This is a genomic window from Actinoplanes sp. DH11 (genome assembly GCF_020873875.1).
GTDB lineage: Bacteria > Actinomycetota > Actinomycetes > Mycobacteriales > Micromonosporaceae > Actinoplanes.
On record NZ_JAHWGU010000016.1, the window covers coordinates 114748 to 172418 of the forward strand.

Genomic DNA, 57671 nt, shown 5'->3' on the forward strand with positions numbered 1-57671 from the left:
GTGGACAGCGCCTCGGCGAGCGCGTCGGTGGCGTCCTTCACGTCCACCTCGCACGACTGCAGCGGCCCGCCGGTCTCGGTCAGCCGGGCCGCCTTCGCGCCGCCGGCGTAGAACGGGGCGAACCCCAGGTCCCGGATGATCCGGCAGGCGGTCTCCCGGGCGTCCCGCTCGTCGGTGCAGACGAACTCGGCCATCAGGGGATCGTGCCCGCGCCGCCGGCTCAGCACATCGGTCGGGATGGTGTTGAACGCCTTGACCCAGTGCGCGCCGGGCGCCCACTCGATGAGCGTCTCCAGATTGCTCTTGCCACCGGCGTGGGCGAACATCCGGTCACCGGCCTCGCCGGCCGGTCCGGTCAGCGCGGCCGCCATCAGCGGCGTGCTCTTGGTGCTGGCACCGGTGAGGAAGCTGCCGGTGAAGGCGCCGGCGAACGCGCCGGCCGGCGGGCTCGGCACCTCGTCGGCCGGGTTGGTGGCGTCGATGACGACCTTGCCCGCGAGGGCACTGCGGGTCTGGTCGACGGCCTCCTTCGCCGACGACCAGTTGGGCGCGAAGAGCACCACCTCGCCGAAGGACGCGGCCTGGTGGATCGACATGACCCGCAGTCTCCCGTTCATCCGGTCCAGCCGCTCGCGCAGTTGTTCCGGGTGACGTGAGGTGACCGCCACGTCGTGCCCGCTCTCGGCGCACCACGTGGCGAGAGTGCCGCCGAGCCGACCTGCCCCAATGACACCGATACGCATGACCTCAGGGTGCCTGCCGGATCATCCGTCCGAGCGCTGTTTCGGCAAATCACCGGGTTCCGGCCGGTCCCCGTACAGCATCCGCAGTTCCACCGTGACCAGGTCGCCGACCAGGCGGTCGGAGATCTCACCCGGACCGGCGAAGGTCGCCGTCCGCAGGTCGTCGATCATGCCGGCGAGCACCGCCGGCTCCGGCCCGCCGGGTGCGAGCCCGGCAGCCCGGTCCCGCTCGATGCGCGCGGCCAGCCGCGACACGTGCGCGTCACGCAGGCCGGCGCGCCACGCGGCGATCGGCGGGCAGCCGGGCGCGGCGGCCAGGGCACCGGCGAGCAGGCGGCCGTGGCTGCGCCACAGCTCGGCGAGGCCGGTCAGCGAGCGGCGCAGTGCGTCCTCGTCCGGCCCGGTGCCGTCCAGCCACGGCCCGGAGCCGGCCATCAGCTCGCCGGTGAGGCCGTGCAGCAGAGCGACCACCACGGCCAGCTTCGAGTCGAAGTAGAAGTAGAAGCTCGACCGGGAGATCTCCGCGCCGGCCGCCAGCTCGTCGATGGTGATCTCGGCGAGCGGCTTGCGGGCCAGCAGCTCCCGTGCGGTCGCCAGGATCGCCTGCTCACGCCGGTCGCCCTTGCTGGGGCCACGGCGCCTTCCCGGTTGACTCATGCGATCACAGTAACGCGGTTAACAGCGAGGAGTCGACACGGAGTCGACTTTCTCGACATACTGTCGAGAAGCCACGACAGCCCGTACCCAAGGAGCTTCTTCGATGAAAGAGATCCGCCTCGCGTCCCGTCCCGCCGGCTGGCCCACCGCCGAGAACTTCGAGTTCGCCGAGCTCGAGACGCCCACGCCCGGCGACGGCCAGGTGCTGATCCGCAACATCTACATGTCCGTCGACCCGTACATGCGGGGCCGGATGAACGACACCAAGTCCTACATCGCGCCCTTCGAGGTCGGCGCGCCCCTGGACGGTGCCGCGATCGGCGAGGTGGTCGCCTCCAACGCCGCGAAGATCCCGGTGGGCGCGGTGGTCGCGCACGGTCTGGGCTGGCGGGAGTACGCGGTGGCGGACGCGAACCGGGTGCGCGTCGTGGACCCGGCCGCCGCGCCGACCCTCTCCGCGTACCTCGGGCTGCTCGGCATGACCGGCCTCACGGCGTATGTCGGCCTGCTCGACATCGCGCAGTTCCGCGAGGGCGACACCGTCTTCGTCTCCGGTGCGGCCGGTGCGGTGGGCAGCGTGGTCGGCCAGATCGCCAAGCTGCGCGGCGCGAAGCGCGTGATCGGCAGCGCCGGCTCCGCGGAGAAGGTCCGCCACCTCGTCGACGACCTCGGTTTCGACGCGGCGTTCAACTACAAGGACGCCCCGGTGCGTGAGCAGCTGCGCGCCGCCGCGCCGGACGGCATCGACGTCTACTTCGACAACGTCGGCGCCGACCACCTGGAGGCCGCGATCGGCTCGCTGAACAAGTTCGGCCGGGTCGCGCTCTGCGGTGCGATCGCGCAGTACAACGACGTCAACCCGCCGGCCGCGCCGCGCAACCTGGCGCTCGCCGTCGGCAAGGAGCTCAACCTGCGCGGCTTCATCGTCGGCAACCACAACCACCGGATGCCCGACTTCCTCGCCGAGGTCGGCGGCTGGCTGCGCGAGGGCCGCATCTCCGCGCGGGAGACCGTCGTCGAGGGCCTGGAGAACGCGCCGGAGGCCTTCCTCGGCGTCATGCGCGGCGAGAACACCGGCAAGATGGTGGTCAAGGTGGGCGACGAGCCTACTGTCCGTTCCTGACCATTGCGGTACGGGTCTCCGAGTCCCGCTCGCAGCGGGACTCGGAATCACTCTGCGTAACGAATCCCGGTTTGCCGGATCCTGAACGGTGATTCGGTCGCTGGGCGCGTTTGATCGGGATACGGAACGTACGGATGATCGCCCTCACCCGTTAGGCGGAGGTCACTGACGGAAAGCAGACACTAGCGTTCCCGTGTGGCGAATCGGTTCCAACTCTGGGGACAAGCAGGCTGGGCAAGTGCCGAGGTGGTCGGCGAGACGCACTACGCCAAGGCGATACGTGCGCTCTTCGGCCCCGACTTCGACCCCCAGGGCACCGACATAACCGTCCCGCTGCAGCTCATACCGGACCGCAACAACCGCCACGACCGGAACGCGGTCGGCGTCCGGTCCGGTGCCGCCCTGCTCGGTCACCTGCCGCGCCCCGAGGCCGCCCGGTACGTCAAGGTGCTCACCTCGCTCACCGAGCGTGGCCTGCTGCCCGAGGTGAACGCCCAGATCCACGGCCGAGAGTGGGGCGAGTACGACGGCCGTCCCCCCGCCTTCGTCGGCACCATCCGTCTCGACCTCGCCGAACCGCACATGCTGGTCCCGGCGAACGACCCGCCGGCCCAGGACCACCGGCTGCTGCCCTCCGGCTCGGCCGTGCAGGTCAACAACCAGCAGCAGTTCCTCGAGGCGCTGCGCCCGCTGCTGCGCCCCGAGGGCGAGTGCTGGGCCTACGCGACCCTGCACGAGATGGCCGACCACCTCGTCGAGGTCCGGCTCGGTGACGCCCGGGTCGGCGACCTCAGCCCGAAGATGAGCGGCGAACTGCTGCCCACCCTCCGGCACCTCTCCGAGCAGGGCCTGCTGACCGCGGCCCGGGCCGTGGTGAAGGGCAACGCCGGCGAGACAAGCGTGATGCTCTACATCGCCCGGGTCCAGGACCTGCCGGAAGCCTGGCAGGGCCGCCAGCCCGCGGCAGCCCCGGTCTCGCCGTCCCCCTCCGGCCGGGCCGCGGCCGGCACCCCGGGTGCGACCTCCACGGGACCGGCCACACCCGCCGTGCCGCCCGGCCCGGCCGGAGGGATCACCCCGAGCTGGACGCAGCCCGGCGAACCCGCCCAGGCCCCGGCCGCGCCCGCGTGGGCGCAGCAGGGGGAGCCGGGCCAGGTTCCGGCGGCGCCTGCATGGGCGCAGCAGGGGGATTCGGGCCAGGTTCCGGCCGCGCCCGCCTGGAGCCAGCAGGGGGATTCGGGCCAGGGACCGGCCGCGCCCGCGTGGGCGCAGCAGGGGGAGCAGGCTCAGGTTCCGGCCGCGCCCGCCTGGACGCAGCAGGGGGAGCCCGGCACGGCTCCGGCCTGGACCTCGCCCGGTGAAGCGTCCCCGGGCCAGACCCCGGGGTCGGAGCCGGTGCCGAGCTGGGCCACCCGCGACGACACCCCGCCGAGCTGGGCGCAGCCGTCCGGCGAGACGTGGGCCACCGCCGGCCGGTCCGCCGGCCTGCGCCTGGGCATCGCCAGCGACGCGGGTCTCGGCCGCGGCCTGATCGCCGACTCCGCCCAGTCCCGGCCCGCCACTCCCGACCCCGGCCAATCCCGGCCCTCGCCCGCCGAGTCCCGCGGCTTCTCGCCCGATCCCGGCCAGTCCCGGGGCCTCCCGGCCGACGCCGCGCAGTCCCAGGGCCTCCCGGCCGACACCGGCCAGTCCCGCGGTTTCCCGGGTGACGCGGGCCAGTCCCGGGGCTTCCCGGCCGGGTCCGCGCCGTCCCGAGGCCTTCCGGTCGATGCCGCTCAGTCACGCGGGGCGGTTGCTGATCCTGCCCAGTCACGCGGCGCAGCTGCCGAGGCCGCCCAAGCTCGTGGGCCCGTGTCCGATTCTGGTCAGGCCCGCCCCGACGTCACCTTCACGCGCGACACCTCGGGCCGCGGCGACACCTCGGGCCGTGACACCTCCAGCCGTGACACCTTCAGCCGTGACACTTCTAGCCGCGACACCTCAGCTCGCGACACGTTCGCCCGGGATCCCGAGCCCAGCCGGGGCTCCCTGCCGGTGCGCCCGGCCGGCGGCGAACTCCCCTCCGCGACACCGAGCTGGGCCACCGCCGAGTCGGTACCGAGCTGGATCGCACCGAGCGAGCCCACTCCCAGCTGGGCCGCACCGGGCGAGCCGACTCCGAGCTGGGCCGCACCGGGCGAGCCGACTCCGAGCTGGGCCGCACCGGGAGAGTCCATCCCGAGAGAGTCCATCCCGGGCGGTGCCGTGCCCGGCGAGCGGTCCTCGAGCCGACCGGCGTCGGGCGAGCCGTCCCCGGGCGGGTCCGCCCCGAACGAGCCGGCCCCGGGCTGGGCCGCTCCCGGCGAGTCGGTGCCGAGCTGGGCGGCCCAGGCCGGGCCCGTCCCGAGCTGGGCAACCCCCGGGGAGCCGGTGCCGAGCTGGGCCACCCCGAACGAGCCGGTACCCAGCTGGGTTGCCGCCGGCGAATCGGCACCCACCCTGGCCGAACCCGGCAACGCCGTGCCGAGCTGGGCCGCACCGAACACCGCCGTCCCGGCCTGGGCCTCCCCGGACTCGTCGGCCCTGCCCACGCTTCCTTCCACCGGTTCCCTGCCGGGCAGCACATCCCCGCGCCTCGACCCGCCCGCATCCCCGCGCCTCGACCCGCCCGCATCCCCGCGCCTCGACCCGCTCGCATCCCCGCGCCTCGACCCGCACGCGGACCCGGCGACCGGATCGCCCGCTGAAGCCGGAGCCACCCGTCCGGCCACCGCAGGCTCGGCCCAGGTTTCCGCGCCGCCCGCGGCCAGGTCGTCCGGTCCCCTGGGGGCACCGGGGTCGCCGCTGTCCGCGATGCCTGCCTCGGCGCCACCCGCGCCCGGCGGCGACAGCACCCCGGCGGAGGCGTTCCCGCACCCGGCGAGCCCCACCGGCGACCACGACGGCATCGCCGAGACCACGGTGATCCCCGCCCTGGCCGCCGTCGTGGCAGGCAACGCCGACCGTCTCCCGGGCGCCACCACGACCACGGCGCTGAACTCCCGCCCCTCCGCCGCCGCGGTCTCCGCCCCACCGGCCGCGCAGACTTCAGCCCAGCCCGCCGATCAGTCCTCGGGCCAGCCCGCCACGTCGCTCCTCACCCAGCCGGCCGGGCCGTTGTCCGCTCAGCGCGCCGACCAGTCCTCGGACCAGCCCGCCGCGTCGCTCCTCACCCGGCCGGTCGGGCCGATGCCCGCTCAGCCCGGGCCGATCCCCGGCCAGCCCTCCGCCGCGCCGATCTCCGCCCAGCCCGCCGCGCCGGGCACCATGACCGCTGCCGCACCGGTCTCCGCACAGCCCGAACCGAACCCACACCCGCCAATCCCGGGCGCACCCACCGGCATCAAGTTCGCGGTGCCGCCGGGCTGGCCGGTGCCCCCGGAGGGCTGGTACCCGCCCGAGGGGTGGCGCCCCGATCCCGGCTGGCCGCTCGCCCCCACCGGCTGGCAGTGGTGGGTGCCCACCTGGGACTGACCGCATGCTCGCCTTCATGGGCGCCCGCCCAAGGCTGGCCCGGGTCCGACCCAGGCCAGGTCCGGCCCCACGCCTGGTCCAGCCCTGAAACGGGTCCAGCCTCAGATCGAGGGCCCGGCCCAGCTCGAAGCCCGGCCCAGCCCAGGGCCGAGTCCTGCTCAGTCTGCACAAGGTCGCACAAACTCTGGCTGTCACCCACGGCTGTCAGAGGGAGATCCTCACGACCGCCAGTGACAGCTCGCCGACCCTGGCTGTCAGTCATGGCTGCTGGGGAGGGCTCCTCACGACCGTCAGTGACAGCCGGCCGACCTCCGCTGTCAGTCACGGCTGCGGGAGAGCGCTCCCCGCAACCACCAGTGACAGCCGGCCACCCCGGCTGTCGGTCATGGCTGCTGGGGAGCGCTCCTCACGACCGTCAGTGACAGCCGGTCGACTCGGGCTGTCAGCCATGGCTGCTGCGGAGGGCTCCTCACAACCACCAGTGACAGCCGGCCGACTTCTGGCTGTCACTGGTGGCCCACAGAACGCTTGAGAACCACCAGTAGACAGCCGATAGGCCCTGGCTGTCAGTCATGGCTGCTGGGAAGGGCTCCTCACGACCGCCAGTAACAGCCGGCCACCCCGGGTGTCAGTCACGGCTGCGGGGGAGCGCTCCCGGTAACCGCCAGTGACAGCCGGCCACCTCGGCTGTCAGTCACGGTTGCGGGGGAGCGCTCCCCGCAACCGTCAGTGACAGCCGGCCGACTCGGGCTGTCAGCTATGGCTGCGGGGGAGCGCTCCCCCGCAGCCACCAGTGACAGCCAAAGACCGTGCAACGGTGTCGGCCACCGGAAGGTTTGGGGGGATAAGGCCTGCGCCACGCCCGACGTGTACGACTAGCCGGAAATGAGTGGAATGTGGGCTTTCGAATCTTGGTGAGCACGTCCCGGCCATGGTTGAACAGGCCGAATTCGATCGCTGGAAGTCCGGAACGTCGGATTAACCCGGAAAAGACCCACGGTGACCCACCTTCGCTTGCTGGAATGGGCGAATGCGGTGGGATGATGCTGACGGGTTGACCGGCCGGCCGGATGCGCGCGTCCGCGGAGTTCTGGAGTCCTGGCGTGCCGGCCTGCTCGACTTCAGCGACGGCAATCCCCTGATCGACGTGGACCCGGCCGGGCCGGGTGTGGTGGCGATCGTCAGCCCGACGCCGCGCACCATCATCGAGGCGCTGCAGCAGGGGCGGGAGTGCGGGTTCCTCGGGATCGAGGAGCAGGCCGAGGGGCCGCGCCCGCGGGCCGCCAACGTGTTCCAGACCGAGATGATCGACGCGGACATGGACGCGACGCTGCACGCGCTGCGCCGGACCGCTCGCCGCGACCAGTACGAGCAGGGCATCTCCGCGCTCTACCTGGCGCTCGGCTCGCTGCACTGGGAGGACGGCGGCCAGCGGTTCACCAGCCCGATTCTGCTGCTGCCGGTGGAGCTCGGCACGCCGGACCCGCTGGACTACCCGCGGTTGCGGGCCCGCCCGGACGACCCGATCGTGAACCCGGCCCTGGCGGTACGGCTCCGCGCGTACGGCGTCGAACTCCCCGTGGTGGACAGTCTCACCGGGCTGGACCTGACCGTGTTCTGGGCCCGCCTGGACGCCGCGATCAGTGAGCACCCGGACTGGCACTCCGACGAGGCGGTGCTGCTGTCCCGCTTCGACGTGCAGCGCGAGGTCATGTACACCGACCTGGTCGAGAACGAGCGGCAGATCCTGGCGCACCCGGTGGTCCGCGCCCTGGCCACCGACCCGCTGGCCCAGCCGGACGCGTTGCGCTTCGACCCGGTGCCGGTGCGCCGCATCGACGAGCTGGCCGCCCCGGACGACGTACCGCTGGTGCTGGACGCCGACGCGGCGCAGCGTTCCGCGATCGCCGCCGCGGTGGCCGGCCGCACGTTCGTGCTGCGCGGCGCGCCCGGCACCGGGAAGACGCAGACCGTCGCCAACATGATCGCCTGCCTGATCCACGCCGGGAAGCGGGTGCTGCTGGTCTCCGAGAAGGCGGCCGCGCTGGACGGCGTCAAGGAGCGGCTGGGCCGGGTGGGGCTCGACGACTACCTGCTGGAGCTGCACAGCGACCGGATCGGCCGGCAGCAGGTGGCGGCGACCCTCGCGGCGGCGCTCGACTTCATCCCGCTGCCGCCGCCGAGCCTCTCCACCGACGAGCGTGAGGAGCTGCGCCGGCACCGGATCAGGCTGAACGCGTACGCCGAGGCCATGAATGAGGTCCGCGAGCCGCTCGGGCACCGGTTGCACGACGTGCTGGGCATGTGCGCGCAGATGACGGACCTGCCGGCCGGGCCGGTGCCGGCGACGCTGCCGGTACCCCTGACCACGCAGTCGTTGCAGCGTGTCCGGGACGCCGCGGCGGCGCTCGGCCGTGCCTGGCGGCCCGTGTCGGAGGGCGACGAGTTCCTCTGGCGGGACGTGATCGACCGGACCCGTCTGGACGCCCGGCTGCACCAGGCGCAGGTCGCGCTGGAGCACCTCGCCGAGGCGGTCGCCGGTGACCGCCTCGCGGCGGTGTTCGAGGCGCACGCGCTCGCCGACGCGATCACCTTGACCACCCTGGTCGGCCACGCCACCCGCCGGCCCGCCGAGGTGCCCGACGAGTGGCTGACCCTGGAAAGCCTGGAACCCGTCGCCAAGGCGGCGGAGAGCCTGGTCAGCCACCTGCGGGCGCTGCATCACGCGGAGGAGGTGGTACGCACCAAGGCCGGCGTGACCTGGTCGGCGCTCCCGATGCCGGCGAAGCTGCCGGTGGTGCCGAACCTGGTGCACCTGAACCCGCCGGCGGTGGAGATGCTGCCGCTGACCGCCGCACAGGCGCGGGGTCTGGCCCGCCGGTTCGCCGAGGAGGCCGACCGCCTGGAGCAGCACCAGCACAGCCTGGACCGGGTCACCGCCCGGCTGGGCCTGCCCAACGTGGTGGCGTTCACCGACATCGGCCGGGTCGCCGCGATCGTGGAACTGCTGAACCGGCCGCACAAGCCGGAACCGGGCTGGTTCGACACGACCGGGATGGCGGCGGCACGGGCCGCAGCGCGGGTGCTGCAGCGTGCCGTCGACGTGGTGAAGGCGGCCGAGGCCCGGGCCCGGGAGCACTTCAACGACTCGGCGCTGGTGGAGCCGGTGGACGAGCTGGCCGAGCGGTTCGCCAACCAGCACAAGGGGATGCGCAAGCTGCGGGCGCCGTACCGGCGGGACAAGCGGGTGGCCGCCGGCATCGCGCGGGCCGACGTGAAGCGCTCGGAGGCGGTGGCGAACCTGGCCGCCGCGGCCGCCTGGAAACGGTCGATCACGGAGCTGCAGCAGGCCGAGCACGAGTACGCGCGGGCGCTCGGCAGTCACTGGCGGCACCTGGACACCGACTTCGACGCGATCACGGAGGCGCTGAGGACGGCCGAGGAGGCGTTGCGGATCACCCCGCCGGCGGCGCTGCCGGGCGTGATCGAGCGGGTCTGCGCGCCGAGCCCGAACAGCGCGATCATCCGGATCGTCACGGAGGCCCGCAAGGAGTTCGACAGGTGGACGGCGGGGCTGCGTCCGCCGCCGGAGCCGGCGCCACGGCCGCAGCTGGCGTCCGGGCCGATCCACGACGCGGTCACCTGGCTGCGGGCGCACGTGGAGCCGCTCACCGCCGCCGCCGATCTGGTGCAGGCGTACGGCGTGGCGGCCGGGCGCGACTTCACCCTCGCCGAGGCGGCCTCGATCGGCCTGCTCCGGGAGACCGCCGCGGATGCCGCGGGCGCGCTGTCGGCGAACGCGAGCGAGTACGCCGACGTGCTGGGACCGGTCTACCGCGGCACCCAGACCGATGTGGAGGCGCTTGCCAAGGCGATGTCCTGGGCGTCCGAGGCCCGCCGGGTCCGGGCCGGCGCGGACGTGCCGTTCACCCGGGAGCAGGCCGAGGCGCTGGCCCAGGTGCGCCCGACGGACGCCTTGCCGTCCCGGGTCGCCGAGTGGCAGGCCGCCCGTGACTGGATCCTGCGGGCGTTCGCGCCGCGCCGGCATCCGTCGCTGACCGCAACCCTCGACGACTACGAGCACGCCCGGGAGCTGATCGCCGCGCTGCTCGCGGACAGCCGCGGCCAGCAGGAGTGGTTCGACCACCAGGCGGCCCGGGCGGTGCTGAGCGAGCACGGCCTGGACCAGGTGGTGGACTTCTGCGCGCACGAGAAGCTGGCGGTGGATCAGTTGCTGCCGGTGATGGGCCGGGCGCTCTTCCAGTCCTGGGCCGACATGATCATCCGGGAGGACGAGCGGCTGCCCCCGCTCGACGCGGCCTCCCGGGACCGGCTGATCCACGAGTTCCGGCTCTGGGACACGCTGCTGGAGCGGGGTGCGGTCGCGGACGTGATGAACGCGATCGACGCGATGCAGCCGTCCGGCACCGCGGTCGCCGAGGCGGCGGTGCTGCGGGCCGCGGCCGCGCAGCAGGGCCGCCGCCCACCGGTGCGCGACCTGCTCGGCGAGACCCGGCACGCCACCCTCGCGGTGAAGCCGTGCACGCTGACCATCCCGGCGGACGTGAGCCGGCTGCTCCCGTCCGACCTCTTCTTCGATGTCGTGATCGTCGACGAGGCGTCCCGGGTGCCGGTGGCCGACGCGATCACCTGCGCCTACCGGGCCAGCTCGATGATCGTGGTGGGGGACGACCGGCAGCTCGGCGCGGCGCCGCTGCCCGGCGGTGACGGGCAGTCCATCCTGGGGCTGGCCATCCATTGCGGCGCCTTCCCGGTGCTCGACCTGACCACCCACTACCGCAGCCGGCACGAGTCGCTCATCGCCTTCGCGAACCACAGCTTCTACGCGGGACGGCTCAACACCTTCCCGGCGGCCGGGCCTGCGGGGCCCGATGCGGGCGTGCAGCTGTACGCGGTGGACGGCGACACCTCCCTCGCCGAGGAGGTCGCCAGCCGCGTGGCGCATCACCTGGTCACCCGGCCGGATCGGACGCTCGGCGTGGTCGCCTGCACCACGGCCCTGCGCTGGGAGATCGAGGCCGCGCTCGCCGACATGGTGGGTTCGCCGGACTCCGACCGGCTGCGCGGCTTCTTCGTCAAGGACCTGGACTCGGTGCAGGGCGACGAGCGCGACGTGGTGATCCTGGCGATCGGCACCGACCTGGGCGGGCTCGACGGCCCGGACGGGTGGCGCCGGCTCAACGTCGCGTCGACCCGGGCCGCCCGCCGGCTCGAGGTGGTGTCCGCGGTGCGCGAACGGGACCTGACCGGCACCGAGAGCTCGCGGCACCTGGCCGCCTACCTGGACTACGCGGCACGCGGCGAGGACGCCCTGGAGATCCCGGACCCGGCGGCCGAGACACAGATGCCGTTCGAGGACTCGGTCCGCGAGGTGATCGCCTCGTGGGGCTATCACGTGCGGACCAGGGTCGGCACCGGTGCCTTCCGGATCGACCTGGCCGTCCGCCTCTCGCACCGGCGCAACTCCCCGTACGTCCTCGGCATCGAGTGCGACGGCACCACGTACGATTCCGCGCCCGCCGCCCGGGACCGGGACCGGCTGCGTGAGCAGGTCCTGCAGGGGCTGGGCTGGCGGCTGCACCGGATCTGGGGCACCGCCTGGTACCTGGACCGGGAGCACGAGGAGCAGCGGCTCCGGATCGCGATCGAGGAGGCCTTGGCCGGGTACCCCGCCGAGGTGGCGCCGGAGCTGACGGTCGAGGAGAGCCCGGTGCCGGCGCCGGCGGGCGCGTTCACCGAGTCGTTCGCGGAGACGGACATCGAGGAGGAGGTCTTCGCGGGGGCGTTCACCCAGGTCTTCGCGGAGCCGGAGCTCTACGCGGAGCCGGAGCCCGTCGCGGAACCCGAGTCCGTCGCGGAGCCCGAGCCGGTCGCGGAGCCCGAGCCGGTCGCCGGGTTCGACGAGGTCACCGTCGAACTCACCGCCGAGGACCTGGCGCAGGCCTTCCAGTACGAGCACCCGATCGGCCCCGAACCCGTGCCCGAGCAGTACCTGGTGGACGAGGCCGGTGCCTACCTGGCCGGTGTCGACGACCTGGAGCGGCAGATCGCCGACGCCGGGATCGTCCGGCCGGTGGCCGAGGGCGTGCCGGCGGAGTGGCCGGCCGCACCGGCGATGTCCGGGGTGGAGCTCGACGCCGACCTGGAACCGCCGTTCGAGGCCGAGGAGCACCACACCGTGGTCCCGGCGATCTTCGAGCACCTGCACCGCGCCGAGATCAACCCGGCCGACATGCACCCGATCCCCGCGCACCAGCAGCCCGCCGAGCCGGAGCAGCCGGTCGCGGTCGAGGAGCCGGCAGCGGAGGAGTTCGAGGAAGCAGCCCCGGCGGAAGTGGAGCTGCCGGTCGCCGCGAACCTCAGCGATCAGTGGACCCAGCCGTACCACAAGGCCCATCTCGAAGCCCTCCCCGCCGGCGCCGGACTCACCGACCCGGAGACCCACCCGGTCCTTCTGGAAGCCGTCCGGCAGCTGGCCCTCGTGGAGGGGCCGGTGCACATCGCGACAGTGCTCCAGCGGATGCGCGAGGAGTGGGGACTGACCCGGATCACCAAGCAGGCCCGCGCGGCCGTCGAGGAGGCGATCGTGGAGGCCGGCCTGACCTGGGACGGCACCTTCCTCAGCGACCCCGAGCACCCGGTGCCGGCGGTCCGGTTCCGGGCCGAGGACGTGGCGCGCAAGGCCGACCAGGTCGCCGACTCCGAGTTGCGGGTGGCGATGGAACACCTGGTCCACGACGGCGGGGTGCTGACCGTCGACGAGCTGCTGGCCGCCACCGGGCGGCTCTACGGCTGGTCGGCGCGCCGGTCCACCGAGGTGGACGCCCGGCTCACCGCGCTGATCGCCGACCTGGTCGACGAGGGTCACCTGATGCACCAGGCGGACGGCCTGGCCACCGCGCACGGCCTGCCCGACGTGCTGTCGCTGCCCCGGCACGACGCGGCGGTGGCGAAGAAGGCGGCCCGGCCCCGTCGGTCAGCGGCCAGCCGGAAGTGAGACGGCCGCCATCACAGCGTGTACCGCGGTTAACCCGCGGTACCTAACCTCCGGCCACATGGGAAAGATCATCAATCGTACGATCGCCGGCGCCGGTGCCGTCGCGCTCACCCTGGCCCTCGCCGGCACCGCCTCGGTGGCCGGCGGACACCACTCGAAGGTGACGGAGCCGACCCTGACCGGGTTCGCGTCGCTGCCCGCCGGCACGTTCGTGCCCGGTAGCGAGCCGTCCGGCAGCCTGGTCACCGGCAACACCAACGGCTTCGCCGCGCCCTTCGCCGACCAGCCGATCCAGGGCTTCTCCGGCATCGCCGACAACGGTGACGGCACGTTCGACGTGCTGTCCGACAACGGGTACGGCAACCAGGCCAACTCCGGTGACTTCCTGCTCCGCATCCAGAAGCTCGCCCCGGTGTTCCGGACCAACCAGGTCGACGTGCTCGGCGGCGTCAACCTGACCGACCCGGCCGGCAAGGTGCCGTGGAAGCTGACCCGCCCCGACCGGGTGCTGACCGGCGCCGACTTCGACGTCGAGTCGATCGTCAAGGCCGCGGACGGCTCCTACTGGATCGGTGACGAGTTCGGCCCGTACCTCCTGCACTTCGACCGCGCCGGGCGCCTGCTCGCCGCACCCACGCCGCTGCCCGGCGTGATCGCGCCGGAGACCGCCGCCCGCACCGGCGCCACCGCCACCCTCGGCGGCAGCAAGGGCTTCGAGGGCCTGGCCCAGTCGCCCGACGGCCGCTACCTGTACGCGCTGCTCGAGGGCACCGTGACCGGCGACGCGGCCGGGCGGCTGCGGTTCAACGAGTTCGACACCCGGACCCGGCAGTACACCGGCAAGCGCCTCGCCTACCAGCTGGACGCGCCGGCCCACGCCATCGGTGACGCCATCGCCGTCGACAAGGACCGCTTCCTGATCATCGAGCGGGACAACGGCCAGGGCGCCACCGCGGTCAACAAGAAGATCTACCTGGCCGACAAGCGGGACCGTAACCGCGACGGCCTGCTCGACAAGACCCTGGTCGTCGACCTGATGAAGGTGGCGAACCCGCGCAAGCTCGGCGGTTTCGGCACCACGTTCACCTTCCCGTTCCAGACCATCGAGGACGTGGTGATCCTGGACGCGAAGACCATCGCCGTGCTCAACGACAACAACTTCCCGTTCTCCAGCGGCCGCACCGCCGGCGTCGCCGACAACAACGAGTGGATCACCATCGAGCTCCCCGCGTCGCTGCGCCCCGACAAGCGCGTCCTGAAGTAACAGCACCCCGCGCCGGCCGGTGCGTCACCTCGGCGCACCGGCTGTTCGGCGAGTGTCCATCCGGCGTGAGTCCGCGCCTCGCCGGGAGCGCCTAGCGTCAGCGGCATGGCCGCGGTGATGGAGGCGACCAGGACCGCCGCACGGGACCTGGTCCGGGACGAGACGCCGGCGCGGCTGCGGCTGCTGGCCTCGCTCACCGCCGGCGCCGCCGCCGCGCTGCTGCTGGTGACCGGCCTGGTGATGGACACGGTGCAGGACCAGGTCCGGGTGATCGGCCATCAGGCGGCCCCGCTCGCGGCCACGTCCGCCGACCTGTACTTCGCGCTCAGCGACCTGGACGCGCAGGCCACCCGGATCCTGCTCGCCGGTGACGCCGACGCCTTGGCCGGCAGCCGGCTCGACGCGCTCGGCGCCTACCGGGAACGCGGCCGTCAGGTCGACGCGGACCTGCGCGACGTACTGACGATCAGCGCCGGCAGCCCGGAACAGCGACTGGTGACCGACCTGCTCGACGGGCTCGCCGTCTACCGCCAGCGGATCGGCCAGGCACTCGCCGCCCAGGAGCAGGCGGCACGCACGACCGGCCCGGCGACGCCTGCGGGCCGGCTCTCCGACGACGCTCTCGGCTATTACACCCAGGCCACCACGGTGCTGCACGAACGGCTTCTGCTTGACGCGCAGCGACTGCGGGCGACGAGCGAGGAAAGACTGACGAGGGCGTACGAAGCCAAAACTTCCACCGAGTCCGCAGGAGGGTTTTTCGCCGTCCTGCTCGGAACGGCATTGCTGATACTGCTGGTCCTGTCGCAGGTGTGGCTGGCCCGCCGCTTCCGGCGCACCTGGAACCCGGCCCTCATCGCCGCGACCGCGATCAGCCTGTTCCTGGTCGTGGCCGTCACCGCGGTGCTCGGCGCGCAGGGCAGCCGGCTCACCGAGGCGCGGGCCGGCGGCCTCCAGCCCTATCTGGAGCTCTCCGAACTGCGGGCGGTCGGCTCCGACGCGGCCGCGGACACCAGCCGGTACGTGGTGAGCGGCAACCTCGCCTACTACCGGGACGACTTCACCGGGAAGTCGACGCTGCTGACCGTCGGCGACCTGGACAGTCTCGCCGGGGCGGAGGCGGTGCGGCGCTGGGCCGCCTACCGGGACAGTCACGAACGGATCCTCGGGCTCGCTGATGACGGCCGTACCGCCGAGGCGGTGACGGCACTGACCGGGATCCGGCGCGGCGACGCGGCGTTCGACTTCGCGTACTTCGACGCCGCCGTCGCCACGGTCACCGACGCCCGCCGGCTCGAGTTCGACCGGGGGCTGCGCGCGGCGGAAAGTTCCCTGACCGGCGCGGTGACCGTACCGGTCGTGGCGCTGGTCCTGGTCATCGTGCTTGTCGCGCTCGGGGTGCGCCGGAGATTGGCGGAGTACCGATGAAGGCCCGGACGGCAGTGCTGCTGCCTCTGCTGCTGGTCCTTGCCGGCTGTGCCGAGCATCCCGAACCGGGGCCACCGCCGATCGCCTGCGCGGCCGGCACGACAGGTGGTCAAGGCTCGTCCGCGCAGACCAACGCGTTGCAGGCCTGGATCAAGGAGTACCAGATCGCCTGCCCCGAGGCGGCGATCCAGTACACCAGCACCGGCTCCGGCGCCGGGGTGCGCGCCTTCCTGGCCGGTGACGGTGACTTCGCCGGCACCGACACACCGCTCTCCGCCGCCGACCGGACCCGGGCCGAGCAGCGGTGCGGCGGACCGGTCGTGCAGCTGCCGCTGGTAGCCGGGCCGATCGCGCTGGCCTACAACGTGGCCGGGGTGGGCGAACTGCGGCTCACCCCGGAGACCATCGCCCGGATCTTCAGTGGAGTGGTGCGGGTCTGGAACGACCCGGCCGTCGCGGCGGACAACCCGGCCGCCGCGCTGCCGGCCACCGAGATCCGGACGATCCACCGCGCGGACAACTCCGGCACGACCGAGAACTTCACCCGCTACCTGACGGCGGCCGCGCCGGCGGCCTGGCGGCACGGCAGCAGCGGGGACTGGCGGGCGCCGGGCGGTGCGGCGGAGCGGGGCAGTCACCGGGTGGCGGCGGCGGTGGCCCGGACGGAGGGGGCGATCGGATATGTGGAGTCGTCGTACGCGTCCGTCAATGATCTGCCGGTGGTGTCCGTCGGCGGCGACGGGCGGTTCGTGGCGCCGACCAACTCGGCGGCGGGCGCGGCGATCGAGAACGCCGGTCTCAGCGATGCCGATGGTGCGGTACGGCTTGATGCCTCTTGGTCCGGTGGGACGGCCGGTTACGCGTACCCCCTGGTCCTGATCTCCTATGAGGTGGTGTGCCGGACCGGCGCCTCGGCCCTGACCCGCGCCTTCCTCGCCCACGCGGCGGGTGCGGCGGGGCAGGACACGGCGCAGGCAGCGGGGTACGCGGCCCTGCCGGAAGCGCTGCGCAACCGGGTAGCGCAGACCGTGGCCGCCCTGCGCTGACCGTGGCCGCCCCGCGCTGACCGATTTTGTTCACGCTCATCCGGCCGTTCGGAGGTCCTTCCGCCGTCGATCCGGCTCTGTGGGCGACCGCCCGGGGTCGGTTAAGGTGAGCGCTAACATTCGCGGGTCGAGGGGAAGACGAAGTGACATACGGTTCCAAGGCGTTGCGCCGGGCCGTGCTGCGGGCCAACCTGATGATCCCGGCGGCCGGGCTCGCCCAGCTGACCTGGGGAAACGTCAGCGGCATCGACCGCGAGGCCGGGCTCTACCTGATCAAGCCGTCCGGTGTCGCGTACGACGAGCTCACCGAGGACCACCTGGTCCCCGTCGACCTGGAGACCGGCAAGGTGCTCGGCGGCGACCTGCGCCCGTCCGTGGACAGCGAGTCGCACCGCGCCTTCTACCTGGCCTGGCCCTCCATCGGCGGGGTCACGCACACCCACTCCACCAACGCCGTCGCGTTCGCCCAGGCCAACCTCGACATCCCGCTGCTCGGCACCACGCACGCCGACACGTTCAACGGCCCGATCCCGGTCACCCGCGGCCTCACCGCCGCCGAGTGCGCCACCGACTACGAACTCAACACCGGCCGCGTCATCGTCGAAACCATCGGCGACGACGACGCCGCAGCCGCCATGCCGGCCGCCCTGGTAGCCAACCACGGCCCGTTCACCTGGGGCGCCGACCCCATCAAATCGGTGCAGAACGGCATCATCTGCGAGGCGGTCGCGGAGATGGCCCTCAAAACCCTGGCCCTGAACCCGGCCGCGACCATCCCGCAGCACCTGCAGGAGCGGCACTTCAAGCGCAAGCACGGGCCGGGCGCCTACTACGGCAACCCCAAGCCGGCCTGACAGCCGAGCTGATCGCTCCCGGCTCGCGGTCGTTGTCGCTTCCGGGCGACCAGGCGAGCAGCGGTGCCCGGCGTGGTGTTCGCCTGCCCCCGCTCTGTTGCGGTCCCCGGATAAGTAGCCGCGGTCGGTCGCGTTGAGGTCAGCACGGCGAAGTTGATCTGCTAGCGCTACGAAATCGCTGTGATCATGGGGTTGAAACCGCGATTTCGCATCGCTAGCAGATCAACATCTCGACGGGGACCGCCCGTCCGGCGCTACCCTCGGCCACCATCGGGGAAGCGGGTTCGATGCGCGGGCGGTGTCGGCTGGGCGGCGGTCAGGCTTGCGGTGGCGGTATCGGCTGGGCCGCGATCCGGGGGTGCGGTGGCGGCGGAGTGGGCGGGTAGCGGATCGCTGAGCCGGATTGTCGGCTAAGCCGGATGTGCTTCGCCGAGGGGCGGCGTGGCGTCGGGCCAGTGGTGTGCGGACTGGTCGGGTATCGCCGAGTCGGATTGTCCGCTGAGCCGGATGTGCTCCGGTTAGGACGGGCGCGGCGAAGGCCCGGTGATGTGCTGGCCGGTGGCGGCTCGCTGAACCGAATTGTCTGCCCGCGCGTTGGGGGCGCCGGCGCGTACCGCGTTGCGCCCGGCACCGGTGGCGGCCGGATCCTCTGCGTGCGCATTGAGTCGATGCGTGCCGGCGGGCTGACCGTCGACCGAGTGCGTGCCGGCCCGTTGTGCGGGTGCGACCTGGTGGACGGCGGCCTGGTTGGTGAGAGCCGTGTGGACCGGGGCGGCCTGGACCGGCGTGGCTTGGACCGGGGTGGCTTGGACCGGGGTGGCTTGGACCGGCGTGGCTTGGATCGGGGCGGCCTGTTCGGCGGGCGCGGGCTGGTGTGCGGGCTGTGTGGGTCGGGTGTGGGGGCTGGTGGCCTCGCGCGGGGCCGGGATCGGTGCCGGGCGGTGGACGAGGCCGGCTTCCCGGAGCCAGGTGAACCGGACGCCGGACAGGGTGACAGCGCTGCCGGCGGAGCAGAGGCCGGACTGCTGGGTGGCTTCCTCATGTCCGTAACTGATCATCAGGCTGACGTCGTCGGACCCGGCGCTGGTGTGCACCGCGTGGATTTCGCCGTAACCGGCCAGGCCGGTGGCGCCCCCGGTGAGCATCGTGGCGCGGCCGCGCAGGGGAATCGACAGCTCCTGGCCGCCGGCGCCGTGGATGTGCAGGGTGCCGGAGAGTCTCGGGGATCTGCGGCGTTCGAACCATCCGTTACCCACGGTGCACCGCCTCGGCCGGGAGTGTGTCGTCGTCGAGCACCCCTCGGACTGTAACGGCGCGCCGTGGCGATGGGCGGTTCTGTCACCGCTGCGGGTGATCGGATTCGGCCTGTAGGGCCTGGTTAACGCGTGGGTACGACGCCGACTGCAAGATCTCGGACAGTGTTCCGGACACGCTGTGTGATCGCAGCCGGGTACGTCAGCGGCGTGCCCGGCGGCCGGCCGGGGGAGCGGAACTGGCCCGCGGCACCAGGGACGGCGCCACCACGACGTCCTCCGGTGGGTCGTCGCCGGCGGGGCGGCCCAGGTGACGCAGGAGCAGAGTCAGCGCGCGCCGGCCCAGTTCGGCGAAGTCCTGGTGGACGGTGGTGAGCGGGGGCATGAAGTATCCCGAGTCGGGCATGTCGTCGAACCCGACGACGCTCACCTCGTCGGGCACCCGGCGGCCCGCCTCGTGCAGCGCGCGCAGCACGCCGAGGGCGATCCGGTCGTTGGCGCAGAACACCGCGGTCACGGCCGGGTCGGCGGCGAGGCGCCGGCCCTGCTCGTACCCGGCGGCCGCGTCCCACCACCCGTAGGTCACCGGCGGCACCGGCGCGCCGGCGGCGTAGAGGGTCTCCCGCCAGCCGTCCACCCGCGCCTGTGCTTCGGGCCAGTCGGGTGGACCGGCGACGTGGTGCACGGTGGTGTGGCCGAGTTCCAGCAGGTGGCGGGTAGCCAGCCGGGCCCCGGCGGCGTTGTCCACCCGGACCGTCGGGAACGGCTCGCGCGAAGGAGTGCCGACGGTGAGCGGCCGGGCGTCGAGCGCAGGCCGGGCATCGAGTGTCGGCCGGCCGTCGAGTGCGGGCTGGGCAGCGGGCGCGGGCTGGGCATCGACTGCCGGCTCGCCATCGACTGCCGGCTCGCCATCGAGCGTGGGCTGGCCATCGAGCGCGGGTCCGGTACCGGGCGTCGGCCGAGCATCAGACGGCGGGGCGTCGAGGGTGGCGGGATGGAGGCCGGGGCCAGGCTGGGGGTCGAGCGTAGACCCCGGACCCGGCGCCCGCCGGGGGCCGAGGACTGTCGGCCCGGTGCTGAGGGTGGCCGGTCCGGTGCCGAGGACTGTCGGTCCGGGGCTGAGGCCGGCTCGCCGCGGCCCGAGGATCGTCGGCTCTTGGCCGAGGACGGCAGGCCGCGACGGGTCGGTGAACTTGGAGCCGCGTGCCGCCGGCGCGGGGGCCGGGCCGGCCGGGCCGGCGCCACCGACCGCGACGCAGGCCATGCCGCCGGGCGCGTGGGTCAGGGCGGTGATCACCGATGGCTTCGGCGCGATCGCGATGATGCCGTCGACGTCGTGCTGGGCGAGCCGGTCGACGGCCTCCAGTACCGGCTTGTGTTCCAGGTCGCGGACGGTGGCGACGCTGACCAGGTAACCGGCGGCGCGGGCGGCGCTCTCGATGCCGTACAGCATGGATTCCGGGCCGAACAGCGTGGTCTCGAAGCCGATGATGCCCAGCGTGTGCGATTCGCGGGTGGCCAGGGTGCGCGCGGCCAGGTTGCGACGGTAGTTGAGCGACCGCATCGCGGCCAGCACCCGTTCCCGTGTCTCGGCGCGCACGTTCGGATGCTCGTTGATCACCCGGGAGACCGTCTGATGTGAGACGCCCGCCAGCTTCGCCACGTCCCGCATGACGGTGCCGCGCTCCTTGCCGCTGCGGATCTCACGGCGGGCCCGCGGGCTCTTCCGGCCCGCGTCGTCCGGCGGGGCCGACGGCGTGGTGGTTCGGGCCGGCGGTGGTGTGATCCGGGCCGGCGGGGGCGTGGCGGTGCGGGCCGGTGGCGGCGTGGTGGCGTGGGCCGATTCGTCCGGGCGGGTTGCCGGCGCGGTGGCGCGCCCCGCGTCGTCCAGGCCGTCCGCCGGGGAAGTCCCGCGCGCGGACAGGGAAGCGGACGGGACAGCGGACAGGGAAGCGGACGGGACAGCGGACAGGGAAGCGGACGGGACAGCGGACACGGAACCGGCGCGGGCCGCCGGGGCAGCGTCGCGGGCTGCCGGTGCGGTCGCGGGTCCGGGCTGGTGGGCGCCGGGTTCCGGGCCCGGAGCGGGTGCTGGGGTCGCCATTGGACGATTCCTAGCAGGTGACTGCCCGATGGCTCTGCGTGAGACCGCCGTTCTTGCAATCAGGCGGAAACAAAGATCGGGATCTCTTGACGGTGACGTTGAGAACGGTAACACTCACGAAACGCAAGCTGTGACGCCAGTCGCAGTGGGTCGAAAATCCCTGCGGTCAGACGTGTCGTGTCTGCCGCTGCTCAATTTGTGAACGGTAACACTTCGGGAGGTTATGGTGCGCAGGAACTGGACCGCGGCCGCGCTGAGCGGCGTCCTGGCCGTCTCGGTGCTCGCCGGTTGCGGCGGCGGCGACGGCGGCAACGGTGGTGACAGCGGCTCGGGCAATGACGATGGCAAGATCACTCTTGGGTTCTCCCAGGTCGGCGCCGAGAGTGGTTGGCGTACCGCTAACACCAAGTCGATCCAGGAGTCCGCTGCATCGGCCGGTATCGATCTTAAGTTCTCCGACGCCCAGGGCAAGCAGGAGAACCAGATCTCGGCGATCCGCAACTTCATCACGCAGAAGGTCGACGTCATCGCCTTCTCGCCGGTGGTCACCTCCGGCTGGGACGCGGTGCTCCAGGAGGCCAAGGACGCCGACATCCCGGTGATCCTGACCGACCGCGCGGTGGACTCGCAGGACACCTCGCTCTTCAAGAGCTTCATCGGCTCGGACTTCGTCGTCGAGGGGCAGAAGGCCGGTGACTGGCTGCTCAAGGAGTACGAGGGCAAGAGTGAGCCGGTCAACATCGTGGAGCTGCAGGGCACCACGGGCTCGGCGCCGGCCCTCGACCGGCAGAAGGGCTTCCAGGAGAAGATCGCGACGAACCCGAACATGAAGATCGTCAAGTCGCAGACCGGTGACTTCAAGCGTGCCGACGGCAAGACGGTCATGGAGACCTTCCTGCAGTCCACCCCGGACATCGACGTGCTCTACGCGCACAACGACGACATGGGTCTCGGTGCCATCGAGGCGATCGAGGCGGCCGGCAAGAAGCCCGGTACCGACATCAAGATCATCACGGTGGACGCGGTCAAGGACGGCATGACGGCCCTCGCCGACGGCAAGATCAACTTCATCGTCGAGTGCAGCCCGCTCCTCGGCCCGCAGCTGATGGAGCTGGTCAAGAAGGCCGACGCCGGTGAGGAGATCCCGGCCCGGGTGCTCACCGAGGAGACCACCTTCACCCAGGAGCAGGCGAAGGAAGCCCTCCCCACCCGCCAGTACTGATCGATCCCGCGGTGTCCCGGCCGGCCCGGCCGGGGCGCCGCGGAGGTTCGAAACGGAGCACGAATGGGCGAGCAGTCCCCGGTCCTCGAGATGACCGGGATCCGAAAAGTCTTCCCCGGCGTCGTCGCACTCGACGGTGTCGATTTCCGGCTGTTCCCGGGCGAGATCCATGCGCTCATGGGTGAGAACGGAGCCGGCAAGTCCACCCTGATCAAGGTGCTGACCGGGGTCTACACCATCGACGGCGGCCAGGTGCGGCTCGGCGGCGAGGTGGTGCACATCAACGGACCCCTCCAGGCGCAGCAGGCCGGGATCAGCACCGTCTACCAGGAGGTCAACCTCTGCACCAACCTCTCGGTGGCGGAGAACATCTTCATCGGGCGCGAGCCGCGCAAGTTCGGCCGGATCCAGTGGGGCCAGATGCGGCGGCGCGCGAGCGAGCTGCTCGCCCGGCTCGATCTGAACATCGACGTGTCGGCGCCGCTCAACACGTACTCCCTGGCGATCCAGCAGATGGTCGCCATCGCCCGCGCGATAAACGTGCCCACCGCCGGTCCGGCCGCCACCTCCGCGACCGGCACCGCCTCCGGGACGGGCACCGCCGCCGGTGGCGGAGCCAAGGTGCTGATCCTGGACGAGCCGACGTCCAGTCTGGACGCCTCCGAGGTGGCGCAGCTCTTCGCGGTCATGCGGCGGCTCAAGGCGGACGGCGTGGCGATCCTCTTCGTCTCGCACTTCCTGGACCAGATCTACGAGGTCTCGGACCGGCTCACCGTGCTGCGCAACGGCCAGCTCATCGGTGAGTACCGGACCGCGGAGCTGCCGCAGGTCAAGCTGGTCGAGAAGATGATCGGCAAGGAGCTGGCGGCGCTCGAGGACCTGGAGGACAAGGCCCAGCGGTCGCGCGAGCGCACCGCCGGCGCCGAGCCGATCGTCGAGGCCAGGGGGCTGGGCCGGGCCGGCGCGATCGCGCCGTTCGACCTGACCATCCACGCCGGCGAGGTGGTCGGCCTGGCCGGGCTCCTCGGTTCCGGCCGCACCGAGCTGGCCCGGCTGCTCTTCGGCGCCGACCGGGCCGACTCCGGCGAGCTGCGTTTCGCGGGCAAGCCGGTCACCCTGCGCGACCCGCAGGTGGCGATGAAGCGGGGGATCGCGTTCTCCTCGGAGAACCGGCGCACCGAGGGCATCATCGGCGACCTCAGCGTCCGGGAGAACATCATCCTGGCGCTGCAGGCCTCCCGTGGCTGGACCCGGCCGATCCCGCGCCGCCGGCAGGACGAGATCGTCGAGAAGTACATCAAGGCGCTGCAGATCCGGCCGGCCGACCCGGAGCGTCCGGTCCGCAACCTCAGCGGCGGCAACCAGCAGAAGGTGCTGCTGGCCCGCTGGCTGATCACCGAGCCGCGGCTGCTGATCATCGACGAGCCGACCCGGGGCATCGACGTCGGCGCCAAGGCGGAGATCCAGAAACTGGTCGCCGAACTCTCCGACGGCGGGATGGCGGTGCTCTTCGTCAGCGCCGAGCTGGAGGAGGTGCTCCGGCTCAGCCACAAGATCGAGGTGCTGCGCGACAGGCATCTCGTCGAGGAGCTGCAGAACACCGAGGGCGTCGACGCCGACCGCATCATGCAGACCATCGCCAGCGGAGCCACCTCATGACATCCCTTCTGAAGAACCGGCTGTTCTGGCCCGCCGCGATCCTGGTGGTGATGCTCGTCGTCAACGCGTTCACCTCGAACCAGTTCATCACCGTGCGCGACGGGCACCTCTTCGGCAGCCTGATCGACATCCTGCGGGGCAGCGCGCCGCTGCTCCTGGTCGCACTCGGGATGACCCTCGTCATCGCCACGGGCGGCATCGATCTCTCGGTCGGCGCCGTGATGGCGATCTCCGGCGCCGTCGCGTGTCTGCTGATCCGGGACCTCAGCGATCAGAACAGTGTCGGCCCGGTCCTGCTGATCATGCTGGTGGCGGTGGGAGTGTCGCTGCTCGCCGGCCTGTGGAACGGAGCGCTGGTCGCCGTCGTCGGCATTCAGCCGATCATCGCGACGCTGATCCTGATGGTGGCCGGACGCGGCATCGCCCAGCTGGTCACGGACGGTCAGATCATCAATGTGCAGTCCGGCCCGTACGCGACGATTGCCTCCGGCTTCTTCCTCGCCCTGCCGGTGGCCTTCCTGATCGCCGCCGCGGCGGTCGTGCTGATCACGCTGCTGACCCGGCGCACCGCGCTGGGCCTGCTGCTGGAATCGGTGGGCGGCAGCCCCACCGCGAGCCGCCTGGCCGGCATCCGGGCCCGGCGGATCACCGTGATGGTGTACGTGGTCTCCGGCGGTTTCGCCGGGCTGGCCGGTCTCATCTACAGCGCGAACATCAAGAGTGCGGACAGCATCTCGGCGGGCAACCTGATCGAGCTGGACGCGATCCTCGCCGTGGTGATCGGCGGCACCGCCCTGATCGGCGGGCGCTTCTCGATCGCCGGCACCGTGCTCGGCGCGGTCCTGATCCAGGCGATGACCGTCACGGTGGTCGCGGTCGGTGTGCCGTCCGAGGCGACGCTGCTGTTCAAGGCCGTCGTCGTGGTGGCGCTCTGCCTGTCCCAGTCCCCGGTCTTCCGGGAGAAGGTCTTCGGCCGGTTCACGCCGCGCCCGGCCGCGCGAGCGGAGGTTCCCGCGTCATGACGACCATCGACGCCACGCCGGACACCGGCAACAAGAAGGACTCGCCGAGCAACCCGCGCCGCCGGGTCTATCGGCCGAACACCAGGTACATCCCGATCCTGGCGACTCTCGCCCTGCTGGTGATCATGTACGGGGGCGCGGTCGCCAACTACGAGAACTTCGGTCAGCCGAGCGTCGTGGTGAACCTGTTCCGCGACAACGCGGTGCTGCTGGTGGTCACGGTCGGCATGACGTTCGTGATCCTCACCGGCGGCATCGACCTGTCCGTCGGCGCGGTCATCTCGCTGACCACCACGCTGACCGCCACCCTGCTCCAAGGGGGCTGGCCGCCGCTCGTCGTGCTGGTGCTGGTGCTGCTGATCGGATCGCTGATCGGTGCCGGACAGGGCGCGGTGATCCACTTCTTCAAGGTGGAGCCGTTCATCGCCACCCTGGCCGGGCTCTTCCTGGCCCGCGGCCTGGCGCTCTTCATCAACCAGCAGTCGATCCCGATCCGCGACGAGACCTGGAAGGCGATCTCGGAGTACCGGATCCCGCTCGCCGACGGCGTCGTCACCAAGCCGGTCGCCGTCGTCGCGGTCGCCGCGGTGCTGATCGCCGCGGCGGTGCTGGCCTGGACCCGGTTCGGCCGCAACGTGTACGCGATCGGCGGCAGCGCCGACTCGGCACTGCTGATGGGACTGCCGGTCGGCCGTACCCGGATCGCGGTCTACACCCTCAGCGGGTTCTGCGCCGCGCTCGGCGGCGTGCTGTTCAGCATCAACTCCACCTCCGGGTGGGCGTTGCAGGGCAACGGCCTCGAACTGGACGCGATCGCCGCCTGCGTCATCGGTGGTGTGCTGCTTACCGGCGGTTCCGGTTACGTCTTCGGCGCGCTGCTCGGCGTGCTGGTCACCGGACTGATCCAGACGATCATCATCTTCCAGGGCGACCTGAACGCCGCCTGGACCCGGATCATCGTCGGTGTCCTGCTCTTCGCCTTCATCGTTCTGCAGCGACTTGTTACCAGAAAGGCGAAGTGACATTGAGTAACGGAGAAGTCTGGTTCCTGACCGGCAGCCAGGGGTTGTACGGGCCGGAGACGCTGGAGCAGGTCGCCTCCCAGTCCCGCGAGATCGCGGCACGGCTCGACGCGAGCATCGACGCCGACGTGGTCTGGCAGCCGGTCCTGACCAGCGCCGAGCAGATCCTGGACGTCTGCCGCCGCGCCTCGGCCACGCCCGGCGTGCTGGGCGTGATCACCTGGATGCACACGTTCTCGCCGGCCAAGATGTGGATCGCCGGCCTGGACGCGCTGCGGGCCCCGCTGCTGCACCTGCACACCCAGCACAACGTGGAACTGCCCTGGTCCGAGATCGACATGGATTTCATGAATCTCAACCAGGCGGCGCACGGCGACCGGGAGTTCGGCTTCATCGAGAGCCGGCTGGGTGTGCCGCGCAAGACGGTCGCCGGCCACGTCAGCAATCCGGCGGTGGTGGCCCGGATCGCCACCTGGGTGCGGGCGGCCCGGGGATACTCCGCGATGCGCAGCCTCAAGCTGGCCCGGTTCGGCGACAACATGCGCGACGTCGCGGTCACCGAGGGCGACAAGGTCGAGGCGCAGCTGCGGTTCGGGGTGTCGGTCAACACGTACGGGGTGAACGACCTCGTGGCCGTCGTCGACCAGGTGCTCGACGCGGAGATCGACAAGCTGGTCGCGGAGTACGCGGACGTCTACGAGATCGCGCCCGAGCTGCTCAGCGGCGGGGAGCGGCACGACTCGCTGCGGTACGGCGCGCGGATCGAGCTGGGTCTGCGGCAGTTCCTCACCGAGGGCGGCTTCCGGGCGTTCACCTCCAACTTCGAGGACCTCGGCGGGTTGCGCCAGCTGCCGGGCCTCGCGGTCCAGCGACTGATGGCCGACGGGTACGGGTTCGGCGGCGAAGGCGACTGGAAGACGTCGGTCCTGGTGCACACGCTCAAGGCGATGGCCCCGGGCGGCGCGACCTCCTTCATGGAGGACTACACCTACGACCTCACGCCGGGCAACGAGGTCATCCTCGGCGCCCACATGCTCGAGGTCTGCCCGTCGATCGCCGCCGGCACCCCGCGGCTGGAGATCCACCCGCTCGGCATCGGCGGCCGGGAGGACCCGGTCCGGCTCGTCTTCGACGCCGCGCCCGGCCCGGCGGTCGTGCTCGGGCTGGCCGACCTGGGTGAGCGCTTCCGCCTGGTCGCCAACGAGATCGAGGTGGTCCCGCCGACCGCGCCGCTGCCGAAGCTGCCGGTCGCCCGGGCGGTGTGGAAGCCGGCGCCGTCGCTCTCCACGTCGGCCGAGTGCTGGCTGACCGCGGGCGGCCCGCACCACACCGTCCTGTCGTCGTCGGTGGGCACGGAGGAACTGGCCGACCTGGCCGAGATGGCCGGCACCGAGCTGCTGATGATCGACGAGGCGACCACGACGCGGTCCTTCGTCAAGGAGGTCCGCTGGAACCAGGCGTACCACCGGCTCGCCCGCGGCTTCGGCCGCTGAGAAGCCGCTTGAGAAGCTCCTTGAGAGGCCGCTGAGAAGCCGCCGGAGACCCCCGGCCCGTGCGTCACCCCCTTGGCTGCGCGGGCCGGGTCACCACTGCTGTGGCGGCACCGACTCGATCACGATGTAGCCCAGGTCGCCGGCGTAGTAGTCGCAACCCACCTCGACCTGGTCGCAGTCCAGCTTGCCGCCGATCGAGACCGGCCAGGCGTTGGCGATCGGGCCGGTCCAGCCGGCGCGGGTGGCGACCTGCCGGCCGTCGATGACGAGTTCCACTCCGGCGCGGTACCGCGTACAGCTGATCTCGTGCCATTCCCCGTCGTTGATCGAGAAGGGGGCGATCACCTCCAGGAAGCCCTTCGGGCCGCGGAACGTGCACTCCACCCGGCCGCTCGGTATCTGCAGCTTGAAGTTGCCGCCGGACACCGTGGCCTGTCCCTTCTGGATGATGTTGCCGAACTTGTTGGTGGTCCGGAGCCGGACCGTGACCGCGAAGTCGTTCGTGCCGGGATCGAGCGACGAGTCGTCGGGAACGGTGACCAGATGGCCGGGCCGGGCGGGCGGAGTGTCCGGTTCGAGTCGTTCGAACCGGTAGCCGATGTCGTCGCCGAGCATCAATCCGGTGCCGACCTCGTCACCGATCCTGCCGTGCAGGCGGTTGCCGCTGCTGTCGATCATCCGGGTCGCGCCGGGCTCCTCGTTCATCCGCCAGTACGCGGCCGGGTAGCCGGTGTACTCGCCCTCGGCCCTGGCCGGCGCCGGGAGCAGCACCAATCCGGTCGTCAGAAGCGTGCACAACAACCGGCGGCATCCCATGGTTCATCCTCAGACCGACGAAGCAGAAGTTTCCTGAGCCTATGGGGCGAGATGTTCCCTTTGCGAGCTCTTCGGGAAATCGACTGCTCAGCGTGGCCGGACGGTCACGTTCGCGCTGTCGCAGTGGCGCGGGCCGGCTTGGTAGCATCCCGCCGATCATGGCCGCATCCCACCGGGGAACCCGGGGCGCTGCCAGGAGGCAACACCGCCCCCGCAAGCCGGTGCGGGGGCGCGCTGACAATCAGATAAGGAACGTGTCGAAGTGCTGCTCAATGGGACGGACAGTGACACCTCGGAGCACGCGATGATCGCGCCCACCCCCGGCCTGCCGAACCAGGCACTCCAGGTGCTGGCCCTCGCCCAGCGCACCGCCGAGGAGCACGTGGCGAGCGCCCAGCACCACGCGGACAAGATCCGTACGGATGCGCTGGCCGCCGCCGAGCAGATCGCCCGGGACGCGCAGGCACACGCCAACAACGTGCGCCGCGAGGCCGATCGGGTGATGGCCGAGGCGCGGGCCGGCGCCGAGCAGATGGCCCGGGACGCACAGTCCCGCGCCGAGGAGGCCCGGCGCAGCGCCGAGAAGATCGTGGCGGACGCCCGCGCCCGCGCCGAGACGATCGGTGCCGACGCGATGGCCGGTGCCGACCAGCTGCGCCAGCAGGCGCAGCAGCGCTACGACGACGTGGTCGGCAGCCTCGGCACCAAGCGGGAGGCACTCCAGCAGCAGATCGAGGCCCTCGAGGACTTCGACCGGGAGTACCGGGGCCGGCTCACCGCCTTCATGCAGAGCCAGCTGCGTGCCCTCTGGATGGACGCGCCGCAGCTCACCGCCCAGGTGATCGACGAGGAGCCGGTCGCCGAGGAGCTGGAGACCGCCCAGAGCCGGGCCCGGCACGCGCGCCTGCAGCAGGTCACCCTCCAGCAGGTGCAGGCCCAGCACGCCCAGGCCGATGCGGACGCCGACGAGGACGAGGACGAGCCCGCCGCCAAGTGAGCCCGCCGCCGCGCGGGGGCCCGGGAAATCCGGGTCCCCGCGCGGCGCCGATGCTCAGGCGTCCGGGGCCGCGTACACCCGCTCGCCGCCGACATAGGTGATCGCCACCGACGTGTCGCCGATCTCCAGCGGCGCCCCGGCGAACGGGTCCCGGTCCAGCACGACCAGGTCGGCCCGGTTCCCGGCCCGCAGCACGCCGCTGTCGTCCAGGTGATTCACGAACGCCGAACCCGCCGTGTACGCGGTGAGCGCCGCACCCAGGTCGAGTTCCTGACCGGGCAGGAACGGCGGGTGGTCGCTCCCGTGGTGCACCCGGTTCACCGCCACGTGGATCGCCTCGATCGGGTCCGGCGTGGTGACCGGCCAGTCGCTGCCCGCGGCCAGGTGCGCGCCGGCGCGCCGCAGATCGCCGAACGGGTACTGATGCACCGCCGCCTCCGGGTCCAGGAACGGGATGGTCAGGTCGTCCATCTGCGGCTCGTGCGACGCCCAGTAGGCCTGGATGTTCGCGCTGGCCCCCAGTTCCCGGAAGCGCGGCACGTCGTCCGGGTGCACCACCTGCAGATGGGCCAGGTGCGGCCGGGTGTCGCGCCACCCGTTCGCGGACCGGGCGGCGGCCACCGCGTCCAGGGCGTCCCGGACCGCCCGGTCACCCAGCGCGTGGAAGTGCGCCTGGAAGCCGAGCGCGTCGATCTCGGTGACGTAGGCGGGCAGTTCCTTCGGGTCGATGAAGGACAGCCCGCGGTTCGTGGTGGCGCACCCGCACCCGTCCCGGTAGGGGGCGGTCATCGCGGCCGTGAAGTTCTCGGCGACGCCGTCGAGCATCAGCTTCACACTGTCGCTGCGCAGCCGCCCCACCGTGAACATCTCGCGCTTGGCGACCAGTTCCGGGATCTGCTCGGCGCCCCGGTCGCGGTCCCACCAGAGCGCACCCACCACGGTGGCGCGCAGCGAGCCGTCCCGCGCCGCGGTGAGGTACGCGTCGGAGACGTCCGGGTACCCGTTCGTCGCGCACATCATGGCGTCCTGCCAGGCCGTGACGCCGAGTGAGAAGAGCAGCTCCTGGCCCCGGTACAGCCCGGCCAGCCGGTCCGCCGCGGTGAGCTCCGGCAGCAGGTCGGCGACCAGCCGCATGGCGCCCTCCTGCAACCCGCCGGCGGGGGAGCCGTCCGGCGCCCGGTCGATCCGGCCGTCCGCCGGGTCCGGGGAGTCCGCGGTGATCCCGGCCGCCTCCAGGGCCCGGCTGTTCACCCAGGCGCCGTGGTGGTCCCGGTTGGACAGGAACACCGGCCGGTCCGGCACGATGCCGTCCAGCAGCTCCCGGCCCGGCACCCCGCCCGGGAAACTCTCCATCGCCCAGCCGCCACCGGAGATCCACGCGAGGTCCGGGTGGGCGTCGGCGTAGGCGCGGACCCGGCGCAGGTACTCCGCCACGTCGGTGGTGCCGGTCAGATCGCACTGGTTCAGCTCGACCCCGCCCATCACCGCGTGCACGTGGGCGTCCTGAAAACCCGGGAGCAGCAGCCGGCCGCGCAGATCGACGATCTCCGTGCCCGGGCCGGCCAGGTCGCGCAGCTCGTCGGTGCCGACGGCCTGGATCCGGCCGGCCCGCACGGCGACGGTGGTGGCGTGGCCGCGGGCCGGGTCGGCGGTGAAGACACGCCCGCCGACGAAGAGCAGGTCGGGGGAGGGAACAAGCACGGGCATGGCGGCTGGTCCGATCTGTTCAGGAATGGTGATCGAATCACCCGCCGCTCGGAGGCGTCAATCACGCGCGGACCGCGGGCCGTCCCCCGTGCGGATGAATCGACCTTCACCCGGATGTGGCCGGGTCATGCGCACGATCGTGGGCAGGAGCTGTCCGGTGCGCTTTTCGGACAGGGAAAGCGCACAAACCGCGTTTGTTGGCCTGGATCGGCGGAACTATGGTGACCCCATGGCGTCGACCTCTGTCGATCTAGATCACGACAACCGCCCCGGTGGTGTCGACGCACTTCCGCCTGCACGGTATCGGAATGATCGCTTCTGCGCCGCCCTCGAACTCGCCGTCGTCGCCGGCCACGAGCTTGACGCCGGCCACGAGCTTGACGCCGGCCACGAGCGGATCCAGCGCGACGCCGTCGTCCGGCTCCGCGCCGGCGCCACCGCCAACCCGGGCCTGCTCGCGCTGCTCGCCGAGGGCCGGTTCGCGCCGCCGGTGCCCGCGCGGGGCCGGTTCGGGCCGGCGAGCGGCTGGCCGGAACCCGGGCCGGGCGGGCCGTTGCCGGGCGGCTCCGGATCTCAGCCGGGTGGCTTCGGGTCCGGGTCGGTGGGGTCGTTGCCGGGCGTCTTCGTGCCGGGGCAGGTGCGGCCGGATCGGGCCGAGGCGGTGCGCCGGGCACTGTCCGTACCCGATCTGCTCTGCCTGCTCGCCCCGCCCGGCGGCCCGCGCACCCTGGCCGTGGTGGAGATCGTGCGGGCCGCCGCGGAGCGCGGTGAGCGGGTGCTGATCACCGCGCCCGACCCGGCGGCCGTCGACGAGGTGATCGCCCGGCTGCCGCCCGGCCCGACAGTGGTCCGCGCCGACCAGGCCGACGGTGGGCCGGGCAGTCTCGCCGCCGCGGCCGCCGAGACGCAGCGCCAGATCCTGGCCCGGTCGCAGGCCGCGGCGCACCGCCTGGAGTCCTGGCTCGGCGACCCGTCGCCGGCGACCGGCTGGTTGCGGCGCCTGACCGGCGCGCTCGCCGAGGCCCGGCGGGAGCGCGAACGGGCCGACGCCGCAGGCGCCGAACGGGACGCGGTCGCCTCCGCCGCGCGCCGGCGGCTCGGCGGACCGGCCCGCGAGTCCGGCCGGGATGCCGAGGCCGCCGAGCGGGCGGCGGCACTGGCCGACGACGCGGTGCGGGAACTCGAGGAGGCTCTGCGCCGCGCCGAGGCCGCTCGCTTCGGTCGCCGGCGCGCCGAGCGGCTGCGCGATCGGCTGGCCGCCGCGGTCACGGCCGCCGAGGAGGCGCGCGCGGCGCTGGCGCGGGCCCGGCAGGAGCACGCGGAGCGCCGGGAGTCGCTGGACACCGCGGTGGAACAGGACAGCGAGGTCCGGGCCGCGGCTGACCGCGCCGCCTTCGCCGATCTGGCCGCGCGCCGGGCGCTGGAGTCCGCGGAACGGTGCGCGCACCGGCTGTGCCGGCTGATGGACGGTGTCACCCCGGAACCGGCGTGGACTGCCGACGAGGCCGGGCTGTCCGATTTTGCCCAGCACTGCGACGCCCTGGGGCCGGTGCTGCGCGACCGGGCCCGGCTGCTGCGCGAGTGGCGCCGACGGGCCGCGCGGCCGAGCCGGCAGTTGCATCCCGAGCTGTTGCGCTACGCCGACGTGGTGGCCACCACCTGCCTCGGCGTCGGGCGCCCGGAGCACGGCGACCTCGAGTTCGACCTGGTGGTGATCGTCGACGCGGGCCGGATCGCGCTGCCGCTCGCGCTGGTGCCGCTGGTCCGGGGCCGCCGGGCGGTGCTGGCCGGCGAGTCGGTCCCGGGGCCGCTGCGCGACCTCGGTCCGGTCCCGATTCCCGGCGAGGTCGCGGAGCTGCTGACCTGCAGCGTGCTGGAGCGCCTGATGGCGCGGGCGCCGGCGGCGAATCGGGTACGCCTGCGGAACGTCCTGTGAGCGCGCAGCCGCACCTGCCGCTGCGCGAGATCGAACGTCGTGTCGGCGCCCTGCCGGGGGTGCGCCCGTCGCGCATCGTGCCGCTGCTGCTGCCCGTCCTGGCGGTGGAGGTGACCGCGACCGTGCGGGAGGCGCAGACCTACGACGTCCTGGATCGGTACCTGACCCGGGCGGTTGCCGAGGCGGGGCTGGACCGGACCGGTGACCTGGCCGGCTTCCTCGGCGTCGACGTGCCCTTGGTCGCTCGTGCGGCACGTCATCTGGCCGGGATCGGGCACCTGGTGCGGGACGGCGACAAGATCAGCCTGACCGAGCTGGGCCGGCGGTCGGTGGCCGACGGCCGGCGCTACCGGCTCGCGCCGGGACGCCGGATGGTGCTGCGGTTCGACGGTCTGCGGTTCGATCCGGTGCCGTACGCGACAGTGGCCGGATCCGTCTGGCTCGCCACGCCGTCGCTGACCCTGCCGGACGGCACCACCTTCTCCGTCGTGCCGGGTTCCGCCGCCGGGCCGGGCGCTCTCCCGGACGGCGCGGTCACCGCCCTGCTGTCCCGGCCGGACCTCGCCGACTTCACCGGTCCTGTCACGCCTGTCACCGCCGTACCGGTGAAGGGTGGGACAGCGGTGCAGTACCTGCCCGTCTACCTGGTCGAATGCGCGGAGGACGACCTGGTGTTCGGCCGGGCGATGGACGGGCCGGACCCCTATCTCGCCGGGTTTATCACTTTCCTGTCGGGGAACCGGGAAACGTAGCATCCCGAAGTGTGGGGACCACCACGGTCCCTGGCGGACCATGTTGGTCCATTACGGTCTACGGTGGTCCTATGCCGCGTCCCACCAAGCAGCAGATCGACGACGAGATCCTGGACGCCGCCGCCGGCCTCTTCGCCCGGCACGGTTTCAAGGAGACGTCGGTGCAGCGCATCGCTGACACGGTGGGCTATTCGAAGACCGGCCTGCTGCACCGCTTCCCCACCAAGGAGGCGCTGCAGGCCGCGGCAATCGAGCGCTGCGTCCGCCAGGTCGGCGACACCGCAACCGGGGTGTCGAACCTGCCGGTCGGGCCGGAGCGGGACCGGGCCGTCATCACGGCCGTCGCCGACCTCGCCATCGCCCAACCCGGCGTCGTGGCCCTGCTTCTCTCCTCCCTGGTCAGCGAACCGGAGAGCGAGATGGGTGTCGCGTTGCAGTCGATCGGGGAGGCCATCACCGCGGCGTTCGGCACGGATCTGCTCTGCGACTCGGCCCGCGCGCTGCGCACGGTCGGGGCGCTCGGCGCGATCGCGGTCGCCAGCGTGGCGTTGCGGGACCACCTGACGCCCGACGCCCGGGCCGTCCTGGTGGAGGTCGGCTACGACGCTCTGGGACACGCGCGTTCCGGCACGCCTGAAGACATCGGCTCACACTGACAAAGGGATCCCCTCATGGCAACGTTGTTGCACCGCCTCGGGCTGGCGTCCGTCCGGCACCGGATCGTCGTCACGGTCGTCTGGCTGCTCGCCCTCGTGGCCGTCGGGGTCGGCGCCGCCACCCTTTCCGGGACCACCGCGAACACGTTCAGCATCCCCGGCCAGGAGTCCACCAAGGCCCTGGACCTGATGACCGACAAGTTCGGGGCGGCCTCGGCCGGCGCCACCGTGCAAGTGGTGTTCGAGGCGCCCGGCGGCCAGACAGTCACCGCCCCGCAGAACGCGGCGCAGATCGCCAAGGCGGTCGCCGACCTCGGGACGGTGCCGGGCGTCGTCAACGTCAGCAACCCGCTCGACCAGGCGAACCCCACCGTCTCCCGGGATCAGGTGGCCGCGTACAGCACGATCACGTTCGACGTCCAGCCCTCCGAGGTCACCGAGGAGCAGCGCAAGGACATCATGGACAAGGTCGAGCAGGCGCGCTCGTTCGGCATGACCGTGGAGGCCGAGGGTGAGGCGCTGAGCAACCCGGCCGACATCGGTGGCGCCTCCGAGATCCTCGGCGTCGTCGTCGCCCTGATCGTGCTGGCCCTGACCTACGGCTCCCTGGTCGCCGCCGGCATGAACCTGCTGACCGCGATCGTCGGCGTCGGCATCGGCGCCGCCGGCATCGTCACCCTGACCGGCTTCGTCGAGCTGCAGTCCACCACCCCGATCCTCGCCGTCATGCTGGGCCTGGCCGTCGGCATCGACTACGCCTTGTTCATCGTCACCCGGCACCGGCACGAACTGCGCCGAGGCCTGCCGGTCGAGGCCGCCGCCGCGATGGCCGTCGGCACCGCCGGTTCCGCCGTCCTCACCGCCGGTCTCACCGTCGTGATCGCACTGGCCGGCCTCTCCGTGGTCGGCATCCCGTTCCTCACCGAGATGGGCCTCGCCGCCGCCGCGACGATCGTGATCGCGGTCCTGGTGGCGATCACCCTGGTCCCGGCCATCCTGGGCTTCATCGGCCTGCGGGCCCTGCCGCGCAAACAGCGCGACATCCGCGCCCTGAACGGCGAGATCCCGGACGGCCGCGGCTTCATCAAGGGCTGGGCCGGCATGGTGACCCGGCAGCGTACGCTCAGCCTGATTTTGGCCGTCGCGGCGCTCGCCGTCGTCGCGATCCCGTTCTTCTCCATGCAGACCACGCTGAACCAGCGCGCCGCCGAGGGCAGCACCCAGGCCGAGGCCCAGGCGATCATCGACAGTCGTTTCGGCCCCGGCGTGAGCAGCCCGCTGCTGGTGCTGGTCGACGGCCCGAACGCCGTGCAGTACGCCGCGACCGTCCAGAAGCAGGTCGCCGCCCTCCCGGACGTCGCCCTGGCCACCCCGGCCCGGCCCAACCAGGACCAGTCCGCCGCCCTCATCACGATCATCCCGGCTTCCGGCCCCGAGGACGACAAGACCGTCGACCTGGTGCACTCCATCCGCGACACCGTCCCCGACGAGGACGGCGCCGAGGTCTACGTCACCGGCAACACGGCCGTCAGCATCGACGTCTCGCAGAAGCTGAACGACGCGCTCCCGGTCTACCTGGCACTCGTCGTCGGCCTCGCCTTCGTCCTGCTGGTGCTGGTGTTCCGTTCCCTCCTGGTCCCCGTCGTCGGTGTCCTCGGCTTCCTGCTCACCATCGGCGCCGCCTTCGGCGCGACGGTCGCCGTCTTCCAGTGGGGCTGGGCCGCCGACGCGGTGAACGCCGGCTCGACCGGCCCGATCCTGAGCCTCGCGCCGATCATCATCGTCGGCATCCTCTTCGGCCTCGCCATGGACTACCAGGTCTTCCTGGTCTCCCGCATGCACGAGGCCCACGCCCACGGCGCCGCCCCCCGCGACGCCATCGTCACCGGCTTCCGCCAGGCCGCCCCGGTCGTCGTGGCCGCCGCCACGATCATGTTCGCGGTCTTCGCAGCCTTCGTCCCCGAAGGCAACGACACGATCAAACCGATCGCGTTCGCGCTGGCAGTGGGCATCGCCTTCGACGCCTTCATCGTCCGCATGATCGCCGTCCCCGCCGCGCTCGCCCTGCTGGGCCGCTCGGCGTGGTGGCTCCCGTCGTGGCTGCGCTGGCTCCCGGAACTCGACGTCGAGGGCGCCGCCCTGGAACGCAAGGCACCGGAGTCCGCCACCGCACCGAAGTCCGGCACCGCGGTTTCGGAGGCGCCGGGCAAGCACACCCCGAAGCACTCCGCCGACGAGACGACGAGCAGCGAGTCCGAGTCGACGTCCGTCTAGACCCAGAAGCCTGATCCACTGGAGGCCGTCACCCTCGCCGGGTGGCGGCCTTCACCGCATGCGTACGAGTCCGAGTCGTCGCGTTGACACAATGTCCGGGTGAAGACCGTGCCGTACGGAGCAGTACTGCGACCGGACGCGGAGACGTCCCGGTCACTTGTCGCGTTGTCGCACGCTGTCGGCGGTGACCGGGAACCGCTCATGCTGCTGGGCGACACGGCGCCACCGCACGTCTCGGTCCTTCACGTCGACGGCACCGAGGACCAGATCCCGGCGATCGAGGCGGCGATCGAGCGTCACCGCGACCGCAGCTTCGAGGTCACCGTCATCGGCCTGCTGTACGCGGTGGTGCCTCCGGGCGACTACTACGTGCCGACGGGCGGCTACTACTTCGGCCTGGAGGTGATCCGCCGCCCCGACCTGGACGCCCTGCACCAGGAGTTCCTGCGGCTGGGGCTCCCACCGCTGGGCCTGGTGGGCCCGGATTACCGCCCGCACGTCACGCTCGGCATGTCAGCCCGGCAGCCGGCACTCCCCGCGCTCACCGACGTGCCGACCGGCACCCTGCGAATGACGATCGCCGGAGGCCTGATCGGCCCGCACGGCACCTTCCCCGACCTGTAACAGCACGCCCGTCCCTGGCGAGATGTTGATCTGCTAGCGATGCGAAATCGCGGTTTCAACCCCATGATCACAGCGATTTCGTAGCGCTAGCAGATCAACATCGCCGCGCGGACGCGGGGCAGGGGACCGCGGCTACCTATTCCTACGCCGGGGTACGACTCAACCTCTGGTGGCGCGGATCTTCTGGCGAGCGCGACGGGCCATCTGGACACCGCGCAGGCTGTGCAGGGCGGCTCGGCGCTGTGCCCGGACAATCGGCACATCGGCCTGATCGGCCGGCTCGGTGCCCGCCGGGTCTGCCGCGGTGAAGTGGCCGAAGTTCGAAGTGCGCCGCGATGCGGAAGCTGGGACGGCAACGCCGCTAGCTGGGACGACAACGCCGCTAGCTGGGACGGCAACGCCGCTGCCCACCACGCCATGATCGGGGAGCCCGGATGCCGGATCTTCGGCAGCCACGCCGGTGGCGGCTGCCGCACTGTGCGGGGCCGGCTCGCGGCCTGATTCATCGGCTGGCGAATCGACGTCGGGCGCGGGGTCGTGCTGCTCCGGTTGGTGGGTCGGGTGGTCGGCGGCGTCGGATGCCGGGTCGCGCGGGGCGGCCCAGGACGCCCGGAAATCGCCGTCGCCGTCGCCGTCGCCGTCGCGGTCGCCGTCGCGGTCGCCGTCGCGGTCGCCGTCGCGGTCGCCGTCGCGGTCGCCGTCGCGGTCGCCGTCGCGGTCGCCGTCGCGGTCGCCGTTGCGGTCGCCGTCACCGTCACCGTCGGGGTCGGGGTCGGGGTCGGGGGTGAGGACGTCGAGGCCGCCGGCCGGCACATGGACCGGGAACGAGGGCGCCGCCGCGCTGCCGGCCCGGCTCAGGTGCCAGCCCGCGATCACGTTGGCCAGCGCGAACGGGGCCGCCGCCAGCACCACCCCGGGTGACTCGGCGGCGGAGAGTGCGAGCAGCAGGGTGGCTGCCGCGGCGGTGGTGAAGGCTACGGCGGCGTCGGTGTGCCGGGGTGGGTCGGTGGGGCGCCGGGCGAAGCGGATGGTGGACAGCATGGCGGCGGCGCCGAGGGCGGCGGCTGCCAGCCAGCCGGCGACCAGGGGCCAGAGGCGCTGCCAGGAGGCGGTTTCGTCGGCGAAGAAGAAGAGCAGGAAGGGTGCGCCGAGTGCGGCGGTGCCGAGCAGTACGAGGGCGTCGGCGGTGAGCACGATCGCGGCGGCGGTGAACCGGTCGAGGCGGCGCCCGTCCCGGGGCGTTCTCGTCTCGATGCTGACCATGGTGGTACCGCCCTTCCCGAGTGTTTCCCTCTGCCATCCCATGACACGGACGCGGGAATCCGGACGAGGTCACGGGAAGATAACGCCTTCGGTGGAGAAGGTGGGCAGAAGGCAGGGAAGGGCGGACCGTCCGTCAAGCGGTCCAGCGCAGGCCCGGGTTCACGTTCCCGGTCCAGTCGAAGGTGGCCATGTTGTCCCAGCCGTCGCCGGTCCCGTTCATGTCGGCCGGGTCCCACCCGTTGCCCGGGATCGCGTACCAGGTGGGTTCCCAGTAGAAGACGCCGGCGGCCCCGGCGTTGCGGGCGGTGTTCTGCACCCAGGTGAACTGCTGTGCCTGCCCGGCCCAGGTGGACGGGATGTTGTCACAGAGCACGGTGCCGGGGATGGAGTTCTTCTCGTGGTCCGCGTCGGCGCTGGTGAACTGGTACGCCGTCTCCACCACCACGACCGGTTTCGCGTACCGGCTCCGCAGGTCGGTGATCACGGTGTGCAGGTTCGCCAGAGTGCCGTGCCACATGCAGTAGTAGGAGAGTGCGGTGATGTCCCACGTGACGCCGGCGGCCCGGATGCCGTCGTAGAACCAGCGGGCGTTCGTGAGGCTGTCCGAGTTCGCCGTGTGGATCATGACTTGGGTGGAGCTGTTGCAGGCCTTGGTGGCGTTGTAGCCCTGTTTGAGCAGCCCGGCGAGCGGGCCGAAGTTGCTGTTCACCACCTGGCCGCGCGGCCACAGCATGCCGACGTTGATCTCGTTGCCGATCTGGACGCTGTCCGGGGTGGTGCCCTGCGCCTTGAGGGCCGTGCAGACGTCGTAGGTGTAGTTGTAGACGTCCGTCTGCAGCTGCGTGAGCGAGTGCGCCGACCAGGCCACCGGCGGGAACTGCTTGCCGGGGTCGGCCCAGGTGTCCGAGTAGTGGAAGTCGATCAGCAGCTTCAGGCCTTTCGCCTTGATCGCGCGGGCCTGCTGCAGCACCTTGGCCTTGTTGTTGTAGCCACTGGCCGGGTTGTTCCAGACGCGCAGCCGCATGTAGTTGGCGCCGGCGCCCTTCAGGATGTCGTACGGGTCCGCCGCCGTACCGTTCTTGTAGTACTTCGCGCCCAGGTCGAGGCTGCGCTGCAACGACGAGACGTCGGCGCCGAGCATGGTGAGCGGTGCGGCCTGCGCCGGAGACGGCGTGGCGGCGATCAGCACCGCGGCGACGAGGAGTGCCCGGAGAACGCGCATCACTTCACCCACCTGATGTACGGGTTGATCCGCCCGCGGTCGTCGAAGGTCGCCATGTTCTCCCAGGCGTTGCCGGAGTTCTCGATGTCCTCGGTGTCCCAGCCGTTGCCGTCGACAGCGGTCCAGGTGGGTTCCCAGTAGAAGACGCCGATCGCGCCGGCGGCCCGTGCGGTCCGCTGCACGTCGGCGAACTGTTTCGCCTGGCCAGCCCGGGTGGCGGGGATGCCGTCGCAGGGTGCCGGGTCCAGAATGATGTTCTCCAGGTGGTCGAAGTTCCGGGTGGTCCAGGGGTACGCGGTCTCGGCGATCACGACAGGCTTGCCGTACCGCTGCCGCACGTCGGTGATCACCGTCGCGAGGTTGGCCAGGGAGCCGTGCCACATGCAGTAGTAGGACAGCGCGGTGATGTCCCACTTCGCGCCGGCCGAGGTGATCCCGTCGTAGAACCAGTGCGCCGCGCCGAGGTCACCGGCCAGCGCGGTGTGCACCAGGACCTTCGTCGAGCGGTCGCACGCCTTGGTGGCGTCGTACCCGGCGTTGAGCAGCCGGGTGACCGGCCCGAAGTCGCTGTTCACCACCTGGCCGGCGGGCCAGAGCATGCCGACGTTGATCTCGTTGCCGATCTGGACGCTGTCCGGCGTGGTGCCCTGCCGTTTCAGCGAGGTGCAGACGTCGTAGGTGTAGTCCCGGACGTCCGTGGTGAGCCGGTCGAGGTCGTGCCCCGCCCACGCGGCGGGGACGAACTGCTTGCCGGGGTCGGCCCAGGTGTCCGAGTAGTGGAAGTCGATAAGCAGCTTGAGCCCTTTGGCCTTGATCGCCCGAGCCTGCTCGAGGACTTTCGCCTTGTTGCTGTATCCGCTGGTGGGGTTGTTCCAGATGCGCAGCCGGGCGTAGTTGACGCCGGCCCGCTTGAGGATGTCGTAGGCGTCGCCGCGCCGGCCGCGGGCGTCGTGGTAGGTCTCGCCGAGGTCGAGCGCGCGGGGAAGGGTGGAGACGTCGGCGCCCCGCATGCTGAGCCCGGGCTGATCAGAAGCGGACGAGGACGTGGAGGGGGATGCGGATGCGGGGGACGGGGTGAGGGTCACCGCCAGGACGGCGGCGGTGACCCAGGTAGCGATTCTCATGACACTCCTTTGTGGACGAAAAGGGTGAAATGGTGCCGCGTAACGGGGGAGAGCAGCCCGAGAGGGAACTCAGGCGGGTGAGGAGGAGCGGATCACCAGGCTGGTGGGCACGGTGATCGAGAGCGGGGTACGGCCGGCGATCACATCCGTGAGCAGCCGGACCATCTCCTCGCTGATCCGTTCCAGTGGATGCCGGACGGTGGTGAGCGGCGGCTCGGTGGTCGCCGCCAGCCCGGAGTCGTCGAACCCGACGACCCGGACGTCCGCGGGCACCTCGCGGCCGGCCTCGCGCAGGACCGGCAGGGCGGCCGCGGCCATCGCGTCGGACGCGGCGAACACGGCGTCGACGTCGGGGACGCGGTCGAGCAGCGTACGCATGCCGGCCGCTCCGCTCTCCCGGCTCCAGTCGCCGTGCACGACGCAGGCCGGGTCGGCGGCGATGCCCGCCGCGGCCAGGGCGTCGGACCAGCCGCGCAGGCGGTACACCCCGCCGAACGTGTCCTGCGGCCCGGTGATCGTGGCGATCCGCCGGCAGCCGGCGGCCAGCAGGTGCTCGACCGCGGTCCGGGCGCCACCCCGGTCGTCGGCCGAGACCGAGCTGATCGAGTCCTCGAAGCCGAGCACCTGGCCGCACGCCACGATCGGCACCTCGGCCTGCACGAGCTGCCGCAGCAGCGGGTCGCCGGAGTGCGGGGAGACGAGCAGCACCCCGTCGACGTGACCGCCGGCGAGGTACGCGATGGTCCGTTCCCGCTCCTCCGGCGTCGACGCGATCATCAGGATCAGCGTGAGCTGCCGCTCGGAGAGGGCCTGCGCCACCCCGCGCAGCAGCACCGAGAAGTTCGGGTCCTCGAAGAGCAGGTGCTGCGGCTCGGTGAGCAGGAACGCGATCGAGCCGGACCGCCCGGTCGCCAGCGAGCGGGCGTGCTGGTTGGTCGTGTAGCCGGTCCGGGTGATGGCGTCGTTGACCGCGCGCACCGCCTCCGGGCTGACCCAGTCCCGGCCGTTGAGCACGCGGGAGACCGTCGCGTAGGAGACCCCGGCCTCGCGGGCGACGTCGCGGATGGTGGGGCGTTTGCGCGACGACACGTTCGGGATCATAGTCACGCCTTCACACCTCCGGCGGCCAGGTCGACCTGCCAGTAGCGCTGCAACGCCAGGAAGAGCGCGATCAGCGGGACGATCGAGACGAGCGCGCCGGTGACCACGGCGGTGTACATGGCCGGTTGGTTGGCCCCCTGGTTGAGCAGGCCGTTCAGGCCGACCGTGATCGGGTAGAGCCGGTCGTCGCCGAGCATGATGTACGGCAGCATGAAGTTGTTCCAGATCGCCACGAACTGGAAGAGGAAGACGGTGACCAGACCGGTACGCATCATCGGCAGCACCACGCGGCCGAAGGTGCGCCAGTCGCCGGCGCCGTCGATCCGGGACGCCTCCAGGATCTCGGTGGGCACCGCCGCAGCCGCGAAGATCCGGGCAAGGTAGATGCCGTACGGGCTGATGAAGCTGGGCAGCAGCACCGCCCAGTAGGTGTTCGTCATGCCGACCTTGGCGAGCAGCAGGTACTGCGGGATGGCCAGGATGACGCCGGGCACCAGGACGCCGGCGAGGATCACGTTGAAGGCGAGGCTCTTGCCGCGGAAGTCGAACTTCGCCAGGGCGTACCCGGCCATCGCCGAGATCAGCGTGGAGACGGCCGCGCCGACGCCGGCGTAGAGAGCGGTGTTCGCCATCCAGCGCCAGTAGAGGCCGTCCCGGTAGGCGTTCAGGTCGACCAGGTTGTCCCAGAGGTGGGTGCTCGGCGCCAGCGTGAAGGTGGAGAACAGCTCGCCGGCGCTCTTGCTGGACGCGATGAGCACCCAGAGGACGGGGAGCAGGCAGTACGCGGCGCCCAGGAGCAGGAGCGTGGTGGCGACGACGCTGCGCTTGCGCGCTGGCTTCGGCATGGCAACGGTGGTCATCTCTCAGTCTTCCTGGTTGAACGCCCGGCGTCCGACGAGCTTGAGGAAGCCGAAGGACAGGAGGAACGTGGCGAGCGCGATGATCACGGAGGTGGCGGCGGCCGCGTAGATGTCGTTGCGGGTGAACGCGTCCCGGTAGACCTTCATCAGCGGTGTCCACGTCGTCGAGATCGTGTTGGCCAGCGGCCGCAGCGTCATCGGTTCGGCGAAGACCTGCAGGGTGGCGATCAGCGAGAACACGAACGTCATCACGAGCGACGGCATCACGATCGGGATCTTGATGCGCCAGGCGATGGCGACCTCGGACGCGCCGTCGATGCGCGCCGACTCGTACAGGCTGGTCGGCACCGCGCGCAGGGCCGTGTAGATGACGATCATGTTGAAGCCGGTGCCACCCCAGATCGCGATGTTCGCGACCGCCCACAGGGTCAGGTCGGAGGAGAGCAGGTTCGGCGCGGTGATCCCGGCGGCCTCGAACAGGTCGGTGATCGGGCTGACCCGGGGCAGGTAGAGGAAGCCCCAGAGCAGGGAGGCGACCACGGCCGGCACCGCGTACGGCAGGAAGATCGCGATCCGGGCGAACTTGCTTATCGATTCCCGGGTGCGGGAGGCGTCCAGCAGCAAGGCCATCAGCAGGGCCAGCCCCAGCATGGCCGGGACGACGATCAGGCCGTACGCCCCGACGCGCCACACGCTGGGCAGAAAGTCGGGATCGGTCAGCGAGCGGGCGTAGTTGCTCAGCCCGGCCCACACCTCGGTCCGGGACGCCGCACCCAGGCCCAGTCCCTTGACCTGCACCTTGCGCAGGCTCAGGTACCCGGCGTAGACGATCGGCGCGGCCAGGAAGAGGGTGAACAGGACCAGGGCGGGTGCGAGGAAGGCGTACGGTGTCCCGCTCCGTCTCGTCCTCGCCCGCGGGGGCCGTGCCGCGCTCTGCCGCACCGGCGCCGCGGGCTTGTCAATGATCAGCGACATCGCCGAACCTTTCTTCCGCACGCGCCGGGCGAGGCCGTGGCCCCGCCCGGCGAGGAACTCAACCGGCGACGGTGAAGCCGCTGTTCTTCAGGTCGTCGACCGTGGTCTGCTGGATCGTGGCGAGCGACTCGGTGAAGGCGGCGGCCTTCTTCGACTCGGCGGCCTTGCCGAAGGCGTCGTTGAACGCGCTGTACGCGACGTTGACGTTCGGGCCGTAGGTGAACGGCTTGGCGGCCTTGGCCGCGTCACCGGCGATCGTGTAGTAGTCCGCCTGGTCGGCGAAGAACGCCGGCGGCGCCGTCAGCACGGCGGACGCGTCGGTGGCGGCTGGGTAGATGTTGGCGTCGGTGGCGAGCAGCTTCAGCGCGGCCGGGTCGCTGTTGAGCCAGGTGACGAACTTGGCGGCCTGCGCCTTGTGCTTGCTCTGGGCGGTCACGCTGGTGGCCGAACCACCCCAGTTGCCGGTCGCCGGCGCGGCGGCGTCCCACTGCGGCATGGGCGCGGCCGCCCACTTGCCCTTGGTGTCCTTGGCGCTGCCCTCGAGCACGCCCGGCGCCCACACGGCGCTGACCCAGCCGACCTGGGTGCCGTCGTTGAGGGCGGCGTTCCACTCCGGGGTGTACATCGGTTTGTTGTCGATGACGCCCTTCTCGACCAGGCCGCCCCAGTAGGCGGCGACCTTCTGGGTCGCGGCGTCGTTGATGTTGACGCTCCAGGCGTCGCCGGTCACGCCCCACCAGGACGCGCCGGCCTGCTGGGCGAGGCCGGTGAACAGGCCCGCGTCGGTCGCCGAGAAGGTGCCGAGGTACTGCTTCGGGTCCGTCTTGTGGATCTTCTCAGCGGCGGCGGCGTAGTCGTCCCAGGTCTTCGGGGCGGCCAGGCCGTTGGACTCGAACACGTCCGAGCGGTAGAAGAACATCAGCGGGCCGGAGTCCTGCGGAACGCCGTAGACGGCGTCGGAGCCGAGCGTCACGCCGTTCCAGACGCCCTCCGGGAACTTCTCCTTGAGGGAGCCGACCTCACCGGCGATGTCGGTGATCGCGTTCGCCGAGACCAGGGTGGGGATCTTCTGGTACTCGGCCTGCATGATGTCGGGCGCGCCACTGCCGGCCTTGACCGCGGTCAGCAGCTTGGTGACGGCCGGGTCGCCGCCGTCCTGCTTGTTGACCGTGACCTGGATGTTGGGGTTCGCCGCGTTCCAGGCGGCGACCACCTTGTCCATGTTCGGCGTCCAGCTCCAGTACGTCAGCGCGACCTTCTCGTTCGGGTCGGCCGCGGCGGTGTCGCCGGAGTCGGAGCTGCTGCAGGCGGTGCCGGTGAACAAAGCCGCTGCGGTCAAAGCCGCCATGAGCGGGGCGAATTTTGTCTTCATCGATCCTCCTTGATCGGCTTGGCCGGGGGACGGGCAGCCGTGGACGGGCCCAGCCGAGTGACGAGCGTCTCGGTGGGGCCTGTGACCGGTTACAGTGCTGCTGTTACGGCGATGTGTCAAGCCCTTGCGTCTGACCCGTTACGCCTGTGTATCGTTCGGCCGGACCGGCCTGTGACCGGTTACAGTCAAATCGCAAGGAGGGGTACTCGTGCCCACTGAACCGACCTCGTGGCCCGAGCCGCTCACCGTTCGCCACCAGGCCTGGGCGACGCCGTTGCGCCGCCCGCGGATGAGCAACGACGAGGACGTCCGGGCCGGGATCTCGCTGACCAACCGCTACCTGGAACGCGACGGCGTGCCGGTCGTCCCGGTCTCCGGCGAGCTGCACTACAGCCGGGTGCCCCGGGAGCGCTGGGCCGAGCGCCTGCGCCAGATGAAGGCCGGCGGCGTCACCGTGGTGGCCAGCTACCTCTTCTGGCTGCACCACTCCGGCCGCCGCAGTGAGGCGCGCTTCGACGGCAACCTCGACGTGGCAGCGTTCGTCGACCTGGCGGTCGCGACCGGCCTCGACGTGGTGCTGCGGATCGGCCCGTGGTGTCACGGCGAGTCCCGCAACGGCGGCTTCCCGGACTGGGTGCAGCAGGCACCGGTCCGGCACCGCACCGACGACCCCGCCTACCTGGAACTGGTCGCCGAATGGTTCGGCCAGATCGGCGCGACCCTGGCCGGCCGTGCCGGCGAGGCGGGTGTCGTGCTCGGCATCCAGCTGGAGAACGAGCTGTACACCCAGCCCGAGCACCTGCGCACCCTCAAGCGGATGGCCCGCGAGGCCGGCATGTCCGCACCGATCTGGACGGCGACCGCCTGGGACAGCGCCGAACTGCCCGAGGCCGAGGTGCTACCGCTCTACGGCGGGTACGGTGACGGCTTCTGGGTGGAACCGGATGCGCCCTGGGCACCCAACTTCCGGGACCACTACTTCTTCTCGCACGTCTGGGACGACCCGGGCATCGGCGCGGACGTGCGGCGGGCACAGAACATCCAGGCGGCCGAGGGCGGACCGCGTACGCCCTCCGACGACTTCCCGGCCGCGACGTGTGAGCTGGCCGGTGGCATGGCGACCGCGTACCACCGGCGGCCCCGGCCGGACGCCCTCGACGTCGCCGCCATCGCGCACTGCAAGATCGGCAACGGTTCGGCCTGGCAGGGCTACTACATGTACTCGGGCGGCACCAACCCGTCCGCACCGGACGGCATGCAGGAGTCGCACGCCACCGGGTACCCGAACGACCTGCCGCGTCTCGGCTACGACTTCCACGCCCCGATCGGTGAGGCCGGCGCCCTGGCCCCCAGCCACGCCGAACTGCGCCGCCAGCACGCGTTCCTGCTCGCCTTCGGTGACCGGCTCGCCGAGATGCCCTCCACCCTGCCCGACGTGCGGCCCACCGGTGTCGAGGACGGCGAGACCCTGCGCTGGGCGCTGCGCGGCGACGGCCGGTCCGGTTTCGTCTTCGTGGCCTGGCATCAGCCGCACATCCCGCTCGCGACGTACCGCGGCGCCCGGTTCCGGATCACGCTCGACGACGAGGTCGTGGAGTTCCCGCCGGCGCCGATCGACATCCCGCCCGGCACCCTGGCCCGCTGGCCGGTCAACCTGACCGCCGGCGGCGTCCGCATCGCCTGGGCCACCGCCACGGCGCTGACCCTGCTGCCCGGCGACGTGCCGACGCTGGTCCTGGTCGCCGACGCGGGCATCGCACCCCAGGTGGCCGTGCACGGGCCCGGCGGCGTGCGGGTGCACGACATCGAGCCCGGCCGGACCCCGCACCGGTTCGGCGGTCTCGACGTCCTCGTCCTCCCGGCCGGCCTAGCGGCGTCGGTGTGGGTGGTCGAGGAGCCGGTCCGCCGCCTGCTGATCAGCGACGACGAACTCCAGTGGGACGCTTCGGGCCGGATCCGGGTCAAGGCCACGACGACCCCGGGGGTACGGGTGTACGACCCGTCCCGGCAGGCCTTCGCCGACTTCGGCGCCGTCCCGCCGACCCCGCCCGCGCCCGTGCCGGTCACCGCCGAACCGCTGCGGCCGGCGGCCGGCGCGGTCCCGGTCAGTTACGGCAAGCACGACGGCCGCCCGTCCGCACCCGCGCCCGACGTCTTCGACGAACTGGCCGCCGTGCACAGCCTGACCCTGCCCGACTGGGCCGCCGACAAGTCCCTCGACCCGCTGCTGCGGATCACCTGGGCCGGTGACGTCGGCGAGCTGCGCATCGACGGCCGCACCGTGACCGACCGCTTCTGGGACGGCGCGGACTGGCTGGTCAACCTGACCGACGCCGGTCACCGCGCCGGCGCCGAGGTCACCCTGCACCTGCTGCCGCTGGCCGCCGGCACCCCGGTCCACCTGCCGGCGGACGCCCGCGCCCGCCTCGCCGGCGTCGAGGACCAGCTGCTCTCCATCGACGCCGTCGAGGTGCTCGCCCGCACCGCCGCCACCGAACCGGCCCCCTGACCCACCCCGACCGGCCGACCCAGCCCGCACGCTGAGTCTCACGCCACGGCCTTGGCGGCGCCGTTCTCCTGGTCGAGCGGGGTGTCAGGATCCATGGTGTCCGGGTCGATCAGGTCGTGCTGTTGTGCGAGCCCCGCATCGGCCGGACTCAGCGGGTGCGCCGGGGTGCCGAAGGTGGGGTGGGGAGGAATGGCCGCGCGGAAGGTGACGTCGCATGTCCCGTTCGCCGTTGCAACGACTCAACGACCTGCCGCTGGGCGTCAAGGTGATCACCTCGGTCGTGGCGGTCGCGATCGCCTGCGCCGCGGTGATCGGTATCGCCGTCGGCGGCCTGCGTACCGTCGAGACCAGGTCGCGCGCGGTCTACGACCACGGGGTGACACCGATCCAGCTGCTGGCCGCCCTGCATCAGGACGCGTTGCGCAACCGGATGTTCACGCTCAACTACTTCATGTCCGGCGCCGAGTACCGGACGAAGATCACCGGGCAGGTGGCGGATCTCGACGACAAGTTCGACGAGACGTGGCAGCGGTACGCGCCGCTGAGTGCCGACCCGGCGGTGGCGTCGGATCTGCGGACCGGCTACGACCGGTTCCTGACGTTGCGCGACGACGTGATGCTCCCGGCGTCGGCCAAGGGGGACCTGTCCGGGTTCTGGACCGGGTGGAACGAGGCGACCACCGTCTTCACCGAGGTCGACGAGCAGTTCGCCGCGCTGGAGTCGGCGCACGCGGACCAGGCGGTCCAGGCGACCGACGAGGTCACCGAGGCCAAGGGTTCGGTGACCACGCAGGTGCTGGTGATCGGCCTGGTCGGCCTGCTGATCGGCCTGGCGGTGGCGCTGCTGGTGGTGCGGGCCCTTGTCGGGCCGGTGCGCCGGCTCACCGAGGTGCTGCAGGCGGTGGCGGGCGGTGACCTGACCCGGGAGGCCGACGTGCGCAGCCGTGACGAGATCGGGCAGATGGCCGACGCGTTGCGCCGGGCGACGACAGGCATGCGCGACGCGGTCGGGGTGATCAACGGCAGCGCGGCGACCGTGCTCGAATCCAGCCGGAACCTGAACGCGGTGAACGACAACCTCGCCGGTGGGGCGGCCACGGCCTCGGACCGTGCGTCCGCGGCCCAGCAGGCGGCGGGTGACGTGGCACGGCACGTGAGCACGCTGAGTGCGGCGGCCGAGCAGATGGGTGTCTCGATCCGGGAGATCGCCACGAACGCCTCGGACGCGGCGGGCGTCGCCAACGAGGCGGTAGCGGTGGCGCACGAGACCAGTGGCATCGTGGCCAAGCTCGGCGAGTCGTCGAACGAGATCGGCAACATCGTGAAGGTGATCAACCAGATCGCCGAGCAGACGAACCTGCTGGCGCTGAACGCGACGATCGAGGCGGCTCGGGCGGGGGAGCTGGGCAAGGGCTTCGCGGTGGTCGCCGGCGAGGTCAAGGAGCTGGCGCAGGAGACCGCGAAGGCCACCGAGACGATCAGCCGGCGGGTGCAGGAGATCCAGTCGGACACCGCGAGCGCGGTCGCCGCGATCGAACGGATCTCCGAAGTGATCATCCGGATCAGCGACTACCAGACCACTATCGCCTCGGCCGTGGAGGAGCAGACCGCGACGGCCGGGGAGATCAGTCGCAGCGTCACCGAGGCCGCGGGCGGCGCCGAGGAGATCGCCCGCAACATCAGTGACGTGGCGGACGCGGCGCAGGCCACCACGAGCGGGCTGGAGGGTTCCCGGTCGGCGGCGCACGAGCTGGCCGGGATGGCCGACGAGCTGACCGGTGCGGTGCGCAGGTTCGAGATAACCCGCTGACCGTCATCCGGCAGGGTAAGCGTCGTTACAGATAAGAGTGGACATAGTACTGTCCGTTTCATGGGCGAAGATCGATCTCTTGGTGGGCCGGGTGACCCCGCGGCCGTCCATTACGACGAGGAGGAGCGACCCGCCCGCGCGCTGACCGGCCGGTTCGGCGCGTTCGTCTCGATCGTCGCCTTCGGTGTCGCGCTGCTGGTGCTCTGGCAGGTCTTCCGGCCGCTCGCCCAGGGCAGCCAGTTCTACTTGATCATCTTCCTGGCCGGTACGCTTCCGCTGGTCTTCCTCGCCTACCGGATGGGGCTGGGGACCCGCGGCGGCCGGGACCGGCCCACCGTGGCCGACCTGCTGCTGGCCGTGCTCGCGCTGGTGGTCTGCCTCTATCCGGTGAACCCGTTCGGCGGCGGTTACGACGCCTTCCTCAACCGGCAGGGCCTGCTCGAATCCGTGGACGTGGCGTTCGGCGCGGTGCTGCTGGTGCTCGTCGTCGAAGCCTGCCGCCGGACCACCGGCTGGGCGCTCCCGGTGGTCTGCCTGGGCTTCCTGGCGTACGGCTACTACGGCGGCCTGCTGCCCCAGCACCTGCCGGTCGCGCACGCCGGACTCGACTTCGCGCAGATCGTCGACGCCCTCTACAACTCCGGCAGCGGGTTCTACGGCACGCCGCTGGACGTCGCGGCCACGTACATCGTGCTCTTCACCATCTATGGCGCCGTGCTGGAACTCTCCGGCGCCAGCCGGTTCTTCGTAGACCTCTCGGTCGCGGCCTTCCGCCGTTCGCGCAGCGCCGCCGGGCGGACAGCGGTCGCCGCCGGCTTCCTGCTCGGCACGGTCAGCGGATCGGGTACGGCCACCGCGGTGAGCGTCGGCGCCGTCACCTGGCCGATGCTCCGCAAGGCCGGTTACCCGCCGGAGCAGGCCGGTGGCATGCTCGCCGCGGCCGGGGTCGGCGCGATCCTCTCCCCGCCCACCCTCGGCGCGGCCGCGTTCATCGTCGCGGAGTACCTGAACGTCTCCTACCTGACCGTCCTCGGCTGGGCGATGATCCCGACGGTCCTCTACTACCTGGGCATCCTGCTCGCCGTCGAGATCGACGTGCGCCGGTTCGGCGTCCGGCCGGTCGAGGCCCCGGCGGTGAGCGCCCGGCGCCTGCTGCTCCGGTTCGGCTACCACTTCTCGTCGCTCGTGCTGATCGTCGTGCTGCTGGCGCTCGGCCAGTCGGCGACCCGCGCGGTCGTCTACGCGACCGTCCTGGCGGCGGCGCTGTCCTTCCTGGACCGGCGGGTCTGGCTGACCCCGCGCCGGGTGTTCGAGGCCCTTGCCGCCGGGGTGCGCGGCGTGCTCCCGGTCGTCGCGGTCTGCGCGGCCGCCGGCATCATCACCGCCACCACGACCAAGACCGGCCTCGGCGCCCAGCTCGCGTCGTTGCTGGTCAGCGGTGCGCAGGCGGTCACCGACAACCCGGCCGCGGTGCTCGCCCTGACCGTGGTGCTCGCCGCGGTCGCGCTGGCCCTGCTGGGTCTCGCCGTCCCGGTCACGGCCAGCTTCATCATCGGCTGGGTGATCATCGGGCCGGCGCTGCTCGCCCTGGGGGTGCCGGCGCCGGCGGCGGCGATGTTCGTCTTCTACTACTCGGTGCTCTCCGAGGTAACACCGCCCACCGCCCTGGCCGCGGTGGGCGCCAGCGCGATCACCGGCGGGCGGGCGATCCCGACGATGTGGCAGGCGCTGAAGTACGCGTTGCCGGCGTTCCTGGTCCCGATCGCGTTCGTGCTCACCGAGAACGGCGAGCACCTGCTCGCCCGCGGGCCGGCCGCCGGCGTGCTCGGGGCGACCGTGGTGGCGGCACTGGCCGTGCTCGGCCTGGCCGTCGCCGCCGGCGGCTGGGTGTTCGGCATCGGCCCGGCCGGCACACCGAGCCGCGTCCTCGCCGCGCTCGCCGGCCTCGCCCTGCTCTACCTGGAACCGGTCGCCGTCGCGGCCGGCGCCGCCGCCCTGGTGGCAGCGGCCGTCCTGGCCGCCCTGCACCGCCGCGACCATCCACCGGCACCCCCACCGGCGGCACCCGCATCCGCTCCCGCACCGATCGATCAGCCTGAGCCGTCCGACCCGACTCCTCGGAGGAGTGCATGAGAAGGATCTGGAGCATCACCCTGACCGGCGCCCTGCTCGCCACCGTCGCGGCCTGCGGCGGCCGGCAGGACAGCGCCGCCACCGACGCCGGCGGCGACGTCACCTGCGAGGTCGGCCAGGCCACCCGGGTCGGCATCGCGACCGGCAACGCGACGGGCGTCTACTTCGCCCTGGGCAACGCCTACGCCGAGCAGGTCAACGCGAGCGGCGGCAACGTGCAGGCGACCGCGTCCGAGACCGGCGCCTCGGTGCAGAACATCCAGCAGCTGGTCGCGGGCACCTACGACGTGGCGTTCTCGCTCGCCGACACGGCCGCCGACGCGGTCGGCGGCACCGGCAGCTTCACCGGCAAGCAGCCGGTGGCCGCGCTGGCCCGGATACACACCAACTACACCCAGGTGATCGTCCGCAAGGCGGCCGGGATCACCGACGTCGCCGGGATGAAGGGCAAACGGGTCTCCACGGGCTCCCCGAAGTCGGGCACCGAGGTGATCGCCCAGCGCGTGCTGACGGCGGCCGGGCTGAACCCGGAGTCCGACGTCAGCGCCCAGAAACTGGACCTCACCAAGACCGTCGACGGGATGAAGGAGGGCACGATCGACGCGCTGTTCTTCTCCGGCGGGCTGCCCACCCCGGGCATCACCGACCTGCTGACCACGGCGAAGGACCAGGTCGAGTTCCTCGACATCACGCCGCTGCTGCCGGAGCTGCAGAAGACCAACCAGGTGTACCAGGAGGGCGTGATCCCGGCTGCCACCTACCGGACCCCCGCCGACGTGAAGACGATCGTGGTCCCGAACGTCCTGCTGGTCCGCGAGGACCTCGACCCGGACGTGGCCTGCGTGCTGACGAAGACGCTCTTCGACCGCAAGACCCAGCTGGAGCAGGCGAACGCGGCGGCCAAGGAGATCAGCCTGGACACCGCCCGGGCGACCGATCCGGTGCCGGTGCACCGGGGCGCCACGAAGGCGCTCGACGACCTCGGCGCGCCGCAGTAGACGGAGCGTTCACCCTGGCCCGGCGGACGCGCCAGGCCACGCTGCTGATCGCCGGCGGGATCGGCGTGACCCCGATCCGGGCGCTGCTGGAGGACCCGGCGATCGGGTCCGATGTGGTGGTGCTCTACCGGGTGCGTACCGCCGCCGACGCGGTCCTGCTCGGCGAACTGCGCAACCTGGCCCGTGCCCGGGGCGCCCGGCTGCACGTGATCAGCGGCCGCACCGGCGGGCGCAACCAGCCCTTCCAACCGGCGAACCTGCTGACCCTGGTGCCGGACGTGGCCGTGCGCGACGTCTACGTCTGCGGCCCGGCGCCGCTGACCCGGGCGGTGCTGGCCGCCCTGCGGTCGCTGCGGGTCCCGTCCCGGCAGGTCCACGCCGAACTCTTCCGCCTGGCCGCCTGAGCCGCGCCCGGCCCTCTGAGCCGTGCGTCTGAACCGGCGTGCCGCTCGCCCGCGCGCTGCTCAGACGTCGTGGACCTCGAGGACCCGGGTGGTGGGTGCGGCGTCGCCGAGCCGGGCGCGCAGGGACCGGCGTTCCGGGTCGTCCAGGAAGGATCGCAGGCCGGCGCGGTCCCGGAAGCGGATCACGTGGACCTCGGTGCCGTCCGTGGTGTCGCGCATCCGCCGTTCCAGGACGCCGCCGTGCCGGTGCAGCAGGGTGAGCACGTCGTCCTCGTACCGCCGGCCAGCCGCCACCCGCCCGGCCGCCATCTCCACCACCGCGACCAGCAGCAACCCTGGATCCGTCATCCGGCCAGTATCCCCATGATCGCGGGAGCTGTCATGATGCGCGGATGAGTGCGAGGTTGCGGGCGATGGCGACGGAGACCCTCGCCATCGTGGCGGACGGGCGGCTCGGCGGGGCCGACATCTCCGGTGCGATAGCGGACGCGGTCCGGGGTACCCGGCTGTACCTGCCCGGCGACCCGCTGCCGGAGCCGGTGCCGGTGGCCGGCCCGCCGGTCGTGGAGGTCACCGGCGAGTCCACTCTGGCCGCGGCGGCGCGGCTCGACGACCCGCTGTGCCTGAACTTCGCCTCGGCGCGCAGCCCGGGTGGTGGTTTCCGCAACGGGGCGCAGGCGCAGGAGGAGAGCCTGGCCCGCAGTTCCGCGCTCTATCCGTCCCTGCTCGCGGCCGGTGACTTCTACGCGTTCCACCGGGCGGACCGCGGCCTGCTCTACACCGACCGGATGATCTACTCGCCGCGGGTGCCGGTGTTCCGGGACGATCGGGGGCGGTTGCTGGCGGTGGCGTACCCGGTCTCGTTCCTCACCGCCGCCGCCCCGAACCGCGCGATGATCGTCCGTGACCAGCCGGACCTGTTGCCGCAGGTCCCCGGGGTGCTGGCCGGGCGGGCGGAACGGATCCTGCGGGTGGCGGCGGCGCACGGGCACCGGGAGATCGTGCTGGGCGCCTGGGGCTGCGGCGTCTTCGGCAACGACCCGGGGCAGGTCGCCGACGTCTTCGCCGCGGCGCTGCGCGCGGCACCGTGGTTCGAGCGGGTCGTCTTCGCCATCCTGGACCGCCGCGAGGAGGTCCGCGACGTGTTCCGGGCCCGATTCCCTTGATCGTGCCGCGCGGGGACCGTTGCCCGGCAGATCGTGCCGCGCGGTCCGCGGCGACAGCTCCGCGGCGGGGCCCGGCCCCGGTAGGCTGACCGGAGACTTCCGCTCGGCAGGGGACCGGCAGGTGGGCTGCGATGGCGATGAACCCGACGGCGATGAACCCGGCGGCGGGCGGTGACGACGTCCTGGTCCGGTTCGGCCGGTGGGCGCTGGGCAAGGTCTGGTTCGGGTGCGTGCTCTCCGGCGGCTGGGCGATCGGCCGTCATTACGACTGGTCGCAGGCTTTTCTCACGGTCGCCGCGGTGCTGGGTGCGATCGGTCTCGCGCTGGCCACCTCGTTCCTGCCGATCTGGACCCGGGAGCGGCCGAGCGGCATCCCGGTCGTCGACGTCGGCCTGCGGGTGATGGTCTGGGGCGGCCTGGCCGGGTCGGTGCTGGCGCTGCTGCTGAGCCTGCCGGCGATCGGGATGGTCGCGGCCGCGCTGCTGCTGAACACGGCGGCGCGCACCTTCGGTGATCCGTTCCTGCCGGTCCTGCGCCGGTTGCGCATCACTCCCGACGTGCCGTACCGCGACCTGAGGAAACGTGACGCGGCCCGCACGGGCTTGAAATAGGTATGCCGTCATACCTAATAATGGACTCATGACCGGACCGGACGACGCTGTGGCGTTGATGCACCTGGCACACCAGCTGCATCGCAACCTTGAACGCCGCATCCAGTCCGATTTCGCTCACCCCAAGCCGCCCGAGATGCAGACCATCGCGCTGTGGCAGGTCCGGGAACGCCCCGGCATCACGGTCCGCGAGCTCGCCGACGAGCTCCAGCTGCGGCCCAACAACGCCAGCGCCCTGGTCACCGCGATGGTGAACGCCGACCTGCTGCGCCGGGAACCCGACGAGCGGGACCGGCGGGTCGTGCGCCTGCACACCACCGACGAGGCGCAGCGCCGCATCGACGAGGTGCAGGAACTCTTCACCGGCTACCTCACCACAGCTCTGGAACGGCTCGGCCCCGAGCAACGGGCAGCAGTGCGTGCCGCGTTGCCCAGCCTGACGGAACTGGCCGGACTCCTCCGGTCGGACGGTCGCTGAGCTTTCCCCGTACCGCATCGCCTCGCGCGCAAGCGCAATCGGAACATCCCAGATGGAGCCCCACCATGCCTCCGGCAACCGTGACCGCATCACCCACCCCCGCACACTCCCCGCCCGGCGCGGCGGGCCGCCGGGGCAAGCCCTGGCTGTCCCTGATCGCCGTCGCGTTCGGCCTCTTCATGGTCGGCCTGGACGGCAGCGTCGTCTCGATCGCCAACCCGGAGATCGGCCGCGACCTGGGCGCCAGTACCGCCGAACTGCAGTGGGTGACCAACTCCTACCTGCTCGCCCTGGCCGCCGCGCTGATCCTCGGTGGCAAGCTCGGTGACCGGTTCGGACGGCGCCGCTACTACCTGATCGGCGTCGCCGGCTTCACCGTCGCGTCCGTCGCCATCGGACTCGCCGGCTCCATCGAGGGCGTCATCGCCTTCCGCGCCCTCCAGGGCTTCTTCGGTGCGCTGCTCATGCCCAACACGCTCGGTATCCTGCGCGCCACCTTCCCGCCGAAGAAGTTCGGCATGGCGGTCGGTATCTGGGCCATGGTCTCCTCGGTCTCGACCGCGCTCGGCCCGATCGTCGGCGGCCTGCTGGTGCAGCACGTCAACTGGGAGTCGGTCTTCTACATCAACGCGCCGATCGGCGTCATCGCCCTCGCCTTCAGCGCGTGGGTCCTCGCCGAGAGCAAGAACTCCACCGGACGGCACCGGTTCGACGTGCCCGGCGTGCTGCTGCTCGCGGCCGGCCTGCTCGTGCTGGTCTTCGGCGTGGTCAAGGGCGAGACCTGGGGCTGGGGTTCGGCGAGCACGATCGGCACCATCGTGGCCGGCCTGCTGATCCTGGTCGTCTTCGGCTGGTACGAGACGCGCCAGGAACACCCGCTGCTCCCGATGCGGCTCTTCCGTAACCCGGCCCTCACCATCGGCGCCGTGATCACCGCGATCAACTTCTTCACGCTGCTCGGCTCGATCTTCTACATCATGCTGTACCTGCAGAACGTGCGCGGCTACACCCCGGTGATGGCCGGCGTGCTCACCCTGCCGCTCAGCCTCGCCTCGGTGGTCGCCTCCCCGATCGGCGCGGCACTCACCGACCGGTTCGGCCCGCGCCTGACCATGCCGCTCGGCATGGTGCTGCAGGGTGCCGCCTCGTTCGGCCTGCTCCTGCTCGACACCGACTCCAGCTTCAACGCGATGTGGCCGTCCTTCGTCGGCCTCGGCCTCGGCGTCGGCATGGTGATGGCCGCGTCCTCCGAGGCGATCGTCGGCAACGCTCCGGTCAAGGACGCCGGTGTGGCCGGCGGGCTCCAGGCCACCATGCTGCAGATCGGCGGCGCGCTCGGCACGTCGGTGCTGATCTCCCTGATCAGCAGCCGGGTGGGCAGCACGCTCGTCGACTCGCTCACCGGCGCCGGCGTGCCCGCGCCCCTGGCGCAGGGCCTCACCGAGGCCGAGGACGCGGTGAGCATGGGCGTCGCGCCGGTCTCGGCGGAGATGACCGATGCGGTACGGGCGGCGGTCGTCGACGGTGCCGGAACCGCCTTCATGCACGGGGTGCACACGGCGGCGCTCGTCGCCGGCATCCTCTGCCTCGCCGGTGCGGTCGTCGCGGTCGCCGGGATCCGCCGCGGCACGCCGGCACACCAGTAACACCGGCACCACAGACCCCGGCGCGTACCGTCTGCGCGCCGGGGTCTCAGCAGGTGGGGGCAGGTTGCCGACTGGTTGTACATGAGTGTGATGACAGCGGAGGCCGTGGTGCCGCGGGCCGGCGGCCGCGGGTTCTGGGCGGACCTCAGTGTCAACATCAAGGTCCTGGTGGCGGTGAGTGTGGCGGCTGCCGTCGCCCTCCTGGTCGGGGTGCTCGGGCTGCGGGCGCTCAGCAGTGCGAGCGACTCGGCGCAGCAAATCTACAGCGGCAACGTGCTCGGCGTGGCGGCGCTGGGCGACGTGCAGAACGACATGACCCAGGCCCGGCTGGACCTGTCGAACAACGCGGTCAACCGGGACACAGCCACGAAGCAGCAGTACGCCACGGCGTTCGCCGACGACGTGCAGGCCATCGAGGAAGGCTGGACGGCGTACCTGGCAACCAACCCGGTTCCGCCGGCCGCCATGATCGAGGACGTCCGGGCGGACTGGCAGCAGGTCGTGGACCTCGCCGAGGACCAGCTGCTCCCGGCATCCGCCCGCAACGACCTCGCCACCTGGGCGCAGGTCCGCAACGGGGAGATGGCCGGTCTGATCACCGAGGTCAAGGAACACCTCGGGGAGATGACCGAGATGGAGAAGGCATCCGCCGCGCAGGCCGCCGAGGACGCCCGCAACTCCTACGAGTCCAGCCGGCTGCAGTCCATCGGCCTGCTCGTCGCCGGCCTCCTCGGCGCGCTAGCCCTCGGCCTGCTGGTGGCCCGCGGCATCGTCCGCTCCCTGAGCCGGGTCACCGACGTCTGCGAAGGCCTCGCCGACGGCGACCTGACCCGCACC

42 protein-coding genes (2 of these 42 only partly in view) are annotated in these 57671 nt (G+C 71.8%); 28 read left to right on the forward strand and 14 right to left on the reverse strand.

All coding sequences use genetic code 11. From position 1 onward, the window contains the following. Positions 1 to 743 carry the 5' portion of an NADPH-dependent F420 reductase gene (locus LPA41_RS23395; RefSeq protein ID WP_229072898.1) on the reverse strand. Its footprint begins 10 nt before the window's first position, so 743 of the gene's 753 nt are visible here — the first part of the coding sequence; it begins with the start codon at positions 741 to 743; the stop codon falls past the left edge of the window. 21 nt (positions 744 to 764) lie between these two features. After that, positions 765 to 1400 (reverse strand): TetR/AcrR family transcriptional regulator, encoded by a 636-nt coding sequence (locus tag LPA41_RS23400; protein WP_229072899.1) that lies wholly within the window; start codon positions 1398 to 1400, stop codon positions 765 to 767. A 103-nt stretch (positions 1401 to 1503) separates the two neighbouring features. Between LPA41_RS23400 and LPA41_RS23405 the strand changes: the two genes are divergently transcribed. The 7 genes from LPA41_RS23405 to araD all read left to right on the forward strand — a co-directional run bounded on the left by LPA41_RS23405 (position 1504) and on the right by araD (position 17625). Further along, on the forward strand, positions 1504 to 2523 hold the full coding sequence (locus LPA41_RS23405; RefSeq protein WP_229072900.1) for an NADP-dependent oxidoreductase: 1020 nt from the start codon (positions 1504 to 1506) through the stop codon (positions 2521 to 2523). Positions 2524 to 2718: 195 nt separating this feature from the next. Beyond that, a complete protein-coding gene (locus LPA41_RS23410; protein ID WP_229072901.1) occupies positions 2719 to 6015 on the forward strand; it encodes a hypothetical protein in 3297 nt (1098 codons plus the stop codon). A 1030-nt stretch (positions 6016 to 7045) separates the two neighbouring features. Next, complete coding sequence (locus tag LPA41_RS23415) at positions 7046 to 13033, forward strand: DUF3320 domain-containing protein (protein WP_229072902.1); 5988 nt, start codon at positions 7046 to 7048, stop codon at positions 13031 to 13033. Between the two features lie 58 nt (positions 13034 to 13091). Further along, on the forward strand, positions 13092 to 14297 hold the full coding sequence (locus LPA41_RS23420) for an esterase-like activity of phytase family protein (RefSeq protein ID WP_229072903.1): 1206 nt from the start codon (positions 13092 to 13094) through the stop codon (positions 14295 to 14297). A 105-nt stretch (positions 14298 to 14402) separates the two neighbouring features. Next, a complete protein-coding gene (locus tag LPA41_RS23425; RefSeq protein WP_229072904.1) occupies positions 14403 to 15725 on the forward strand; it encodes a hypothetical protein in 1323 nt (440 codons plus the stop codon). Continuing rightward, positions 15722 to 16771, forward strand: coding sequence for a phosphate ABC transporter substrate-binding protein PstS (gene pstS, locus LPA41_RS23430; RefSeq protein ID WP_229072905.1), 1050 nt, complete (start codon positions 15722 to 15724; stop codon positions 16769 to 16771). The genes LPA41_RS23425 and pstS overlap by 4 nt, the downstream gene beginning before the upstream one ends. 143 nt (positions 16772 to 16914) lie before the next feature. Beyond that, positions 16915 to 17625, forward strand: a complete 711-nt coding sequence (araD, locus tag LPA41_RS23435) for an L-ribulose-5-phosphate 4-epimerase AraD (RefSeq protein WP_308036602.1) — start codon at positions 16915 to 16917, stop codon at positions 17623 to 17625. A 518-nt stretch (positions 17626 to 18143) separates the two neighbouring features. On the opposite strand, the gene LPA41_RS23440 is transcribed toward araD, so the two are convergent. Both LPA41_RS23440 and LPA41_RS23445 read right to left on the reverse strand, forming a co-directional pair. After that, positions 18144 to 18881 carry a hypothetical protein gene (locus tag LPA41_RS23440; protein WP_229072906.1) on the reverse strand — a complete coding sequence of 246 codons (738 nt, stop codon included), beginning with the start codon at positions 18879 to 18881 and terminating at the stop codon, positions 18144 to 18146. 199 nt (positions 18882 to 19080) lie between these two features. Continuing rightward, positions 19081 to 20982: a LacI family DNA-binding transcriptional regulator gene (locus LPA41_RS23445; RefSeq protein ID WP_229072907.1), complete on the reverse strand. Its 1902-nt coding sequence runs from the start codon at positions 20980 to 20982 to the stop codon at positions 19081 to 19083. Between the two features lie 223 nt (positions 20983 to 21205). Between LPA41_RS23445 and LPA41_RS23450 the strand changes: the two genes are divergently transcribed. The 5 genes from LPA41_RS23450 to araA all read left to right on the forward strand — a co-directional run bounded on the left by LPA41_RS23450 (position 21206) and on the right by araA (position 27400). Then, positions 21206 to 22204 carry an ABC transporter substrate-binding protein gene (locus LPA41_RS23450; RefSeq protein WP_229072908.1) on the forward strand — a complete coding sequence of 333 codons (999 nt, stop codon included), beginning with the start codon at positions 21206 to 21208 and terminating at the stop codon, positions 22202 to 22204. Positions 22205 to 22267: 63 nt separating this feature from the next. Continuing rightward, positions 22268 to 23863, forward strand: a complete 1596-nt coding sequence (locus LPA41_RS23455; protein WP_229072909.1) for a sugar ABC transporter ATP-binding protein — start codon at positions 22268 to 22270, stop codon at positions 23861 to 23863. After that, on the forward strand, positions 23860 to 24885 hold the full coding sequence (locus LPA41_RS23460; RefSeq protein WP_229072910.1) for an ABC transporter permease: 1026 nt from the start codon (positions 23860 to 23862) through the stop codon (positions 24883 to 24885). Before LPA41_RS23455 ends, LPA41_RS23460 begins: the two co-directional genes overlap by 4 nt. Beyond that, the gene (yjfF, locus tag LPA41_RS23465) at positions 24882 to 25907 is read left to right on the forward strand and encodes a galactofuranose ABC transporter, permease protein YjfF (protein ID WP_229072911.1); all 1026 of its coding nucleotides are present in this window, start codon (positions 24882 to 24884) and stop codon (positions 25905 to 25907) included. Before LPA41_RS23460 ends, yjfF begins: the two co-directional genes overlap by 4 nt. Positions 25908 to 25909: 2 nt before the next feature. Continuing rightward, positions 25910 to 27400, forward strand: a complete 1491-nt coding sequence (gene araA, locus LPA41_RS23470) for an L-arabinose isomerase (RefSeq protein WP_229072912.1) — start codon at positions 25910 to 25912, stop codon at positions 27398 to 27400. Between the two features lie 90 nt (positions 27401 to 27490). Here the strand turns inward: araA and LPA41_RS23475 are convergent, their stop codons facing one another. After that, complete coding sequence (locus LPA41_RS23475) at positions 27491 to 28216, reverse strand: laminin G domain-containing protein (RefSeq protein WP_229072913.1); 726 nt, start codon at positions 28214 to 28216, stop codon at positions 27491 to 27493. A gap of 262 nt (positions 28217 to 28478) precedes the next feature. Between LPA41_RS23475 and LPA41_RS23480 the strand changes: the two genes are divergently transcribed. Beyond that, complete coding sequence (locus LPA41_RS23480) at positions 28479 to 29213, forward strand: hypothetical protein (protein ID WP_229072914.1); 735 nt, start codon at positions 28479 to 28481, stop codon at positions 29211 to 29213. 54 nt (positions 29214 to 29267) lie between these two features. Here LPA41_RS23480 and LPA41_RS23485 read toward each other — a convergent pair whose 3' ends face one another. Beyond that, positions 29268 to 30920 carry an amidohydrolase gene (locus LPA41_RS23485; protein ID WP_229072915.1) on the reverse strand — a complete coding sequence of 551 codons (1653 nt, stop codon included), beginning with the start codon at positions 30918 to 30920 and terminating at the stop codon, positions 29268 to 29270. Between the two features lie 229 nt (positions 30921 to 31149). On the opposite strand from LPA41_RS23485, the gene LPA41_RS23490 reads away from it, so the two are divergent. The 5 genes from LPA41_RS23490 (at position 31150) to LPA41_RS23510 (ending at position 37162) form a co-directional block, all read left to right on the forward strand. Continuing rightward, positions 31150 to 32856 carry an AAA domain-containing protein gene (locus tag LPA41_RS23490; RefSeq protein WP_229072916.1) on the forward strand — a complete coding sequence of 569 codons (1707 nt, stop codon included), beginning with the start codon at positions 31150 to 31152 and terminating at the stop codon, positions 32854 to 32856. After that, a complete protein-coding gene (locus LPA41_RS23495) occupies positions 32853 to 33608 on the forward strand; it encodes a hypothetical protein (protein WP_229072917.1) in 756 nt (251 codons plus the stop codon). The genes LPA41_RS23490 and LPA41_RS23495 overlap by 4 nt, the downstream gene beginning before the upstream one ends. 71 nt (positions 33609 to 33679) lie before the next feature. Beyond that, a complete protein-coding gene (locus LPA41_RS23500) occupies positions 33680 to 34264 on the forward strand; it encodes a TetR/AcrR family transcriptional regulator (protein ID WP_229072918.1) in 585 nt (194 codons plus the stop codon). Between the two features lie 15 nt (positions 34265 to 34279). Then, entirely contained in the window at positions 34280 to 36538 is a 2259-nt protein-coding gene (locus LPA41_RS23505) for an MMPL family transporter (RefSeq protein ID WP_229072919.1), read from the forward strand. Positions 36539 to 36637: 99 nt separating this feature from the next. Continuing rightward, on the forward strand, positions 36638 to 37162 hold the full coding sequence (locus LPA41_RS23510) for a 2'-5' RNA ligase family protein (RefSeq protein WP_229072920.1): 525 nt from the start codon (positions 36638 to 36640) through the stop codon (positions 37160 to 37162). A 159-nt stretch (positions 37163 to 37321) separates the two neighbouring features. On the opposite strand, the gene LPA41_RS23515 is transcribed toward LPA41_RS23510, so the two are convergent. The 7 genes from LPA41_RS23515 to LPA41_RS23545 form a co-directional block, all read right to left on the reverse strand. Beyond that, entirely contained in the window at positions 37322 to 38425 is a 1104-nt protein-coding gene (locus tag LPA41_RS23515; RefSeq protein ID WP_229072921.1) for a hypothetical protein, read from the reverse strand. A 133-nt stretch (positions 38426 to 38558) separates the two neighbouring features. Further along, positions 38559 to 39647, reverse strand: a complete 1089-nt coding sequence (locus tag LPA41_RS23520) for a glycosyl hydrolase 53 family protein (protein WP_229072922.1) — start codon at positions 39645 to 39647, stop codon at positions 38559 to 38561. Next, on the reverse strand, positions 39647 to 40771 hold the full coding sequence (locus LPA41_RS23525) for a glycosyl hydrolase 53 family protein (RefSeq protein ID WP_229072923.1): 1125 nt from the start codon (positions 40769 to 40771) through the stop codon (positions 39647 to 39649). Before LPA41_RS23525 ends, LPA41_RS23520 begins: the two co-directional genes overlap by 1 nt. A 69-nt stretch (positions 40772 to 40840) precedes the next feature. Further along, on the reverse strand, positions 40841 to 41872 hold the full coding sequence (locus LPA41_RS23530) for a LacI family DNA-binding transcriptional regulator (RefSeq protein ID WP_229072973.1): 1032 nt from the start codon (positions 41870 to 41872) through the stop codon (positions 40841 to 40843). A 2-nt stretch (positions 41873 to 41874) separates the two neighbouring features. Then, positions 41875 to 42732, reverse strand: a complete 858-nt coding sequence (locus tag LPA41_RS23535) for a carbohydrate ABC transporter permease (RefSeq protein ID WP_229072924.1) — start codon at positions 42730 to 42732, stop codon at positions 41875 to 41877. A 3-nt stretch (positions 42733 to 42735) separates the two neighbouring features. Further along, positions 42736 to 43707, reverse strand: coding sequence for a carbohydrate ABC transporter permease (locus tag LPA41_RS23540; protein ID WP_229072925.1), 972 nt, complete (start codon positions 43705 to 43707; stop codon positions 42736 to 42738). Between the two features lie 58 nt (positions 43708 to 43765). Next, the gene (locus tag LPA41_RS23545) at positions 43766 to 45079 is read right to left on the reverse strand and encodes an ABC transporter substrate-binding protein (RefSeq protein WP_229072926.1); all 1314 of its coding nucleotides are present in this window, start codon (positions 45077 to 45079) and stop codon (positions 43766 to 43768) included. A gap of 208 nt (positions 45080 to 45287) precedes the next feature. Between LPA41_RS23545 and LPA41_RS23550 the strand changes: the two genes are divergently transcribed. The 5 genes from LPA41_RS23550 to LPA41_RS23570 all read left to right on the forward strand — a co-directional run bounded on the left by LPA41_RS23550 (position 45288) and on the right by LPA41_RS23570 (position 52933). Beyond that, a complete protein-coding gene (locus tag LPA41_RS23550) occupies positions 45288 to 47588 on the forward strand; it encodes a beta-galactosidase (protein ID WP_229072927.1) in 2301 nt (766 codons plus the stop codon). Positions 47589 to 47802: 214 nt separating this feature from the next. Further along, the gene (locus LPA41_RS23555; RefSeq protein ID WP_229072928.1) at positions 47803 to 49398 is read left to right on the forward strand and encodes a methyl-accepting chemotaxis protein; all 1596 of its coding nucleotides are present in this window, start codon (positions 47803 to 47805) and stop codon (positions 49396 to 49398) included. 60 nt (positions 49399 to 49458) lie between these two features. After that, on the forward strand, positions 49459 to 51531 hold the full coding sequence (locus tag LPA41_RS23560; RefSeq protein ID WP_229072929.1) for a TRAP transporter fused permease subunit: 2073 nt from the start codon (positions 49459 to 49461) through the stop codon (positions 51529 to 51531). Beyond that, a complete protein-coding gene (locus tag LPA41_RS23565; RefSeq protein WP_229072930.1) occupies positions 51528 to 52529 on the forward strand; it encodes a TAXI family TRAP transporter solute-binding subunit in 1002 nt (333 codons plus the stop codon). The genes LPA41_RS23560 and LPA41_RS23565 overlap by 4 nt, the downstream gene beginning before the upstream one ends. 47 nt (positions 52530 to 52576) lie before the next feature. Beyond that, positions 52577 to 52933 (forward strand): hypothetical protein, encoded by a 357-nt coding sequence (locus tag LPA41_RS23570; RefSeq protein WP_308036603.1) that lies wholly within the window; start codon positions 52577 to 52579, stop codon positions 52931 to 52933. A 60-nt stretch (positions 52934 to 52993) separates the two neighbouring features. On the opposite strand, the gene LPA41_RS23575 is transcribed toward LPA41_RS23570, so the two are convergent. Next, positions 52994 to 53281, reverse strand: coding sequence for a hypothetical protein (locus LPA41_RS23575; protein ID WP_229072932.1), 288 nt, complete (start codon positions 53279 to 53281; stop codon positions 52994 to 52996). 44 nt (positions 53282 to 53325) lie between these two features. On the opposite strand from LPA41_RS23575, the gene LPA41_RS23580 reads away from it, so the two are divergent. The 5 genes from LPA41_RS23580 to LPA41_RS23600 form a co-directional block, all read left to right on the forward strand. Then, positions 53326 to 54099 (forward strand): TIGR02452 family protein, encoded by a 774-nt coding sequence (locus tag LPA41_RS23580; RefSeq protein WP_229072933.1) that lies wholly within the window; start codon positions 53326 to 53328, stop codon positions 54097 to 54099. 131 nt (positions 54100 to 54230) lie between these two features. Further along, positions 54231 to 54710 (forward strand): hypothetical protein, encoded by a 480-nt coding sequence (locus LPA41_RS23585; RefSeq protein ID WP_229072934.1) that lies wholly within the window; start codon positions 54231 to 54233, stop codon positions 54708 to 54710. A gap of 28 nt (positions 54711 to 54738) precedes the next feature. Continuing rightward, positions 54739 to 55188: a MarR family winged helix-turn-helix transcriptional regulator gene (locus tag LPA41_RS23590; protein ID WP_229072935.1), complete on the forward strand. Its 450-nt coding sequence runs from the start codon at positions 54739 to 54741 to the stop codon at positions 55186 to 55188. Between the two features lie 65 nt (positions 55189 to 55253). Then, on the forward strand, positions 55254 to 56834 hold the full coding sequence (locus LPA41_RS23595; protein WP_229072936.1) for an MFS transporter: 1581 nt from the start codon (positions 55254 to 55256) through the stop codon (positions 56832 to 56834). A 90-nt stretch (positions 56835 to 56924) separates the two neighbouring features. Beyond that, a protein-coding gene (locus tag LPA41_RS23600) for a methyl-accepting chemotaxis protein (protein WP_306469611.1) crosses the window boundary here: on the forward strand, positions 56925 to 57671 show its 5' end (the start). 876 nt of this gene lie beyond the right edge of the window; only the first 747 of its 1623 coding nucleotides appear in the window; it begins with the start codon at positions 56925 to 56927; its stop codon lies off the right edge, out of view.

Excerpts from the sequence above, each read along its gene's own strand:
- LPA41_RS23445 (WP_229072907.1), bottom strand. The coding sequence starts at position 20,982 with ATGGCGACCCCAGCACCCGCTCCGGGCCCGGAACCCGGCGCCCACCAG.
- LPA41_RS23535 (WP_229072924.1), bottom strand. The coding sequence starts at position 42,732 with ATGACCACCGTTGCCATGCCGAAGCCAGCGCGCAAGCGCAGCGTCGTC.
- LPA41_RS23560 (WP_229072929.1), top strand. The coding sequence starts at position 49,459 with ATGGGCGAAGATCGATCTCTTGGTGGGCCGGGTGACCCCGCGGCCGTC.
- LPA41_RS23505 (WP_229072919.1), top strand. The coding sequence starts at position 34,280 with ATGGCAACGTTGTTGCACCGCCTCGGGCTGGCGTCCGTCCGGCACCGG.
- LPA41_RS23565 (WP_229072930.1), top strand. The coding sequence starts at position 51,528 with ATGAGAAGGATCTGGAGCATCACCCTGACCGGCGCCCTGCTCGCCACC.
- LPA41_RS23500 (WP_229072918.1), top strand. The coding sequence starts at position 33,680 with ATGCCGCGTCCCACCAAGCAGCAGATCGACGACGAGATCCTGGACGCC.
- LPA41_RS23415 (WP_229072902.1), top strand. The coding sequence starts at position 7,046 with ATGCGGTGGGATGATGCTGACGGGTTGACCGGCCGGCCGGATGCGCGC.
- LPA41_RS23520 (WP_229072922.1), bottom strand. The coding sequence starts at position 39,647 with ATGCGCGTTCTCCGGGCACTCCTCGTCGCCGCGGTGCTGATCGCCGCC.
- LPA41_RS23460 (WP_229072910.1), top strand. The coding sequence starts at position 23,860 with ATGACATCCCTTCTGAAGAACCGGCTGTTCTGGCCCGCCGCGATCCTG.
- LPA41_RS23555 (WP_229072928.1), top strand. The coding sequence starts at position 47,803 with ATGTCCCGTTCGCCGTTGCAACGACTCAACGACCTGCCGCTGGGCGTC.
- LPA41_RS23420 (WP_229072903.1), top strand. The coding sequence starts at position 13,092 with ATGGGAAAGATCATCAATCGTACGATCGCCGGCGCCGGTGCCGTCGCG.
- LPA41_RS23425 (WP_229072904.1), top strand. The coding sequence starts at position 14,403 with ATGGCCGCGGTGATGGAGGCGACCAGGACCGCCGCACGGGACCTGGTC.
- LPA41_RS23490 (WP_229072916.1), top strand. The coding sequence starts at position 31,150 with ATGGCGTCGACCTCTGTCGATCTAGATCACGACAACCGCCCCGGTGGT.
- LPA41_RS23580 (WP_229072933.1), top strand. The coding sequence starts at position 53,326 with ATGAGTGCGAGGTTGCGGGCGATGGCGACGGAGACCCTCGCCATCGTG.
- LPA41_RS23485 (WP_229072915.1), bottom strand. The coding sequence starts at position 30,920 with ATGCCCGTGCTTGTTCCCTCCCCCGACCTGCTCTTCGTCGGCGGGCGT.
- yjfF (WP_229072911.1), top strand. The coding sequence starts at position 24,882 with ATGACGACCATCGACGCCACGCCGGACACCGGCAACAAGAAGGACTCG.
- LPA41_RS23475 (WP_229072913.1), bottom strand. The coding sequence starts at position 28,216 with ATGGGATGCCGCCGGTTGTTGTGCACGCTTCTGACGACCGGATTGGTG.
- LPA41_RS23450 (WP_229072908.1), top strand. The coding sequence starts at position 21,206 with ATGGTGCGCAGGAACTGGACCGCGGCCGCGCTGAGCGGCGTCCTGGCC.
- LPA41_RS23590 (WP_229072935.1), top strand. The coding sequence starts at position 54,739 with ATGACCGGACCGGACGACGCTGTGGCGTTGATGCACCTGGCACACCAG.
- LPA41_RS23455 (WP_229072909.1), top strand. The coding sequence starts at position 22,268 with ATGGGCGAGCAGTCCCCGGTCCTCGAGATGACCGGGATCCGAAAAGTC.
- LPA41_RS23545 (WP_229072926.1), bottom strand. The coding sequence starts at position 45,079 with ATGAAGACAAAATTCGCCCCGCTCATGGCGGCTTTGACCGCAGCGGCT.
- LPA41_RS23400 (WP_229072899.1), bottom strand. The coding sequence starts at position 1,400 with ATGAGTCAACCGGGAAGGCGCCGTGGCCCCAGCAAGGGCGACCGGCGT.
- LPA41_RS23585 (WP_229072934.1), top strand. The coding sequence starts at position 54,231 with ATGGCGATGAACCCGACGGCGATGAACCCGGCGGCGGGCGGTGACGAC.
- LPA41_RS23575 (WP_229072932.1), bottom strand. The coding sequence starts at position 53,281 with ATGACGGATCCAGGGTTGCTGCTGGTCGCGGTGGTGGAGATGGCGGCC.
- LPA41_RS23530 (WP_229072973.1), bottom strand. The coding sequence starts at position 41,872 with ATGATCCCGAACGTGTCGTCGCGCAAACGCCCCACCATCCGCGACGTC.
- LPA41_RS23595 (WP_229072936.1), top strand. The coding sequence starts at position 55,254 with ATGCCTCCGGCAACCGTGACCGCATCACCCACCCCCGCACACTCCCCG.
- pstS (WP_229072905.1), top strand. The coding sequence starts at position 15,722 with ATGAAGGCCCGGACGGCAGTGCTGCTGCCTCTGCTGCTGGTCCTTGCC.
- LPA41_RS23515 (WP_229072921.1), bottom strand. The coding sequence starts at position 38,425 with ATGGTCAGCATCGAGACGAGAACGCCCCGGGACGGGCGCCGCCTCGAC.
- LPA41_RS23405 (WP_229072900.1), top strand. The coding sequence starts at position 1,504 with ATGAAAGAGATCCGCCTCGCGTCCCGTCCCGCCGGCTGGCCCACCGCC.
- LPA41_RS23525 (WP_229072923.1), bottom strand. The coding sequence starts at position 40,771 with ATGAGAATCGCTACCTGGGTCACCGCCGCCGTCCTGGCGGTGACCCTC.
- LPA41_RS23540 (WP_229072925.1), bottom strand. The coding sequence starts at position 43,707 with ATGTCGCTGATCATTGACAAGCCCGCGGCGCCGGTGCGGCAGAGCGCG.